This window comes from Streptomyces sp. NPDC002309 (assembly GCF_053593375.1).
Map to the genome: position 1 here is coordinate 51,003 of NZ_JBSFCI010000026.1, position 56,004 is coordinate 107,006.

Sequence of the window (56,004 nt, forward strand, 5' to 3'; positions counted from 1 at the left end):
GTCGGCTGACGGCTGACGGCTGACGGCTGACGGCTGACGGCTGACGGCTGACGGCTGACGGCTGACGGCTGACGGCTGACGGCTGACGGCTGACGGCTGACGGCGACAGGGTTCCAGGGCGCGGCCCCCCAGAACCGCGATCACCGCCGAGCCGGCCGCACCCCTACGAGTGTCCCAGCTCCGCCGCCGCCTCGTCCTCGACGTCCGGCACGGACCCCGAGTCCCGCGCCGGGCGCAGCGGGAAGGGGTCGACCCGCGTCTCGTCCACCACCGGCGGCGGCGGCTGCGGCGGCTTCGGCATCACCGCGGCCTCGGAGTGCCCGCCGCACCCGTACGCCAGCGACACCACCCGGCCGTCGGCCGGGGAGAACTCGTTCGCGCAGACCCCGAAGGCCTGTCCCAGCGACCCCCCGATCGGCGCCAGGAAGCCGCACGACACGCACGCCGCGGGCGCCGCCTGCGCCATCGGCGTCTTCGGCCCGAACGAGTCCTCCCAGCGATCGGCCGCCACATGCAGGCCGTAGCGGGACAGCACCCGGGCGCGCCGCATCCCCAGTTCCTCCGCGACCGCCGCGATGGAGCCCCGGGTCGGCGCCGCCGGCAGGCTCGCCGGCGGTCCCGCGGTGACCTCCGCGTCCTCGGCCTCTACCAGTTCCGCCATGTCCTCGGAGACCGCGGAACTCGGCAGCGGCACCTCCTCGCCGGTCCAGCCCGGCTCCAGCCGCAGGTCCTCGGCGTCCGTGGGCAGCAGATCGCCCGGCCCCATGTCGCCGGGCCTCAGCCGCTCGCTCCACGGCACCCACTCGGGCGCCAGCAGCGCGTCCTCGCCGGGCAGCAGCACGACCTCGTCCAGCGTCACGACCTTCGCCCGCGACGCCCGCGCCACGGTCACGGCCCAGCGCCAGCCGCGGTACCCGAACTCCTTGCACTCGAAGAAGTGCGTGACAACGCGGTCGCCCTCGGACGACAGACCGGAGTGTTCCCCCACCACCCCGGGCGCGGCGGCCTCCTCGGCGGCGGCACGGGCCAGGTCCACGGCCTCGGCGCACAAGCGGTCGGGGGTGCGGCTTCGCGTTGTCGCTGCGCTCACAGGTATCGCTTCTCTCCTACGCCGTCGCTCGGTGCGCCTGCCTGAAGGCGACGGGTCGGACGGAGCGGACCTGGGGACCGCGTCGACGTCCGCGCCCTGTCGCGCTCGGGCGCACCTGTGTCATCCATTCTGCGGGATGGCCGAGAGGCGCGCGGCCGAGAACGTTCGCCACGGCGCGCTACGCACGCTACCCCTTCACCGCCCCTGGGCCTACACCGACGGGACATGATCGTCACTAAGTGCGCGTCCATACGCGCCGGAACCGCACTACTGATGCCTGTCTCAGGGCACTATGAACGTCGTGGCAACCGCAAGGCCGCACCAAGGCACCGCCGTGACCGGCGGGGCCGAGGCGCACCACCGAAGCGGCGGAACGGGCCGTAGGAACGGCCGGCTCCGCTCGTTCACCCGTGCTCTGCACTTCCCGGTGACCGGCACCGCCCGCGGCATCCGCAAGGCCACGCACGCGCACGGCGCCGGCGAGTCCGGCCTCGGCAAGCTGATCGAACTGCACGCCGTGAACGGCGCGGGCGACGTGATGATCACGGTCGCCCTCGCCTCCACCGTCTTCTTCTCGGTCCCGACCGACGAGGCGCGCGGCCGGGTCGCGCTGTACCTGGCGATCACGATGGCGCCGTTCACCGTCCTCGCCCCCGTGATCGGTCCGCTGCTCGACCGGGTCCCGCACGGCCGGCGCGCGGCGATGGCGGGCGCGATGCTGGCGCGGGCGCTGCTCGCGCTGGTGCTGTCCGGCGCGGTGATCACCGGCGGGATCGAGCTGTACCCGGCGGCGCTCGGCGTGCTGGTGGCCTCGAAGGCGTACGGCGTGGTCAGAAGCGCGGTCGTGCCCCGGCTGCTGCCGCCCCGGTTCTCCCTCGTGAAGGCCAATTCCCGGGTCACCCTCGGCGGCCTGCTCGCCACCGGCGTGGCCGCGCCGGTCGCGGCGGGGCTCCAGGTTCTCGGTCCGCGCTGGCCGCTCTACGGCGCCTTCGTGATCTTCGTCGCCGGGACGGCCCTCTCCTTCACCCTGCCGCACAAGGTCGACTCGGCGAAGGGCGAGGACACGGCGCTGCTCGCGGCGGACGAGGCGCATCTGCACGGCCCCCACCGCGAACCGGTCAAGCGGCCCGGGCTGCGCACGGTCGGCATCGCGGTCACGCACGCCCTGGGCGTCAACGCGGCGATCCGCTGTCTGGCCGGGTTCCTGATCTTCTTCCTGGCGTTCCTGCTCCGTGAGCATCCGCTGGCCGGGCAGAGCGCCGCGGTCTCGCTGGGCATGGTGGCCGTCGCCGCGGGGGTGGGCAACGCGCTCGGCACGGCGGTCGGGGCGTGGCTGAAGTCCCGGGCGCCGGAGCTGATCATCGTGACCGTCGTCGCGGTCGAGCTCGCGGTCGCCGTCGTCGCGGCGCTGTTCTTCAGCGCGTTCCTGGTGGCGTGCCTGGCGGCGGTGGCCGGGTTCGCACAGGCGCTGGCCAAGCTGTCGCTGGACGCGCTGATCCAGCGGGACGTACCGGAACCGGTGCGGACCTCGGCGTTCGCCCGCTCGGAGACGCTGCTCCAGATGTCCTGGGTGCTGGGCGGCGCGATCGGCATCGCCCTGCCGCTGAACGGCACCCTCGGCATGTCGGTGGCCGCCGTCGTGCTCGCCGCCGGCTGGCTGACCACGGTCCGCGGACTGCTCAGCTCCGCACGCCAGGGCGGACGCACCCGCCCGCGAGTGGCCTAACCCTCGGCACGCCCCGCACCCCGCATGGGGAGGCGGCCGGGCCTGCCCGATAGCCTGCCCCCATGACCATGCAATCCGCTGTGCGACGCCGCCGCGCCGTCGCCGCCGCCGGCGCCGTTTCCGCCGGACTGCTCGTCCTTTCGGCATGTGAGAAGCCGTCGCCCATGGCCACTGTCACCGCCGGTACCGACTCGGTCAGCTCCGAGGCGTCCTGCTACTCCGCCGGCGCCCCGCTGAAGCCCGCCGAGCTGGCCCCGTGCCTGAAGGACACCGACATCAAGACGATCTCGGTCAATCCCGATGAGGACGTCCGCTTCGGGGTCGAGCCGGAGATCGCCGAGAAGGGCTGGACGATCCTGCTGAACGGCCAGCCGATCACCGAGTCGCGGAAGACGACCTACTACAGCATCCCGGGCAGCGTGTTCTTCAACGCCCAGTACGGCGCTCAGGGCAACTCCACGCTGGTCTCCATCGCGGAGGGCGATCAGGACATCAACGGCCTGTGGTCCTTCAAGCTGAAGAAGGACGCCTGACCACGTCGGCCGTCCGCATCCTCGTGGCCACCGCGGTCCCCGCCGAACGGGACGCGGTGGCACGGGCGTTCCCGGGCCCTGCCACTGAGGTCCCCCTCCCTGGCGCCGGGGACACCCCGGAGGGACTGCGCCGCCTCGCGGCCGGACCCGACCTGCTCGTCGCCGGCGTGGGTCCCGCCCTGGCCGCCGCCCGCACCGCGACGGCCCTCACCGCCGCCGCCCTGCACGGCGAGCCCTACGCCCTGGTCGTCTCGGCAGGCATCGCCGGCGGTTTCGCACCCGAGGCGCCGGTCGGCTCACTGGTCCTCGCCGACGAGATCACCGCCGCCGACCTGGGCGCCGAGACCGCGGAAGGCTTCCTCCCGGTCACCGACCTGGGCTTCGGCACCGTCACCCACCGTCCGCCGCCCGCGCTCGTGCGGGACGCCGCGAACGCGACCGGAGCCCGCGCGGGCGCGGTCCTCACCGTCTCCACCGTGACCGGCAGCGCCGCCCGCGCCGCCGACCTCCGCGAGCACCACCCCCGCGCCCTCGCCGAGGCCATGGAGGGCTTCGGGGTCGCCGAGGCCGCCGCCGCGCACGACACGCCCGTCCTGGAGCTGCGCGCGATCTCCAACCCGGTGGGCCCGCGCGACCGCGGCGCCTGGCGCATCGGCGAGGCGCTCGCCGCACTCACGGACGGCTTCGGGAAGCTCGCCCCCGTACTGGAGAGTTGGAAACCGGCATGAGCCGACTGCAGATCGCGTACTCCCCCTGCCCCAACGACACCTTCGTCTTCGACGCCCTCGCCCACGGCCGGGTCCCCGGCGCGCCCGCGCTCGACGTGACCTTCGCGGACATCGACGTCACCAACGGCATGGCCGAGCGCGGCGAATCGGACGTGCTGAAGGTGTCGTACGCCGTGCTGCCGTACGTCCTCGACACCTACACGCTGCTGCCGTGCGGCGGCGCGCTGGGCCGGGGCTGCGGGCCGCTGGTGCTGACCCGGGAGCCGGGTACCGACCTCACCGGCCGTACCGTCGCGGTGCCGAGCGAGCGGTCGACGGCTTACATGCTGTTCCGGCTGTGGGCCGCCGACACGCTGCCCGGCGGGGTAGGCGAGATCGTGGTCATGCCGTTCCACGAGATCATGCCGGCGGTGCGGGACGGGAAGGTCGACGCGGGCCTGGTGATCCACGAGGCGCGCTTCACGTACCAGAACTACGGCCTGCACAAGCTCGCCGACATGGGCGAGCACTGGGAGGACACCACCGGGCTGCCCATCCCGCTCGGTGCGATCATCGCCAAGCGGTCGCTGGGGGCCGACGCGCTGACACGGCTCGCCGACGCCGTCCGTACGTCCGTGCAGTTGGCCTGGGAGAACCCCGAGGCGTCCCGGCCCTACGTCATGGCGCACGCCCAGGAGATGGACCCGGCAGTGGCCGACCAGCACATCGGGCTCTACGTCAACGAATTCACCGCGGATCTCGGTGAGGACGGCTATGCGGCCGTACGCGGTCTGCTCACACGTGCGGCGGCCGAGGGGCTGGTTCCGCCCCTCGGGCCGGACGCGCTGGATTTCCCGTGACGGGCTTTCAGACGTCGAGTTGGTCGGCGACCGCGCGCAGGAGACCGGCGATCTGCTTGCCGGAGGTCTTCTCGGGGTAACGGCCCTTTTCGAGCGTCGGCGTGATGTTCTCCAGGAGCGTGGTCAGATCCTGGACGATGGAGGCGAGTTCGTCCGGCTTCTTGCGCTGGGCGGCCGCGACCGACGGGGTCGGGTCCAGGATCGTGACCGACAGGGCCTGGTCGCCGCGCTGCCCGGCGACGACCCCGAACTCCACGCGCTGGCCCGGCTTGAGCGTCTCGACTCCGGCGGGGAGGACCGAGGAATGGACGAAGACGTCACCGCCGTCGTCACGGGAGAGAAAGCCGAAGCCCTTCTCGCTGTTGAACCACTTGACCTTGCCGGTAGGCACGTCTGTCCTCGTCCTCGTACTCGTCGGAAAACTGCTTCTGAAACGGCTCTTGATAGCACTTGGGCGGGTCGTCCATGACCCGCCGGTACCAAGGCTAATGGTCTTCAGGCCGGTGACAAGACGTCGCCCGGTTGTTCCTTCGCGCTGGGAACTACCCTGGTCCGGTGCGTGACAAAACCCAACCGAATTCCGCCGGGCCCGGTGACGGACTGATCCGTGCCGGTGCCGTCGTCTTCCTCGTCGGAGCCGTGGCCACTCTGGTCACAGTGGCTCCACTGTTCCTCGGTACGACGCCTTTTCCTACGTACATGTTCGGATTGAGCATGCTCATGGGGGCCGGTTTCCTCATCGCCGGAGCGGGGCTGCTCCGGGCGATCGCGGCGGGCCGGCGTCAGGCGCGCGGCGCGTCGAGATAGGCCGAAAGCCAGTCCGGGAACTCTCCGAGGCCGGTGAGGACGGCGTCGGCGCCCGCCAGCCGCAGCTCCTCGGCGTCGCACGGGCCGGTCGCCACCGTCACCGACAGCGCGTCGGCGGCGCGGGCTCCGCGCACGTCACCGGTGTGGTCGCCGACGTAGACGTCCGCGCGATGCTCGCGCAGCGCCGCCGCCTTCGCCTCCGCCCACAGGTCGCCGACCACCGCGTCGGGCACGATGCCGAGGTGGGCGAGGTGCAGCTTGGCGTTGGGCTCGTACTTGGCGGTGACCACGACCGCGCGCCCACCGGCCGCTCGTACCGCCGCCACCGCCTCGTGCGCGCCGGGCATGGCCGGGGTCGCGGCGATGGCGATGTCCGGGTACATCGACCGGTAGACGTCGGCGATCGCGGCGACCTCGTCCTCCGGGAACCAGTACCGCAGCTCCTCCTCCAGCGGCGGCCCCAGCCGGGTGATCGCGGCATCGGCGTCGATGAACGTCCCCGTCCGCGCGGCCAGCGCCGTGTAGCAGGCGTGGATGCCGGGTCGGGAGTCGATGAGCGTCATGTCGAGATCGAAACCGACGGTGAGCGGGCGCGAGGTCATGTCCGTCATTGTGCCGAGCGAACCCACGGCGAGATGAACGGGGTGTGAGGGCGACTCCCCGAAGGCGGCGCGGTGAATCGCGCGATCAACCCCCACGACGGAACCCACCACCCACCCCCCAGGGGCGCGGGGAACTGCGCGACCAGCCCCCACCGAGCCGCACCCACCCCACAACAGAACCCACCCTTCAGGGGCGCGGGGAACTGCGCGACCAACCCCCACCACGGCCGCACCCACCCCACGACCTCCCCCACCTCACCCCTTCCGCTGCGACCGCCACACCAAAAACAGCGCCGACACCACGGCCGCACCCCGCACCACCCAGGGCCAGGTCTCGGAGAGCGCGGCGTTCATGTGGCCGTCGGCGATCGGGGCGCCCCAGCGGCCGTCGAGCCTGCCCCACAGCCAGACGAACCCGGCGACGACCGCGGTGCCGGGCAGGATCACCACCGCCCACTTGATCTCCCATCCGGCCAGCCGGCGGGAGGCGTACGCGATGAGCCAGCCGACGGCGAGCGGGAGCAGGTTGCCGAGCACGGCACCGACGACGAGGAGGGCGGCGGCAAGCAGCAGGAGGGGGTTGTTCCACCGGCCGGGCGACGGCAGGAACCGGCGCCGCGCGACGGCCCCGCCGCCGTCGGGCTCCACCCCGGCCGCCACCGCCTCGCCGGCCGCCGGCCCAGGCCCCGGCTCCGGCTCCGGCTCCGGCGCGGTGTCCTGGTCCTTCTCCGGCGGCCTGAACAGCTCCGGGATCTCCACGCCCCCGGTGAACCCGGGCACGCTGTCACCGACGCCGAAGGGGCCGCTGTCGACGCGCCACCAGTCGGGCTGGTCCGCACCGTCCCCGAGCTCGTCCTCGCCGGCGCGGTGCGGCGGGGCGGGAGCGTCTGCGGCCGGAGGCGGCGGGGTCCGCCGCTCGGCGGGCCGGGGCCGGGGCACGACCCGGCGCAGCCCCTTGCCCTTCGCCCCGGGCCCGTCCTCCCGCGGCACGGGCACGGCGGCGGCCGCCGCCGTGCCCACCGTGCCGCTCCCGCCGCTCCCGGCGGCGTCGACCACGTCGTCCGGGCTGCCGAGGCGGGACAGGATCCGCCGGACGGCGGCGGGGCTGTCGACGACGGCCCCGGCCCGGCGCCGGCCGATCTCGTCGCGCAACTGGGAGACCAGGCGCATCCGGGTGGCGGAGGGCAGCTGCCGCTGGTGGGCCACGTCGCCGACGCGGCTCAGATACTCGTAGACGACCTTGTCGCTCTCGATCCCCACGCTGTCCCCTCCGGGGCGGTGTGCCGGTTTCCCCGTGGCGCACGACGTTAGCGCAGGGCGGCACACCCGACGCCCCGTCAGGCCGGTCCGCCCGCAGCCGGGTTCGCGTCCACGGAAGCCGCGGCCGTACCGGCGACAGGCACGGTGGCGCACCGTCCGGGGCGCGGGCGGTCGGCCCCCGCGGACCACCGACCCGCTACCGTGGGCCGGATGAGCACCGAGGAGAAGCCGGCGGCCCCGCGTTCCCTCGCGGAGGCGCTGCGCGCGCGGGACGACGCCTCGCTGTCCGCGCTCCTGCGCGGCCGGCCCGATCTCATCACGCCCGTCCCCACCGACCTCACCCAGCTCGCCACCCGCGCCGGCACCCGCGCCTCGGTGGTCCGCGCCCTGGAGCGGCTGGACCGCTTCGCGCTCCAGACGGCCGAGGCGCTGGCCGTGGCGGCCGACCCCGCGACCCGCACGGAACTGCTCGGGCTCATGGCCGGCGACGACGGCGACCCGCTCGTGACCGCCGCCCTGCCGCGCGGCCTCGGCGCCCTGCGCGAGCAGGCCCTGGTGTGGGGCCCCGACGACCGGCTGCGCCTCGTGCGCACGGCGCGTGAGCTGCTCGCCCCGACACCGCAGCACCCGTCCCCGACCGGGCTGGGCCCGACCGTCCAGGAGGCGACGGCCGGTATGTCGCCGGGCCGGATCCAGGACCTCGTCACGGCCGCCGGGCTGCCCTCCACCCACGACGCCGTCTCCGCGTCGACCGCGCTCACCGCGCTGTTCACCGACCGCACCCGGATGTCCGCGCTCCTGGACGAGGCCCCCGCCGACTCGGTGGAGGTGCTGGCACGGCTCGTGTGGGGCCCGCCGTACGGGCAGGTCACCGCCGACCCCGCGCCGCGGCTGCGCTGGCTGCTGGACCGCGGGCTGCTCCTGCCGACGGCACCCGGCACGGTCGTGCTCCCCCGCGAGGTCGCCCTGCATCTGCGGGCCGGCCGGGCGCACCGCGCGCCGGAGCCGGTGGCGCCGCCCGTGGAGGCGGCGGCCGCACACCGTCCGCAGGTGGTGGACGCCACGGCGGCCGGGCAGGCGTACACCGCACTGGCGACGGTCGAGGAACTGCTGAAGGACTGGGACGAGGGCGGCCCTGCGGTGCTGCGGGCGGGCGGTCTCAGCGTCCGTGACCTGAAGCGGACCGCCGTCGCGCTCGACGTGTCCGAACCGGTCGCGGCGTTCTGGGTCGAGCTGGCCTACGCGACGGGCCTGATCGCCTCCGACGGCGAGGCCGACGAGCGGTACGCGGCGACCCCGGCCTACGACGAGTGGCTGGAACGGCCCGCGCCCGAGCGCTGGGCCCGGCTGGCGGAGACCTGGCTGACGGCGACGCGGACGGCCGGGGTGGTGGGCGGCCGGGACGCCAAGGACCGGGCGCTGGCCACCCTGGGCCCGGGCCTGGACCGGTCGGCCGCTCCGGAGGTGCGGCACCGGGTGCTGGGCCTGCTGGCCGAGCTGCCGGAGGGCGCGGCCCCGTCGGGTGAGTCGGTGCTGGCGCGGCTGCGCTGGGAGCGGCCGCTGCGGCGGGACCCGCGGCGCGACGCCCCGCGCGACCCGCAGGGTGCTCCGCGACGGGACTTCGGCCCCGACGCCGAACTGCGGGTGCGGCTCGCCCGGTGGGCGCTCGAGGAGGCCGAGTTGCTCGGCGTCACCGGGCGCGGGGCGCTCTCCGCGCACGGGCGCGCGTTGCTGGGGGCCCACGCGCCCGTGCACGCGCCCGACGACGAGCCCGTGGGCCCCGGCGACAAGCTCCCCGTGCACCACCGCCCCGCCCCGCCCCTCGAACCCCTCAACCCGGCCGAGCAGTCCGTCGCCTCCGCGACGGCCGCCCGGCTGCTCGCCCCGCTGCTCCCGGAGCCGCTGGACCATGTGCTGCTCCAGGCCGATCTGACGGCGGTGGCGCCGGGCCCGCTCCAGCGGCACCTCGCCGACACGCTGGACGTGCTCGCCGACGTGGAGTCCAAGGGCGGCGCGACCGTCTACCGCTTCACGCCCGCCTCCGTACGCCGCGCCCTGGACGCCGGCCGCGCCGCCTCCGACCTGCACGCCTTCCTCACCGAGCACTCCCGTACGCCGGTGCCGCAGCCGCTGGCCTACCTGATCGACGACGTGGCCCGCAGACACGGGCACCTGCGGGTGGGCGCCGCCTCCGCGTACGTGCGCTGCGACGACGCCGCGCTGCTGGGCGAGATCCTCGCCGACAAGCGGTCCGCGGGACTGCGGCTGCGCCGCCTCGCGCCGACCGTGCTGGCCGCGCAGGCCGACCCGGCGGCCCTGCTGGAGGGGTTGCGGGTGATGGGCTTCGCGCCCGCCGCGGAGTCCGCCGAGGGCGATGTGCTGATCACGCGCGCGCACTCCCGCCGCACCCCGCCGCGCACCCCGCCCGAGCCGGTGCCGGAGGGCCCGCCCACGCCGGACGGGACGCTCCTCGCCGCCGCGATCCGCGCGATCCGGGCGGGCGATCTGGCCTCGACGACCCCGCGGAAGTCCCCGGAGCCCGCGCAGGGCGGGGGCCTGCCGCGCACCGGCTCCGCCGAGACCCTCGCCACCATGCAGGCCGCCGTCCTGACCGGCCAGACCCTGTGGATCGGGTACGTCAACGCCGAGGGCGCCGCCAGTCAGCGGGTGATCGCGCCGGTGCGGGTGGAGGGCGGCTTCGTGACGGCGTACGACCACACCGCGGACGAGGTCCGCACCTATCCGCTGCACCGGATCACGGGCGTGGCGGAGCTGGCCGACGAGTAGCCGGCCGCCCGCTCACCCCTACGGGCGTACACCGCGATCCATGCACGCCACGCCGGACACTTCCCACCCATGAGGGAGCTTGGGGAGCGTCCCGCATCCCCGTGGCGTGGGCCGGGCAGCCACCGGGAGTCCTGATCAAGCCCGAGCCGACCCGCGCAAGGGACTCGGGCGAGCACATCCGAAAGGAATCCCCCCATGCGAGCTGCCCGTCGTGTCGCCGCCGTGCTGACCACCACCGCCGTGATCCTCGGCGCCCTCACCACCCAGGCCGCGGCCATCGCGATCGACGTCGCCGGACTGGTCCTGGAGACACCGCAGATCTGACGGCCCCGCGGTCCCTCGGGCCGGTCCCCGCGTCCCGGGTCCGGCCCGCCCCGAACACCCCCTGAAAGGCCCTCACGCCCCCATGCGCTCCAAGCTTCCCGACCGCGCCCACTCCGCCATCGCCGTCTCCGCCGCCGCGCTGATGACCGCGGCCGCCCTCGTCGTCGCGCTCGCGCCCGAGGCGTCGGCGGCGCCGCTCCCCCTGCCGATCGCTCAGCCGGGTGAGCCCCTGGTCAACATCGACGGGCACGTCTTCGCCCAGCCGCTGGTCAACAACCTCACCCTGCCCATTCCGAGGTAGCCCGGCGCATGCGGTAGCTGTCCCCCTCGAGACGGACGATCTCCGCGTGGTGGGCCAGCCGGTCCACCATCGCCGAGGCGGCGCTGCCGTCGAACACCTCGTCCCACCGCGTCGGCGGGCGGTCACCGGTCACGACCAGTGAACCGCGCTCGTAGCGGTGCGCGACCAGCCGGAAGAAGAGCTGCGAGGTGTCCGCGTCGAACGGCAGATAGCCGACCTCGTCGACGATCAGCAGGCCGTAGACGTCGAGGCGGCGCAGCTCCTCGGTGAGCCGGCCGTCGGCCTGCGCCCTCGTCAGCCGCGCCGCCCACTCGCCCGCGGTCGCGAACAGCACCCGGTGGCCCGCCTGGCAGGCACGCACCCCGAGGCCCACGGCCAGATGCGTCTTGCCGGTGCCGGGCGGCCCGGTGAAGACGACGTTGCGGCGGGCGGTGACGAAGTCCAGCTTGCCGAGCCGGGCCACGGCCTCGCGGTCGAAGGAGCGCGGATGCTCGGCGTCGAAGTCCTCCAGCAGCTTGCGGACGGGGAAACCGGCGGCCCGCAGCCGCTCCTCGGCGCTCGGCGCCTCCTCTCGCTGGGCCGGGATGACGACCTTCCCGGCCGGGCCCTCGTCGGCCTCCCGTCGCTGCGGGGGCTGGTGGGAGTGGTGAGCGCGCTCGGCCTGCGCCGCCATCGGTCCCGACATATAGGCCAGGATCGCGGCCGACAGAATGAACGCCATGTGGATCACGGTGCCCCACAGCAGGGAGTGGCGCGGCGTGTGGTGCACATCCACGAACATCTGGAGCAGATGCACCGAGGAGATGCCGACGATGGCGGTGGCCAGCTTCACCTTCAGCACGTTGGAGTTCACGTGCGAGAGCCATTCCGGCTGGTCGCGATGGCCCTGGAGCCCGATGCGCGAGACGAACGTCTCGTAGCCCCCGACGATCACCATGATCAGCAGATTGGCGATCATGACGACGTCGACGAGCTTGAGCACGGCGAGCATGACGTAGGTCTCTGTCGCCTGCCCGGTCACGCACCGGAGGATTAAGGCCCAGAGTTCGTTGAAGAATTTGTAGACGTACACCCCCTGGGCGGCCACGAGGCCGAAGTACAGCGGAGCCTGCAGCCAGCGCGTGGCGAACAGCGCGTAGCCGAGCGTGGTGGACGGCGGGGACGGGGCACTGCTGATGTCCTGCACGCCCTGCACAACGATCAGGCACACTGGACGTTTGGCCCGCGCGGAAGGAATGTGAGTACGTGAACGGTCCTCTCATCGTCCAGTCGGACAAGACGCTCCTGCTGGAGGTCGACCACGAGCGCGCCGACGACTGCCGTCGTGTGATCGCGCCGTTCGCGGAGCTGGAGCGCGCGCCGGAGCACATCCACACCTACCGCGTGACCCCGCTCGGACTGTGGAACGCGCGGGCCGCGGGCCACGACGCCGAGCAGGTGGTGGACGCGCTGGTGGAGTACAGCCGCTACCCGGTGCCGCACGCGCTGCTCGTGGACATCGCCGAGACGATGGACCGCTACGGGCGGCTGACGCTCAGCAAGCACCCGGCGCACGGGCTGGTGCTCTCCAGCACCGACCGGCCGGTGCTGGAGGAGGTGCTGCGCTCCAAGCGGATCGCGCCGCTGGTCGGCGCCCGTATCGACCCGGACACCGTGGCCGTGCACCCCTCCGAGCGCGGACAGATCAAGCAGGTGCTGCTGAAGCTGGGCTGGCCGGCCGAGGACCTCGCGGGGTACGTCGACGGCGAGGCGCACCCGATCGAGCTGGCCGAGGACGGCTGGGCGCTGCGGCCGTACCAGAAGCAGGCCGTGGAGAACTTCTGGCACGGCGGGTCCGGGGTCGTCGTGCTGCCCTGCGGCGCCGGCAAGACCCTGGTGGGCGCCGGGTCCATGGCGCAGGCGAAGTCCACGACGCTCATCCTCGTGACCAACACCGTCTCGGCCCGGCAGTGGAAGCACGAGCTGGTGAAGCGGACCTCGCTGACGGAGGAGGAGATCGGCGAGTACAGCGGGACGAAGAAGGAGATCCGGCCCGTCACCATCGCCACCTACCAGGTGCTGACGACCAGACGGAAGGGCGTCTACCCCCACCTGGAGCTGTTCGACTCCCGTGACTGGGGACTCATCGTCTACGACGAGGTGCACCTGCTGCCCGCGCCGGTCTTCAAGTTCACGGCGGACCTCCAGGCCCGGCGGCGGCTGGGGCTGACGGCGACGCTGGTGCGCGAGGACGGCCGGGAGTCGGACGTGTTCTCGCTGATCGGGCCGAAGCGGTTCGACGCGCCGTGGAAGGAGATCGAGGCGCAGGGCTACATCGCGCCCGCGGACTGCGTGGAGGTCCGGGTCAACCTCACGGACTCCGAGCGGCTCGCGTACGCGACGGCGGAGCCCGAGGAGAAGTACCGCTTCTGCTCGACGACCGCGACCAAGCGCAAGGTGACGGAGGCGATCGTGCGCCGGTTCGCCGGGCAGCAGATCCTCGTCATCGGGCAGTACATCGACCAGCTCGACGAGCTGGGCGAGCATCTCGACGCACCGGTGATCAAGGGCGAGACGTCCAACGCCCAGCGCGAGAAGCTCTTCGACGCCTTCCGGCAGGGCGAGATCAGCGTCCTGGTGGTCTCCAAGGTCGCCAACTTCTCGATCGACCTGCCGGAGGCGACCGTCGCCATCCAGGTGTCCGGGACCTTCGGCTCGCGGCAGGAGGAGGCCCAGCGGCTGGGTCGCGTGCTGCGCCCGAAGGCCGACGGCCACCAGGCGCACTTCTACTCGGTCGTCGCCCGCGACACGATCGACCAGGACTTCGCGGCCCACCGCCAGCGGTTCCTGGCCGAGCAGGGGTACGCGTACCGGATCATGGACGCCGACGAGCTGCTCGCCGGGAGCTGACGCCCCAGCAGCGTGCGCAGGGCCGCGGCGGTCAGCGCCGCCAGGCCCAGCAGCGGATAGGGCGAGGCCAGCGGCTGCTGCCACCAGGGGAGCTGGAGGTCCAGGTCACCCTGGTGCGGTACGAGCCACATGGTGCGCGCCGTGAAGAGGAAGGCCACGGCGAGCGCCAGACGGCCGCGGCCGTCCGCCAGCAGTACGGCGATGACGGGGACGCACCAGACCCAGTGGTGGGACCAGCTGATCGGTGAGACCAGCAGCGCGGTGACGGCCGTCAGCAGCAGGGCGTGGCGGTCGTCCGGCGTGCGGTGGACCAGCCACAGGGCGGCGCCCGCGACGAGCAGCGCGGGCGCCAGCCAGGCGGAGCCCGGCGCCGGGTCGCCCAGGGCGCGGGCGAACAGGCCCTGGAGCGACTGGTTGTCGACGATCCAGGACTTGCCCACCCGGTGGGTCTCGTAGAGGCGGCGCAGCCAGAAGTCCGCACTCGCGGCGGGCAGCACCAGCGCGCCGAGGGCCATGGTCGCCGCGAGGGCGGCCGTCGCGGCGGCGGCCTCCCGGGGGCGCCCGCGCAGCAGCAGATACACGATGAAGACGGCCGGTGTCAGCTTGATGCCGGCCGCGATGCCCACGGCCACGCCCCTGCCGCGGGCGCCGGGCGGGCGGGTGAGGTCCCACAGGACCAGACAGGCGAGGGCGAGGTTGATCTGGCCGTAGAGCAGGGTCTGGAAGACCGGCTCCAGCCAGAGGGCGAGCGCGGTGAGCGCGCAGAGGGCGGGAAGGCGCGGCGGGCGGCCGGCCAGCCGCGCGGAGAGGTGCACCAGGCAGGCGGTGAGCAGCAGGTTGGCCCCGAGGAAGGCGGCCTTCAGGGCCGCGACGGGGATCCAGGCGGCGGGGGTGAACAGGAGTGCGGCGAAGGGGGGATAGGTGGCGGGCAGGCGCCATCGGGTGACGGTGAAGCCGTAGAGGTCATGGCCGTGCAGGACGGCCGCGCCCTCGGCCCGGTACACCAGGGCGTCGGCCATGGCCGGGCGGTGCACGACGCACAGGACGGCGAAGGCCGCCACGGAGACGGCCAGGAGTGTCACGGGCGCTGCCGAGCGTGGTCGTCTCGTCACGTCGTGACACTAGACGCTCACTTGCGGCGGACGCCCGCCTCCTCGCCGTACTCGCCGAGGATGACCACATCGAACGCGGCGCCCGCGAACACCCGCACGGCGCGCAGGGCTTCGCCGAGGCGGTGACGGTGGCTGCCGGTGAGGGCGGTGGCGCCGGAGGGCCGGTGCGGGGCGGGGGCCGGGGTGAAAGTCGCTGCACTCATGTGTCCATGGTGGATTTCGCACCGTTGGGGCGGCATCGGTCTCGGGACCGAACCTTGACGGCCCCGGGGTAGCCCCTGAGAGGGAGTGGTGGACCCGAGGGGGGAGGACCCGGGGGAACGCGTCCCCTAAGGGCCGTCGGGGGTGCGCCGGCCCGCTGGCGGTGCGGGGCGGCGCGGACGACGGGCGGGGCGGCGCGGACGGCCGGCGGAAATTCGTTGGCCCGCCGTCGGCCGCTCACCTAGAATCTCCGCTCTTGCCCGCCTCCCTCGGGGAGTGCCGCCACCCGGCCGGAAACCGGGGGCATCCCGCATCGCACCCCTGGCTCCCCATAGCTCCCCCAGTTCCCCGGAGGCACCGCCGTGTCCACACCCGCCGTCGATCCGCTCGCCCGTGAGCGTGCCCATCTGTCCGCGTCCCGTGCCGCGCTGCGGGCCATGCGGGAGGACGTCGAGTCGCTCGACATCGGCGACGTCACCGCCAACTGGGTCAACGCCCAGATCCTGGAACGCCAGATCGGCGAACGCGTCAAGGCCCTCGCCGACCTCAGCCACACCCCGCTGTTCTTCGGCCGGCTGGACTATCTGCACGCGCCCGGCGCGGAGCGGGCCGAGGGCGCGGACGGGGAGTCCTTCTACATCGGACGCCGTCATGTGCACGACGGGGACGGCGACCCGATGGTGATCGACTGGCGCGCACCGGTCTCGCAGCCGTTCTACCGGGCGTCCGGGAAGGACCCGATGGACGTCGGGCTGCGCCGCCGGTTCGGATACGTCGGCGGGGAGCTGACGGCCTACGAGGACGAGCACCTGTCCGACCCTGCCGAGGCGGCGCGGACCAGCAAGCTGCTCCAGCGGGAGATCGAACGCCCGCGTGTCGGCCCGATGCGCGACATCGTCGCCACCATCCAGCCGGAGCAGGACGAGATCGTGCGCAGCGGGCTGGGCGGCACGGTGTGTGTGCAGGGCGGCCCCGGCACCGGGAAGACCGCGGTCGGCCTGCACCGCGTGGCCTACCTCCTCTACGCCCACCGCGACCGGCTGGCCCGCACCGGCACCCTGGTGATCGGCCCGAACCGCTCCTTCCTCCACTACATCGAGCAGGTGCTCCCGGCGCTGGGCGAGCTGTCGGTCCGGCAGGCGACGGTGGACGACCTGGTGGCGCACGTGGAGGTGCGCGGCACCGACGACGCGGCGGCGGCGCTGGTCAAGGGGGACGCGAGGATGGCGGAGGTCGTCCGCCGGGCGCTGTACGCGCATGTGACGATGCCCACGGAGCCGGTCGTCGTGGTGCGCGGGTCACGGCGGTGGCGGGTGCCGGCGTACGAGGTCGAGGAGATGGTGCGGGAGCTGCTGGACCGGGGCATCCGGTACGGCGCCGCCCGCGAGGCGCTGCCGCAGCGGATCGCGCACGCCGTGCTGGTGCAGATGGAACGGTCGGGTGAGGCGCCGGACGACCGGGTGCAGGACGCGGTGGCCCGCGACAGTGCCGTGAAGGCGGCGGTCAAGGCGATCTGGCCGGCGGTCGACCCGGCGAAGCTGGTGCTGCGGCTGCTGACCGACGCGGACTTCCTGGCCGCGCACGCGCGGGGCGTGCTGGACGAGGACGAGCGCAAGACGGTGCTGTGGGCGCGTGCGGTGCGGTCCGTGAAGGCGGCCAAGTGGTCGGCGGCGGACGCGGTGCTGATCGACGAGGCGAAGGACCTGATCGACCGCACGCCGTCCCTCGGCCATGTCGTCCTCGACGAGGCGCAGGACCTGTCCCCCATGCAGTACCGGGCGGTCGGCCGCCGCTGCACCACCGGCTCCGCGACCGTCCTCGGCGACCTGGCGCAGGGCACCACGCCGTGGGCGACGCGCAGTTGGGAGGAGGCGCTGGCCCACCTGGGCAAGGACGACGCGGTGGTCGAGGAGCTGACGGCCGGTTTTCGCGTCCCGACGGACGTGATCACCTACGCTTCCCGGCTGCTGCCGCACATCGCGCCCGGGCTCACGCCGGTGGCGTCGGTGCGGGAGAACCCGGGGGCGTTCGAGGTGCGGCATGTCGAGACCGACACGGACGTGGTCGCCGCCTGCGCCGAGTCGCTCCTGCGCGAGGGCTCGATCGGCCTGATCGCCGCGGACGCCCGGATCCCGGCGCTCGCCCGGGCTCTCGCGGCGGCGGGGATCGACCATCTCGCGCCGGGCGAGGAGACGTCGTACGAGACCCGGCTGACCCTGGTCCCGGCCTCCCTGGCCAAGGGCCTGGAGTACGACCACGTGGTCCTGGACGAACCCCGGGCCGTCGTCGACGGCGAACCGGACGAACGGACGGGGCTGCGCCGCCTGTACGTGGCGCTGACGCGTGCGGTGTCGGGGCTGACGGTGACGCACACGGCGCCGCTACCCGCCCAGCTCGGCTGAGCCGGGCCCGTCTCCGACCGCGCCGCGGCCCACACCGCGCGGCCGGCCGGTCCCGTGTGCACACCGCGCGGCCGGCCGGTCCCGGACCCCGCTTCGACTCGGTCGGCCTGTCCAGGTCCCGTCCGTGTCGGCCCGCCTGTCCCCGTCCCGTCCCCTTGGCTGCCGACCGGTCCAAGTCCCTCCCCTGTCGGCCCGCCCGTCCCCCCTGGCTACAGACCGGTCCAAGTCCCGCCCCTCCCCATGCGACCGGCCCGTCCAAGTCCCTCCCCGACGCGGGCCCGCTGCCTCCGTGCCGCGCGGGGCGGTCGGATCACCCGCCGTCCAGCACGTCCCGCCACTCGGCGACCGCGGCCACCGACACCGGGCCCTCCCAGCCCTCCGGCCGCGCCGCCCCGCCGATGTGGAACGCGTCGGCCCCGGCGGCCACCAGTCGCGGCACGTGTTCCAGGCGCAGGCCGCCGCCGACCAGGATCTGCTGCTCGTACCCCGGCTCGCCGCGGCGCGCCGCCTCGGCGAGCAGCACGGGCAGTCCCTCGTCCACGCCGGCGGCCGCACCCGCCGTCAGATAGGTGTCCAGGCCGGGCAGCCCGTCCAGCGTCTTGCGCAGCGCGTCGCGGTCCGCCGCCCGGTCGATGGCCCGGTGGAACGTCCACCGGCAGCCCTCCAGCGCGCCGACCACGTGCTCGACGGCGTCGAGGTCCACGCCGCCGTCGGTGTCCAGGAACCCGAGCACGAACTCCTCGGCCCCGGCCTCCCGCATCCGCCCGGCCACCTCGACGAGTCGCGGGACCTCCCCGGCCGCGAACCCGTCCGCCAATCGCAGCATCACGCGCAGCGGAATGTCGACGGCGGAGCGGATCGCGGTGAAGGTCCCGACGGACGGCGTGAGCCCGTCCGCCGCGATGTCGGTGACCAGTTCGAGGCGATCCGCGCCTCCGGCCTGGGCGGCGACCGCGTCCTCGGCGTCGAGGGCGATCACCTCCAGGACTGCACGCGTGCTCATGGCACCCCTTTCTTGGGCATTCCCCGAAGCGACTACAGGTCTAGTCCAATATCAGGGTACGCCCGCGGGGTTCGCGCCCGCGAGACGGCATCGGGCCGGTGCCGGGCCGTACGGGCGCCGGCGCGCCGCCGATGCGCCCCGCGCACGTCGGCGGAACTCACGCACCCGGGCCGGGCCCTGGCCCAGAATCGACGGCATGCCCGAACCCAGCACCCTTCGCCTCCGGTTCCTTCACGCGTTGGAGGCCGCCCGGGGCCCCGAGGGCGGCCCCGACCCGGTTCCGTACGCCGACAATCTGATCGCGCGCTGGCAGGAACCGCAGCGGCGCTACCACACGCTGACCCACCTCACCGCGGTCCTCGACCACGTCGACGTGCTGGAGGAGTACGCCGACGACGCCGACCTCGTCCGGCTCGCCGCCTGGTTCCACGACGCGGTCTACCTCCCGGACCGCTCCGAGAACGAGGAACGCTCGGCCCGGCTGGCCGAACGCGCCCTCCCCGAGGCCGGACTGTCCGAGGCGGGAACCACGGAGGTCGCCCGTCTGGTCCGCCTCACCGCCGGGCACGCGGCGGACGACGACGACCACAACGGCCGGGTCCTGTGCGACGCCGACCTCGCGATCCTCGGCTCGCCGCCGTCGGTGTACGCCGCCTACACGGCCGCCGTGCGCGAGGAGTACGGCTTCGTCCCGTCCGACGCGTTCCGCGCGGGCCGTGCGGCCGTCCTGCGTGACCTGCTCGCCCTGCCCCGCCTGTTCCGCACCCCTCACGGCGTCGAGCACTGGGAGGCGACGGCCCGCTACAACGTCACCGCCGAGCTGGAAATCCTGTCGTCCTGAGGGCGGGCCGTCGCCTAGTCTGCGCCGCATGGTGGACACGGGTGGGGAAAAGGTGCTCCAGGCCGTCGAGGGCGCCGTGGCGGTGCTGCGGACGGCGACGGACCGCGACTGGCGCGCGGTCGACGCGGGGCGCACGACGTGGAGTTGCCGCACGACGGCCGAGCACGTCGCGAGCTGTCTGCTGGCGTACGCGGGGCAACTCGCCGGACGCGCGCGGGACGCGTACGTGCCCTTCGAGATCACGCTCGACGGTTCCGAGGACGCCCTCGACCCGGCAGGCAACGAGGGCGTCCTCCAGGTCATCGCGACGACGGGCGCGTTGCTCTCGGCGGCGATCCGCACCACGCCCCGCGAGGTGCGCGCCTTCCACCCGTACCCGTTCCGCAGCGCGAACCGCGAGGGCTTCGCCGCGATGGGCGTCGCGGAGGTCCTGCTGCACACCCACGACATCGCCCAGGGCCTCGGCCTCGCCTACGAACCGCCGGCCGGGCTGTGCGCGTACGTCCTCGGCACGATCTTCCCGCACGTCCAGCCCGCCGCCGACCCCTGGCCAACCCTCCTGTGGGCCACCGGCCGGGGCGACCTCCCGGGCCGCGCCCCGGTCACCGACTGGCGCTGGGCCAACAACCTCGTCGTCCCGGCCGGCCGCCTCACGCTGGAGGGCGTCACCCCGCTCGCCGCCGCCGACCTCGCCGCCGGCGGCGACGGCGGGTTCGCGTGGGCCGAGGGCGGCCCCTTCGAGGGCACCCGCGAGGCCGCGGGGATGCTGACGAAGGCGTACGAGACGGGCGTGCTCCGCCCGGAGTTCGGTCTCTTCGTCCTGGTGCGCCACGAGGACGGCCGCGCGATCGGCGGCATGGGCTTCCACGGCGCCCCCGACGAGGACGCCCGCGCCGAGATCGGATACGACCTCACCGAAGCGGCCCGCGGCCGGGGCTACGCCACCGAGGCGCTGCGCGCCCTGGCGGACTGGGCCCTGGCCCGGGAGGACGTACGGTCCCTGTTCGCGACGGTGGACGTGGGCAACATCCCGTCGCAGCGGGTGGTGGAGCGGGCCGGGTTCGTCCGCGTGAGCGAGGGCGAGCAGTTCGCCTACGCGCTGCGGCGGGCCTGAGCACGGCCGCGGGACCCGTCGGCCACGCGGCCCGTCGCACCACCCGCCCCTCGGCGCACCGGTCGTCGGCTCACCTGCCCTCGGCCCTCGCCGCTCGGCTCACCCGCCCTCGGCCCCTCGCCTCTTGCGTCTGCGCAGTCCCGCCGCGCGCAGCAGGCGCACGATCTCACGGCTGCTGACCTCCACCGCGCCGGCGACGACCGCGTCGGCGTAGCGGTGGGACGGGAGGTCGTAGTGGTCCCGCTCGAAGGCACGGCGGGGGACGCCCAGCCCCTCGGCGAACAGGTGCAGTTCCTCGTACGAGAGATCGCTGACGAGGTGGGACCACATGCGTCCGTGGCCGGGCCAGGCCGGAGGGTCGATGTAGACCGTCACGAGGCGGCTGCACCGCCCGACCCCAGGGAGCCGACCGGCGCGACCTTCACACCCGCCTGGTGGCACACCCAGTGCGGATCGGGTCCGAGTTCGGGTTCGACGTCCAGGGCGTGCGGGTCGCCGGAGCCGCAGACCGGGCACAGGGGCCAGCGGCCGTGGCGGTCGAACAGGGCGTCCTGCACGTCCTGGGCGATCAGCCCGGCGACGTACTCCGCGCCGTCCGGCCACTGCTCCACCCACCAGCGCCGCTGCGCGACGGACTCCTCGACCAGCGAGACGACGTCCGCCTCGGCGACCCGGCCCGCGACGAGGTCGGCCAGGACGAGGGCGCGGGCGGCGTGCAGCGCCTGCTCCAGGGGGCTGATGGGGTCCATGCCCCTATTGTGCGCACTCTTGACCACGACACGGAATTGAAAATATCTTTCACCTGTGACCCGTGAAGTGAAGGAAACTTTCGACAGCGGCCGACGGCCCCGCCCCGGCGCGGCATCCGGGCCCGGGGCGGCGCCCCGCACGAACCCGCCCGCGCCCGCCGCCCTCGCCGCCAAGGTGCGCACCCTGGCCCCGTCCATGACCCGCTCCATGCAGCGCGTCGCCGAGGCCGTGGCGAACGACCCGGCCGGCTGCGCGGCCCTCACGGTCACCGGTCTCGCCGAGCTCACCGGCACCAGCGAGGCCACCGTAGTGCGTACCGCACGCCTCCTCGGCTACCCCGGCTACCGCGATCTGCGTCTCGCCCTCGCCGGACTGGCCGCCCAGCAGCAGTCCGGGCGCGCCCCCGCCATCACGACCGACATCGCGGTCGACGACCCGATCGCCGACGTCGTCGCCAAGCTCGCCTACGACGAGCAGCAGACCCTCGCCGACACGGCGGCCGGGCTCGACACCGCGCAGCTCGGCGCGGCGGTCGCCGCGCTCGCCACCGCCCGCCGCGCCGACGTGTACGGCATCGGCGCGTCCGGGCTGGTCGCCCAGGACCTCACCCAGAAGCTGCTGCGCATAGGGCTGATAGCCCACGCCCACAATGACCCCCACCTCGCCGTGACCAACGCCGTGCAGCTGCGCGCCGGGGACGTCGCCATCGCGATCACCCACTCCGGCTCCACGACGGACGTCATCGAGCCGCTGCGGGTGGCCTTCGAGGGCGGGGCCACGACCGTGGCGATCACCGGCCGCCCGGACGGGGCCGTCACGCAGTACGCCGACCACGTCCTGACGACGTCCACGGCCCGCGAGAGTGAGCTGCGGCCCGCGGCGATGTCGTCCCGGACCAGTCAGCTGCTGGTCGTGGACTGCCTGTTCGTGGGGGTGGCCCAACGCACCTACGAGACGGCGGCACCGGCGCTGGCGGCCTCGTACGAGGCGCTGGCGCACCGGCACCGGAGCGCGCGGCGGTAGCGCGGGCCGCCGCACACGCCGAGCCCGCTCCTTCCGGGCCGCGAGGGGACCGTACCGACAAGCCGCCGACCGGACATCGAGAAGAGCTGCGTCCCCATGACCTCCACCTCGGGCCCCGTGATGTGCAGCAGCAGTCGGAGACCCGGCCGGCATCCGTGAGCACGCTCGACTGGGCGCGTCGGCACGCCCCGGCCGCGGTCACCGCCGTGCTCGGCCGACTGCCCGCGGCACCACCCGGAGGCGGGCGCGGGCCGACTCGTGTGCGGACGCGCTCGCCTCGTACCATCGCAGGTCCGCGTCTTTCCGGAAGGGACCACAGGCGATCATGAATCACGCTCAGCTCACCGCCCTGGGGCGCGCTCTGCGATTGCTCGGGGAGCATGGCGAGGCGCTCGGCGCGGACACGCCGGACGCGCGGTTGCACGAGGTCAAGGCCGATCTGCGACGCGCTCTGGAACTGCTGGAGGAGAGCGTCACCGCCGCCGCGCCCAGCACCCGCTGCGCGGAGCATCCGACAGGGCCGGTCGACGAGAGTGCGCCCGACCGGTGTCTGCTGTGCGAGACCCGGCGCCGGGCCGCCCGGCGGGCCGAGTTCAACGGGCCCGCCGCGCCCGGCGCGCCCACCGCGTCCGCGCCGTCGCGGTACGGCGTGCGCGGCGACCGTCCGCAGCCCCAGCAGCGCTGGCTGCCGGAGCTGTGGAACGGGCAGGAGTGGCAGTTGTGCGGCACCCCGCGCCGGGACCGCCGGGAGGCCGAGCTCTATCTGGCGGCCCAGCGGCGCGGTTCGCGGCCGGCGACGGCGTACCGGCTCGTGCACGAGTTCACCGACTACGAGGTGCTCCGGGTCTGGGGTACTCCGGTGCGGGTCGACATCGAACCGATGGGGAACCTCTGAGCGACCGGGCTCACGCGTTCACTGACCGCGGCGGCGGCCTCGGCGCCACCGCCTCGGAGGGGCGGCATCCGATCACCCCGGGCACCGCCCCTCACACGGGGTCTCAGCTCAGCGAGCCGAGCGCCGCCGCGTCCCACGCCGTCAGCTCGTCGAACCGCCCCGCCAGCACCTTCTCGGCCCACCGCGGGTCCTGGAGCAGCGCGCGCCCCACGGCCACCAGGTCGAACTCGTCACGCTCCAGCCGGTCCAGCAGGTTGTCGATGTTCCCCACCCCGGCGCCCTCGCCCGCGAACGCCCTCAGGAACTCCCCGTCCAGGCCGACCGCCCCGACCGTGACGGCGGCCTTGCCGGTGAGCTTCTTGGTCCAGCCCGCGAGATTGAGGTCCGAGCCCTCGAACTCCGGCAGCCAGTGGCGGCGGGTCGAGGCGTGGAACCCGTCGACACCGGCCGCCACCAGCGGGGCGAGGATCGCCTCCAGCTCCTGGGGAGTCTCGGCGAGCCGCGCGTCGTAGGCCTCCTGCTTCCACTGCGAGTAGCGGAAGAGGATCGGGAAGTCCGGCGGGACGGCGGCACGCACGGCGGCCACGACCTCCGCCGCGAACCTCGCGCGGGCCACCGGGTCACCCCCGTAGGCGTCCGTGCGCCGATTGGTGCCGGCCCACAGGAACTGGTCGAGGAGGTAGCCGTGGGCCCCGTGCAGCTCGACACCGTCGAAGCCGATCCGCTCGGCCGCCGCGGCCGCCTCGGCGAACGCCTGGACGACGTCGTCCAGGTCCCGCTGGGTCATCACCCGGCCGGTGCCCTCGCCGCCGTCCGGGCGCACCCCGGACGGGCCGACCGCCGGCGCCTCTGGGTAGGGCGGCTTCCCCTGACGGCGCACCATGCCGATGTGCCACAGCTGCGGCACGATCTTCCCGCCCGCCGCGTGCACCTCCTCGGCGACCTTCGCCCAGCCCGCCAGCTGCTCCGCGCCGTGGAAGCGCGGCACGGAGTCGCTCTCGCCGGCCGATTCGTGGCCGACGTAGGTGCCCTCGGTGACGATCAGACCCACGCCCGCTCCGGCGCGCCGGGAGTAGTACGAGGCCACGTCCGCGCCGGGGATGCCGCCCGGCGAGAACTTGCGGGTCATCGGCGCCATCACGATCCGGTTGGGGACGGTCAGGCCGCCCACCGTGAAGGGCCGGGCGAGAACCTGGGCTGCTCGGGAGGTGTCGGCGGAGGCGGTGACGGTCACGTGGGGCTCCTCGGGATTGCCGGTCGGCGGTGGGGCGCACGCGGGCGCTTCACGGAAGATCGATGCGTATGCGACTTATGCGTATGTGACTTATGCGCACGCATGGAAGCGCACTCCGTCGACAACGACCCTCCCCCGCCCACCATTCCGACCCACCCCGCACGACTTCCTGTGATCCACGTCACTTACGGGCGGGTCTGCGCGCGGAAGGGCGCGGGCCGGGTTCGGCCCGCCGTCGCCTCGCACCGGGCCCCCGCGCCCCGAGAACGCCCGAGGGCGGCACCCCCTGTCTCCAGGGGGTGCCGCCCTCGGTCCTTGCGGACGGATCCGATCCTCGAAGGGATCAGAAGTCCATGTCACCGCCCGGCATGCCGCCGCCGGCCGGGGCCGCGGCCTTCTCCGGCTTGTCGGCGATGACGGCCTCGGTGGTGAGGAACAGCGCGGCGATGGAGGCGGCGTTCTGCAGGGCAGAGCGGGTCACCTTCGCCGGGTCGATGATGCCCTCGGCGATCATGTCGACGTACTCACCGGTCGCGGCGTTCAGGCCGTGGCCGACGGGCAGGTTGCGCACCTTCTCGACGATGACACCGCCCTCGAGGCCGCCGTTGACGGCGATCTGCTTGAGCGGGGCCTCCAGGGCGAGCTTCACGGCGTTGGCGCCGGTCGCCTCGTCACCTTCGAGGTCCAGCTTCTCGAAGACCGTGGAGGCCTGGAGCAGGGCCACGCCACCACCGGCGACGATGCCCTCCTCGACGGCCGCCTTCGCGTTGCGAACGGCGTCCTCGATGCGGTGCTTGCGCTCCTTGAGCTCGACCTCGGTGGCGGCACCGGCCTTGATGACGGCCACGCCGCCGGCCAGCTTCGCCAGACGCTCCTGGAGCTTCTCGCGGTCGTAGTCCGAGTCGCTGTTCTCGATCTCGGCGCGGATCTGGTTGACGCGGCCCGCGACCTGGTCGGCGGAGCCGGCGCCGTCGACGATGGTGGTCTCGTCCTTGGTGATGACGACCTTGCGGGCGCGGCCCAGGAGGTCCAGGGTCGCGTTCTCCAGCTTGAGGCCGACCTCCTCGGAGATGACCTCGCCGCCCGTGAGGATGGCGATGTCGCCGAGCATGGCCTTGCGGCGGTCACCGAAGCCCGGGGCCTTGACGGCGACGGACTTGAAGGTGCCACGGATCTTGTTGACGACCAGGGTCGACAGGGCCTCGCCCTCGACGTCCTCGGCGATGATCAGCAGCGGCTTGCCCGACTGCATGACCTTCTCCAGGAGCGGGAGCAGGTCCTTGACGTTGGAGATCTTGGAGTTCGCGATGAGGATGTACGGGTCCTCGAGCCCCGCCTCCATGCGCTCCATGTCGGTGGCGAAGTACGCCGAGATGTAGCCCTTGTCGAAGCGCATACCCTCGGTGAGCTCCAGCTCCAGACCGAAGGTCTGGGACTCCTCGACGGTGATGACGCCTTCCTTGCCGACCTTGTCCATCGCCTCGGCGATGAGCTCGCCGATCTGGGTGTCGGCGGCGGAGATGGAGGCCGTGGAGGCGATCTGCTCCTTGGTCTCGACCTCCTTGGCCTGGTCGAGCAGCGCGCCGGAGACGGCCTCGACGGCCTTCTCGATACCGCGCTTCAGGGCCATCGGGTTGGCGCCCGCGGCCACGTTGCGCAGGCCCTCGCGGACCAGCGCCTGGGCGAGAACGGTGGCGGTGGTCGTACCGTCGCCGGCGACGTCGTCCGTCTTCTTGGCGACTTCCTTGACCAGCTCGGCGCCGATCTTCTCGTACGGGTCCTCGAGCTCGATCTCCTTGGCGATGGAGACACCATCGTTGGTGATCGTGGGGGCGCCCCACTTCTTCTCGAGGACGACGTTGCGGCCCTTGGGGCCGAGCGTCACCTTCACGGCGTCCGCGAGCTGGTTCATGCCGCGCTCGAGGCCGCGCCGTGCCTCCTCGTCGAACGCGATGATCTTGGCCATGTGAAGTGGTCCTCCCGGACTGGGGTGGATTGCTCCGGACCGCGCTGGTGCCCGCGACGGACGGCTCGCCTGCCGTGTGGTTCCTTGCCCCACCCGGCTTGCGGCCTCACCGACCCGGTCCTTTTTTGTCACTCTCACCTTCAGAGTGCTAACGCCAATGATTAGCACTCGCCCCTGCCGAGTGCAAGCGCCTCCCCGGATCCGGGCGGGGTCCGCGCCGCCCGCGCACCCGCCCCGAGGCCACGACCGCCCTCGGTCACGACCGCCCTCGGCCGCGCACGCCGAAGGGCCCGCACCCCCAGGGGAGGCGCGGGCCCTTCGAACAGAAACGTCACATACGGTGGTCGCGCGCTAAGCGCTGAGGCGAACCATGTCGGCCTGCGGGCCCTTCTGGCCCTGCGAGATCTCGAACTCGACCCGCTGGCCCTCTTCGAGGGTCCGGTAGCCGTCCATCTGGATCGCACTGTAGTGGACGAAGACGTCCGCACCACCGTCGACCGCGATGAAGCCGTACCCCTTCTCCGCGTTGAACCATTTGACGGTGCCCTGAGCCATGCCTAACTCCCCTATTACTGGCCCTTGCACAGATCCACACTTCGCGGATCCGGGTCAGACCTCGCCCACCATTCGCTGTGAGGGGCGTGCGCCGGAACGCGTCGACCGCGGCTGAATGTATCTGTCCAACTGCCGTCTGCAACAGGTCAATCGGACGAGAAATCTGGGCGCCGACGGTCGGTTATTTATGGAGAATTCAGCCGGATTCAGGGCAAGTCGGGCTCCATAAAAGGAGTGAAAGACGCAAAAGAGCCACACACTTTGGCTACTTCTCATCGCATCGGAGCCGGAACTCATATGCGTCCGGCATGCGGTGCCGCGACGCGTTCCCCAACTCTACCGCGCTCAACCACATTGAATTGCCCCCTCCGCTTCTCTCACGGAGGGGGCAATTGCGTGAACACCGAGTAATTGGTGTTACTCAGGGTAAGGCGCGCTCGGTCCGGCGGGCGGTTCAGCCGCCGGCGACCGCCGGGATGATGGACACCCCGGCGCCCTCCGGAGTGGCCGTCTCCAGGCCCTTCTCGAAGCGGACGTCGTCGTCGTCGACGTAGACGTTGACGAACCGCCGCAGCTTGCCCTGGTCGTCCAGGACCCGGGCGGCGATTCCCGTGTGGTTCTTCTCCAGATCGGCGATGACCTCACCGAGGTTCGCCCCCTCGGCGGAGACCTCGGCCCGGCCGCCGGTGTAGGTGCGCAGGATGGTCGGGATGCGGACGGTGACGCTCACGTGGAAACCTCCGGTGGAATGACGGAGCCAGGGCCGCGGGGTCGGCCCCCGGCACGACGGTTCAGACGAGACCGGCCTCGTGGAACGACTCCAGGCTGGGCCGGATGGTGGCCGTCAGACCCGTACCCGCCACCGCGTCCAACGTCTTCAGACCGTCACCGGTGTTCAGCACGACGGTCGTCAGCGACGGGTCCAGCAGGCCGAGTTCGACCAGCTTGCGCGTGACGCCGACGGTCACGCCGCCCGCCGTCTCCGCGAAGATCCCCTCGGTCCGCGCGAGCAGCAGAATCGCGTCCACGATCTGCTCGTCCGTCACGTCCTCGACGACACCGCAGGTGCGCCGTGTGATGTCCAGCACGTACGGCCCGTCGGCCGGGTTGCCGATGGCCAGCGACTTGGCGATGGTGTCCGGCTTCTGCGGCCGGACGACGTCGTGCCCCGACTTGAACGCGGTCGACACCGGCGAGCAGCCCTCGGCCTGCGCCCCGAAGATCTTGTACGGCCGGTCCTCGACCAGCCCGAGCCCGATCAGCTCCCGCAGTCCCTTGTCGATCTTCGTGAGCTGGGAGCCCGAGGCGATCGGCACCACGATCTGGTCGGGCAGCCGCCAGCCGAGCTGCTCGCAGATCTCGTACGCCAGGGTCTTGGACCCCTCCGCGTAGTACGGCCGCAGGTTGACGTTGACGAAGCCCCAGCCCTCGCCGGCCGGGTCGCCGATCAGCTCGGAGCAGAAGCGGTTCACGTCGTCGTAGTTGCCCTCGATGCCGACGAGTTCGCCGCCGTAGACCGCGGCCATGACGACCTTGCCCTGCTCCAGGTCGTGCGGGATGAACACGCAGGAACGCAGGCCCGCACGAGCGGCGGCGGCGCCGACGGCGCCCGCGAGGTTGCCGGTGGAGGAGCACGAGAGGGTGGTGAAGCCGAAGGCCCGCGCGGCCTCCAGCGCCTGGGCGACCACCCGGTCCTTGAAGGAGTGGGTGGGGTTGCCGGAGTCGTCCTTGACGAACAGCCTGCCGGGCTCGACGCCGAGTTCGGCGGCGAGGCGGTCGGCCCGGACCAGCGGGGTCCAGCCGGGGTTCAGGTTCGGCTTGCCGGCCACGTCGGCGGGGACGGGCAGCAGCGGCGCGTAACGCCAGATGTTCGCCGGGCCCGCCTCGATGCGCTTGCGGAGTTCCTCGGCGTCGTACCCGGAGAAGTCGTATGCGATCTCCAGCGGGCCGAAACACTCCTCGCACGCGAAGAGGGGGCCGAGGGGGACACGGTGGCCGCATTCGCGGCAGGAGAGCGCCGTGGCGGGACCGAGATCGACGATGGGATTGCCGGTGCTGCTCTCGACAGTCTGCACAGCCATGTCAGGCGAGGCCCTTTCTCCTCATCTTCCTCACGACGCATCTCGCCGTGAGACGGATTTGGCACCTTCCCTAGCCGGGAGCCTCGCGGAGCGATCGAAAGCGATCTACGAGTGCCGACTGGAGGGTTGCCGGGGCTTCAACGGGCCGTTTCCCTCTGCCCCTCTGGATGAGCTGTATGTGGTTGTGGTGCGGGCCGGCGACCCCCGACATGCGATGGTCACCAGCGTTGTCCAAGACTGTAACCGAAGGCCAGGACAGTTGAGATAGTCGTCCGAACCGCGAGATGGATCACGGAACGCGTCCGCTCGCCGACAGAACGCGAAGGAGCACCGGACTGTGCTGGAGGAAGTCGAGCGCTGGCTGAGCACCCGCTCCTGGTCGCTGGCCGACCGTCCGCTCCACCAGATCCTGGCCGCGAAACGCGGCACGGGCCAGTCGGTCAGCGTCGTGCTGCCCGCGCTGAACGAGGAGGAGACCGTCGGCGACATCGTCGCCGCGATCCGGCACGACCTCATGGAGCGGGTCCCGCTGGTCGACGAGATCGTCGTGGTCGACTCCGGCTCGACCGACCGCACCTCCGAGGTGGCCGCCGCGGCGGGCGCCCGGGTGGCGCACCGCGACGCGATACTCGCGCGCGTCCCGCCCGTCCCCGGCAAGGGCGAGGTGCTGTGGCGCTCGCTGCTCGTCACCCGCGGGGACATCGTCTGCTTCATCGACGCGGACCTGAGGGAGTTCTCCTCGGACTTCGTCACGGGCATCGTCGGCCCGCTGCTCACCGACCCGGACATCGCCCTCGTGAAGGGGATGTACGACCGTCCCCTGGGCGGCGAGGCCGGGCAGGGCGGCCGGGTGACGGAGCTGATGGCCCGCCCGCTGCTGAACCTGCACTGGCCGCAGCTGGCCGGCTTCGTCCAGCCGCTCGGCGGCGAGTACGCGGCCCGGCGCTCGCTGCTGGAGCAGCTGCCGTTCCCGGTGGGGTACGGCGTGGAGCTGGGGATGCTGGTGGACTCCCTCCATCTGGTCGGGCTCGACGCCCTCGCCCAGGTGGACGTCGGGGTGCGCAAGCACCGGCACCAGGACGGGCAGGCGCTGGGCCGGATGGCGGCGGCGATCTACCGCACGGCCCAGCTGCGGCTGGCCCGCGGCCACCTGGTCCGGCCCTCCCTCACCCAGTTCGAAAGGGTCGAGGACGGGTTCGAGCCGCGGACGTACTCCGTGGACACGGAGGAGCGCCCGCCGATGGTGGAGATCGCGGAGTACGCCGCCCGGAAAGTGGCCTGACCGCGGGATACAGCTGTATACGGTCACGTTTCGGGCTCGAACCGTACGTTTGAGCGGATCAGGAGAGGGCTAGGTTGACGCGTATGGCTTCGACGTACGGTCCCGCGCAAGTACTGGTCGCCTCCAACCGGGGCCCGGTCTCGTACGAGGTGCGTGACGACGGCTCGCTGCACGCCAGACGCGGCGGCGGCGGCCTCGTCTCCGGCCTCTCGGCGATCGGCCCGGACGCTGGCGCGCTGTGGGTGTGCTCCGCCCTCGGCGACGGCGACCGCGAGGCGGTGCGGCGCGGCGTAGGGGAGTCCGGCGTGCGGATGCTGGACATCGCGGCCGCGGTGCACGCCGACGCCTACAACGGCATCGCCAACTCCGTGCTGTGGTTCGTGCACCACATGCTGTACCAGACGCCGCTGGAGCCGGTCTTCGACGCGGAGTTCCGGCGGCAGTGGGCCTCGTACGAGGCGTACAACAGGTCGTTCGCCGAGGCGCTCGCCGAGGAGGCCGCCGAAGGCGCCGCGGTGCTGGTGCAGGACTACCACCTGACGCTGGTGCCGGGGATGCTGCGCGAGCTGCGGCCGGACGTGCGGATCAGCCACTTCTCGCACACGCCGTGGGCACCGCCCGAGTACTTCCGGATGCTGCCCGACGACATCGCCGGGCAGGTCCTGCGCGGCATGCTGGGCGCGGACCGGCTCGGCTTCCTCACCCGGCGGTGGGCGGACGCCTTCACGGCGTGCTGCGAGGCGTCCGCCGGCGGGCTCGGGGGCACCCGGGTCGGCGTGCACGGGCTCGGGGCCGACGCCGACTTCCTGCGCGAGCGCGCGCACCGGGCCGACGTCGAGGAGCGGATGAGCGCGCTGCGCACGGAGATCGGCGAGGGCCGCAGGACGATCGTCCGTGTCGACCGGACCGAGCTGTCCAAGAACATCGTGCGCGGCCTGCTGGCCTACCGGCAGCTCCTGGACGACCGCCCCGAGTGGCGCGAACGGGTGGTCCATGTCGCCTTCGCCTACCCCTCGCGGCAGGACCTCGCCGTCTACCGCGACTACACGGCCGAGGTGCGGCGGGTGGCCGACGAGATCAACGAGCGGTACGGGACGCCGGGCTGGACGCCGGTCTTGCTGCACGTGAAGGACGACTTCGCCCGTTCGCTGGCCGCCTACCGGCTCGCGGACGTGGCGCTGGTGAACCCGATCCGCGACGGCATGAACCTGGTCGCCAAGGAGGTGCCGGTCGTCTCCGACGAGGGGTGCGCGCTGGTCCTGTCCCGGGAGGCGGGGGCCTTCGAGGAGCTGGGCGAGGACGCGATCGAGGTGAACCCGTACGACGTCACCGGCACGGCCCGCGCGCTCCACGAGGCGCTGACGATGGGCCCGGCCGAGCGCACCGAGCGGGCCAAACGGCTCGCGGCGACCGCCACGGCGCTCCCCCCGTCCCAGTGGTTCCTCGACCAGCTCCAGGCCCTGCGGGACGGGCCGGGAGCCTGAGCGGCCGGCACGGTCACGTCTCCAGATGGGCCGCGAGTCCCGCGAGGAGTTCCACCACGCCCTCCGGGCCCGCGACCACCAGGTCGGCGCGCTCCCGCAGCTCGGTCACCTCGTCGCTGCCGCTGCACACCAGCAGCCCCGGGGTGCCCTCGGAGCGCAGCGCGTCGACCGCCGCGTACGCGGGGAGGTCGCCGAGGTCGTCCCCGGCGTAGAGGACGGATCCGGCGCCCAGTGCACGGACGTGGTCGAGCAGGGCCGCGCCCTTGTCCATGCCGGGCGGGCGCAGTTCCAGGACCATGCGGCCGGGCTCGACGATCAGGCCGTGCCGGGCGGCGAGGTCCGTCAGCGGAGCGCGCAGTGCCTCGAACGCGGCCTGCGGGTCGTCGGCGCGGCGCGTGTGGACGGCGATCGCGCGGCCCTTGTCCTCGGTCCAGGTGCCCGGCCCGGCGGCGGAGCGGTCGAGCAGTGCGGGCAGTTCGTCACGGACGGCGGCGACACCGGGGTGCGGGGCGTGGGCGCGGACCTCGCCGCTCACCGCGTCCCAGCGCTCGGCGCCGTAGTGGCCGAGGACGACGAGGTGCTCGAGACCGGCGACGCCCGCGAAGCCGCCGTGGCGGACGGCGACGTCGGCCGGGCGGCCGGTGATCACCGCCACCGCCGCCACCTTCGGGGCGAGGGCGGCGAGCGCGGGCACGGCGCCCGGGTGGGCGCGGGCCTGCTCGGGGTCGGGCACGATCGGGGCGAGGGTCCCGTCGAAGTCGAGCGCGATCACCGCCTTGCCGGGCCGCGCGAGGATCGCGTCGAGCCCGGCCCGCCCCGCGGGGGTGACGGGCGTCGGGAGAGTCTTGCCGGTCTCGGTCTCGTGGCTGCCCATACGGCGACCCTACCGACCCGGACGAGAGGCCTCAGCGCTCCGCCCGGCGGCGGTCGCGTATCCGCCGCAGCCTGTTGACCGTCACCGGGTCGTGCGCCGGCGCGCGGGGGTCGTCGAGCAGGGCGTTGAGCAGCTGGTAGTAGCGGACGGGGGCCAGGCCGAGCTCCTCGCGGATCGCGCGCTCCTTGGCGCCGGGGCCCGGGAAGCCCCGGCGCTCCAGGGCGAGGATGTCCTGTTCCCGACGCGCGAGCTGCTCCTGGTCCATGACCCGCACGGTAGCCGCCCCCACCGACAGCGGCGCTACCCCGCCGCCGCCGCCGAGCTCTCCGCCGTCGTCGCCGACGACTGCAGTCGGCCCAGGAACGCCGCCGGGCTGCCGCCCGGGGTCACGGCGGAGCCGATCCCCTTCTTGACCTCGGCGCTGATCGAGGCCCAGGACGTCTTGCCCACGGGGTAGCTCTCGGCGCGGGCCAGTTCGTCGAGGAAGGGCTTCAGGTCCCGGTCCTGCGCCGCCCCGCCCATCGCGTCGGAGGCCGGGTTGGTCACCGGCAGCAGGTCGTACCGGCGGGAGAAGTCGACGACGTTCCGCTCGCTGTAGACGAAGTCGAGGAAGTCACCGACCTGCTCCTTGTGGCCGTTCCGCTTGAAGGCGAGCATCCAGTCGGCGACGCCCATGGTCGCCTTGGACGCGCCCTCCACGCCGGGCAGCGGCACCATGCCGTACTTCACACCCCGCTTGTCGGCCATCTTCATCAGGGACGGATGGCCGTTCAGCATGCCGACCTCGCCCTCGGCGAAGGCCGCGAAGGCGGCGGCGCGGTCCAGCTCGCCGGGGGCGACCGGGCCGGTGAGCTTCTCGCCGACCAGTTCGTCGCGCAGCCAGGTGAAGGTCGCGACGTTCTCCGCGGAGTCGATGGTGTAACCGCCGACCGGGTCGGTGTAGCCGCCGCCCCCGCTGAGCATCCACAGCATGGTCTCGGCCTGCGCCTCCTCCGAGCCGAGCGGCAGCGCGTACGGGTACTTCACGCCGTCCGCCTTCAGCGCCTCGGCGGCCTCGGCCAGCTCCTCCCAGGTGGTCGGCGGGGTGAGGCCGGCCTCCTCGAAGAGCTCCTCGTTGTAGAAGAGCAGCCGCGTGGAGGCGGCGAACGGCATGCCGTACTGCACCCCGTTGACCTGTCCGGCCCCCGCGAAGGCGGAGGAGAAGCCGGCCTGGACGGGTATGGAGAGCAGATCGTCCGCGGTGTAGAGCAGATCGTCGGCCGCGTAGTCGGCGTACGCCCCGATCTGCGCCATGTCGGGCGCCTTCCCGGCGTCGACCATCTCCTTGACCTCGCGGTCGACGTCGCTCCAGGAGTACACGCTGACCTCGACCTGTACGCCGGGATGGCCGGCCTCGTAGGCGTCGGCCAGTTTCGCCCAGTACTTCTCGGAGCTGTTCGCCGCGCTGTCGCCGTAGTCCGCGGCGACGAGTCTCAGCGTGACGTCGTCGGAACCCCCGGTGAGGCCGCAGCCACCCAGAACCGCCGTCATGCCCAGTGCGGACATCACCGCGATCATTCCTTTTCTGCCCCGCCGATGCACGCTGTAGCCGCCCTGTCCATACGTCGTTCATGTCGTCCGAATTACGGATCAAGGTCTACACCACGCGAGTGGACTAGACCTCTTCCGGGTGCACGGGCCACACTGTCCCCCGTGAGACACGTCATCGCCCTCGATGTGGGCGGCACCGGGATGAAGGCCGCACTGGTCGGGGCGGACGGCACCCTCCTGCACCGGGCACGCCGCGCCACCGGCCGCGACCGCGGGCCGGAGGCGGTCGTCGACGGCATCCTCGACTTCGCCGCGGAGCTCCACGCGTACGGCGAGGGGAACCTCGGCGGCGCCGCCGAGGCCGCCGGGGTCGCCGTGCCCGGCATCGTCGACGAACAGCGCGGCATCGCCGCCTACGCGGCCAACCTCGGCTGGCGGGACGTACCCCTGCGCGGCCTGCTCACCGAGCGGCTCGGCGGCCTCCCGGTCGCCCTCGGCCACGACGTGCGCACCGGCGGCCTCGCCGAGGGCCGGATCGGCGCGGGCCGGGGCGCCGACCGCTTCCTGTTCGTGGCGCTCGGCACCGGCATAGCGGGCGCCATCGGCATCGACGGCCGGGTGGAGTCGGGCGCGCACGGCTTCGCGGGCGAGATCGGCCATGTCGTCGTACGCCCCGGCGGCACCCCCTGTCCCTGCGGCCAGCACGGCTGCCTGGAGCGCTACGCGTCGGCGTCGGCGGTCGGTGAGGCGTGGGCCGCCGCGAGCGGCGACCGCGAGGCCGACGCCGCGGACTGCGCGAAGGCGGTCCAGTCCGGCGACATCCGCGCCGCGCACATCTGGCAGGGGGCCGTCGACGCCCTCGCCGACGGCCTGGTCACCGCCCTCACCCTGCTGGACCCGCGCACGCTCGTCATCGGTGGCGGGCTCGCGGAGGCGGGGGAAGCCTTGTTCACACCACTGCGCGACGCGGTCCAGCGGCGCGTCACCTTCCAGAAGCTGCCGACGATCATCCCCGCGGCTCTCGGGGACACGGCGGGATGCCTCGGTGCCGGACTCCTGGCCTGGGATCTCCTCAACCACACCGACCGCAAGGAGGCAACGACCTGATGGCCGCCGACCCAGGGGCGCGGGGAACCGCGCGAACGACCCCCACCGGCCCGCGGACGCCACCCGGCGTCACAGCCCTCACAGGTGCCCGCGTCGTTCTCCCCACGGGAGTCGCCGACGACGGGGAGGTGGTCGTCGAGGGTGGTCGCATTGCCGCCCATGCCCCGGCCGGCGCGGAGGTGATCGACCTCACCGGCCACTGGATCGTCCCCGGCTTCGTCGACATCCACAACCACGGCGGCGGCGGAGCCTCCTTCACCTCCGGCACCGTCGACGAGGTCCTGCACGGCATCCGCACCCACCGCCTGCACGGCACGACCACGCTGGTCGCCTCCACCGTCACCGGCGACATGGACTTCCTGAGCCACCGCGCCGGCCTGCTCTCCGAACTGGCCGAGCAGGGCGACATCGCCGGCATCCACTTCGAGGGCCCGTTCATCTCACCGTGCCGCAAGGGCGCGCACTCGGAGGAACTGCTGCGCGACCCGCAGCCGGCGGACGTGCGCAAGCTGATCGACGCGGCCCGCGGCCAGGCCAGGATGCTGACCCTCGCCACCGAACTGCCGGGCGGCATCGACTCCGTACGGCTGCTGGTCGAGCAGGGTGTGATCGCGGCGGTCGGACACACGGACGCGACGTACGAGCAGACGGTCGAGGCCGTCGACGCGGGCGCCACCGTCGCCACGCACCTCTTCAACGCCATGCCCGCGCTCGGCCACCGCTCCCCCGGCCCGATCGCCGCCCTGCTGGAGGACGAGCGCGTCACCGTCGAGCTGATCAACGACGGCACGCATCTGCACCCGGCCGCGCTGGAGCTGGCGTTCCGTCACGCGGGCGCGGAGCGGGTCGCGTTCATCACGGACGCGATGGACGCGGCCGGCTTCGGCGACGGCCGCTACATGCTGGGCCCGCTGGAGGTCGAGGTCAGCCAGGGCGTGGCCCGGCTGGTCGAGGGCGGCTCGATCGCCGGCTCCACGCTGACCCAGGACCGCGCCTTCAAACGGGCGGTGACGATCGACCGGATCCCGGTCGAGGACGCCGTACGGGCCCTGTCCGCCAACCCGGCGCGGCTGCTCGGGATGGACGACCGGATCGGCTCCCTGGAGCCCGGCAAGGACGCCGACCTGGTGATCCTGGACGCCGACTTCGACCTCAAGGGCGTGATGCGCCGGGGAGAATGGGTGGTCGCTCCCCAACCGGCCTGAATTCTCCGCCGGTAGAGAGCCCGCAGAGAGACGGTGACCGCCCCGGGGGCTGGGCGGTCCGCCGTCTCTTTGGCATGATCGACCCTCCGGAAAACGAGAGACACATCCTCGGGGGAGGTCGGCACGGGTGATCCTCACGGTCACACTGAACACCGCTCTCGACATCACCTACCGCGTACGGTCCCTGCGGCCCCACACCACCCACCGCGTCTCCGAGGTGACCGAACGCCCCGGCGGCAAGGGCCTCAACGTGGCCCGGGTGCTGGCCGCGCTCGGCCACGAGGTGACGGTCACCGGGTTCGCAGGCGGCGGCACCGGACGAATCGTCCAGGAGCGGCTCGCGGCCACGCCCGGCGTCACCGACGCGCTGGTGCCGGTCGGCGGCGCGACCCGGCGCACGATAGCGGTGGTCGACGAGCGCACCGGCGACACCACGCAGCTCAACGAACCCGGCCCGGCGATCACGCCGCCCGAGTGGTCGGCCTTCCAGGAGGCGTACGAGGACCTGCTCGCGCCGGCCTCGGCGGTCGCGCTGTGCGGCAGCCTGCCGCCGGGGGTGCCGGTGGGCGCGTACGGGGGCCTGATACGTTCCGCGCGCGCGGCCGGCGTACCCGTGCTGCTGGACACCAGTGGTGAGCCGCTGCGCCGCGGGGTCGCCGCACGACCGGACGTCGTCAAGCCCAACGGTGACGAACTGGCCGAACTCACCGGCTCACACGAGCCGTTGCGCGGCGCGCAGGCCGCCCGCCGGCGCGGGGCCCACGCGGTCGTCGCCTCCCTGGGCGCGGAGGGCCTGCTGGCGGCCACCCCGGAGGGGACCTGGCGGGCCGCCCCGCCCGGCCGTGTGCACGGCAACCCGACCGGAGCCGGTGACTCCGTCACCGCGGGCCTGCTGGCCGGGCTGGTGGAGTCGCGGCCGTGGCCGGAGCGCCTGGCCCGGGCCGTCGCCCTCGCGACGGCCACGGTGCGTGCCCCGGTCGCGGGCGAGTTCGACCGGGGGACCTACGAGGAGCTGCTGGCGCGGGTCGAGGTGACGGCGCACGAGGCAGCGGCGTGAGGCGCCGTCACAGGGCGGCACGGTCGTGCCGGCCGTGGACGGCCCTCGTCACTTCCAGCCCGCGATGAGGCGCAACTGGTCGAGGTTGGCGTCGCACGAGTTGCCGGTCTCGCACGAGAGCTTGATCGTGTTGGTGCCCTTGTTCAACTGGACGTTCGCCCACGTCTCCGTCCAGCCCTTGGCGTAGTCCCCCTCGGCGGCCTTCGCGAAGTTGGACATGTTCAGGGGCCGGGTCTGGGCGGTGCCGTTGATCGTGAGGGTGGCGTTGGCGTCCTTGCCGGGCACGCCGTAGCCGACGAACAGGGTGTACTTGCCGGAGTCGGGGATGCCGTTGACGGTCCAGGTCACCGCGGCGCCGGCGACGTTGAAGCCCGTCACATAGACGCCGCCGTCGGCCTCGGCGCCCTCGATGTCGGAGGCGGTGGTCACGCCGGGGCTCAGCTGCAGGGCCTTGGCGTCGATGGCGGGCAGCTCCTTCTCGCTGCCCGCGCCGTCCTCGCTCGAGGGGCTCGACTCCGCGCTCTGGGAGACCGACGGGGCGGTGGAGGGCTGGTCGCCGTCCGCCGTCTTGTCGTCGTCGCCGCCGACCATCGCGATGCTGATGCCGATCACCACGGCGGCGACCACCGCGATCGCGCCGATCAGCAGACCCCTGGTGTTCGGTCCGCGGCCGCGGCCGCCGCCGCCGGAACCGTGTCCGGAAGTCGGCTGCTGGGTGGTCGCCGAGCTGCCCGGGAACGTCTCGGGTGCGGCGTAGTGCGCGTTCGTCCTGCCGTAGGCGCCCTGCGGCTGCTGCGGCTGCGCGTTCGGCTGACCGTAGGCCTGCTGACCGTACGGCCGGTCGCCGACCGCACGCACCCTGCTGACCGAGTTCGGGTAGCCGTAGCCGCCGGACGGGGGCTGGGCGCCGTTGGCCTGACCGTCGGCGTAGAGGTAGCCGAACGGGTCGTCGTCCTCGGGCGTGCTCGCGCCGTTGTTGCCGGGCGTCATCCCTTGGTACTCCTCAACAGGTGCGGAACGGATGCGTACGTGTGGTGAGAATGGCGAGCCTACCCGCTCCCGGTGGCCCAAACGGGTGACCCGGGTCGCATCACCCCGTCGACCTGCGGATCATCCCGCACGTCGATGTTGTTTGGGACGGGACCGTTTCTCGACGTACATCCGTTCATCGGCGGATTTCAGCACCTCGTCCGCCGTCATGCCGCAGTGCGCCCAGCCGATGCCGAAACTCGCCCCGACGCGTACGGCGCGGTCCTCGGCCCGGATCGGCTGGATGATCTCGTTGCGCAGCCGTACGGCCAGGTCCTGGGCGTCGGCCCGGCCGAGCCCGTCGGCGAGGATCACGAACTCGTCGCCGCCGAGCCGGGCGACCGTGTCGCCGTCCCTGACGCCGCGTCCGAGCCGCCGGGCGACCTCGATGAGCACGGCGTCGCCCGCGTTGTGCCCGAACCGGTCGTTGATCGACTTGAAGCCGTCGAGGTCGCAGAAGAGCACCGCGAGCCCCTTGGTGCCGTCGTCCTGTTCACCCTCGGGGGCGACGGTGTGCACATGGTGGTCGTAGACCTCGAAGGCGTCGGTGCCGCCCGGCACGAAGTCGAAGCCGTGCCCCCCGGCGTCGTAGACGGGGTGCCCGAAGGCGGCGTCCTGCGACTCGAAGTCGCCGGGGTAGCCGGTCCGGGGGCGCTGGCAGAGCCGGGAGGCGAGCCGGGAGCGCAGCTCGGCGGAGTTCGGCAGGCCCGTGAGGGAGTCGTGGGAGGCGCGGTGGGCGAGCTGGAGCTCGCGGCGCTTGCGCTCCTCTATGTCCTCGACGTGCGTGAGCAGGAACCGGGGGCCGTCCGCGGCGTCGGCGACGACGGAGTTGCGCAGGCTCACCCAGACGTAGGTGCCGTCCCGCCGGCCCAGGCGCAGCTCGGCCCGGCCGCCCTCGGCGGAGGTGCGCAGGAGCGTGCCTATGTCCTCGGGGTGGACGAGGTCGGAGAAGGAGTAGCGGCGCATCGCGGACGCGGGGCGGCCCAGGAGGCGGCACAGGGCGTCGTTGGTGCGGAGTATGCGGCCGTGCTGGTCGCCGCCCATCTCGGCGATGGCCATGCCGGAGGGGGCGTACTCGAACGCCTGCCGGAAGCTCTCCTCGCTCGCCCGCAGGGCCTGCTGCTCACGCTCCAGGCGGACCAGGGCGCGCTGCATATTCGCGCGTAGACGGGCGTTGCTGATCGCGATGGCGGCCTGGAAGGCGTACATCTGGAGCGCTTCGCGGCCCCAGGCGCCGGGCCGGCGCCCGTTGCGCGGGCGGTCCACGGACAGCACGCCGATCAGCTCGCCGGAGGCGGGGCCGCCCTGGGCGCCGGGCGCGTACATCGGGGCGAAGAGGCGGTCGGAGGGGTGCCACTCGTCCTCGAAGCGGGGCGCGGGCCCCTCGGTGTACCACTGCGGGACGTCGTCGTCGTCGAGGACCCAGCCCTCGGTGTGCGGGATGAAGACGAGGTCGCCCCACTGCTCGCCCATGCCCAGCCGGCGCTCCCAGGACTCGCGGGAGCCGGCGCGGCCGGTGATGAGCGCCTCGGCGGCGGGGTTGCCGGAGAATGCGGCGACGACCAGGTCGCCGTCCGGGCGGACGAGGTTGACGCACGCCAGCTCGTAGCCGAGGGCGCTGACGACCCCGTTCGCGACCGTCTGCAGGGTGTCCGCCAGGCTGCGGGCCGTGTTCATGTCGGCCATGGCCTGGTGCAGTTGTCGCAGGGACGCAAGGCGGACATACGGCTCCGACTCGGTCTCCATGCTCGCCCTCCCCCCGAGTTCTCGCAGCGAATCAAGGGTTGTCTTCGGCGCCCTTATCTGAGTGGTGCCCTTACAGCTTTCGGTACAGCTTCCCGCCACTGAATCACAGCGCGCTGCCCACTCGGTACACAGGGTCAACAATTAATGCCCCTTGTGACTCAAGTCACAGTAGAAGATGAACAATTGAGTGGAGTTTCTGCGTTTTTCCCGTGCGTTTAACGAACGCAAAATTTGTGCGGCTGTCCATCAACTGTCCGTCGCAGGTCCTAGGACCGCCTTCGGGCCGAGGTCCGATGCGGCGCGCACGCACCGGAGATTAGCGTTTCGGGTGTGCCGAACACACCCGCAGCCGTGCCACCCGTCACCGTTCCCGCCCAGCCCTCCCCGGCATCGCCCGTTGGGCATGCTGTGGGGGTGACCGACGACGAGTTCCGTGCCGCGATGACCCGGCTGGCCGCAGGGGTGGTCCTGGTGACCGCGTGCGAGCCGCCGCTCGACCCCGACGACCCGCAGGCGCCGGGCGGCGAGGACGTCGGCATGACGGCGACGGCCTTCCTCTCCGTCTCCCTCGACCCGCCCCTGGTCATGGTCAGCCTGCGGGACGGCTCCCGGATGGACGACCTGCTCGCCGAGCAGCCCGGGTGGGCGGTCTCCGTCCTCTCCGAGAGCCAGCGGCACATCGCCGGCCGGTTCGCCATGAAGGGCCGTATCAGCGACCGCCTGCTGTTCGAGGACATCCCGTACGTCCGCGGCGAGGTGACCGGCGCGCCGCTGGTGGGCGGCGCGCTGGCGACCCTGGAGTGCCGGACCGAGCAGCGGGTGCCGGCCGGGGACCACACGCTCGTGATCGGACGGGTCCTGGCGGCGCGGGTCCCCAGCGCGGACGGCGGTCCGCTGATGTACTTCAAGGGGCGCTACCGGCAGCTGGGCTGAACCGCCGCACCCGGCCGGAAACGCGGGGAACCCTCACGGGACGGCGCGCGGCAGAGGTCACGGAACACCTCTCGGGCGAGGCGGCGGAATCTCACGCCGGAGGGGTCGCACGCCACTGCGTCTTCGTTCAATACATGCCGACCGATTGTCCGGTGGTCGCGTATCGCGTATTGAACGTCGGTCAATGCCAGTCGCGTCCGGTCCGCCCGCGCTTGGTGTCGGACCGCTGCTTCTTCTCGCGGAGCCGGCGTTCGTTGATGCCGCGCGGGATCCGGGTCGGCCTGCGGGGCTTGGGCGGCGGCGCGGTGGCCTCGGCGAGGAGCGCGGCGAGGCGTACGGCGGCGGCCTCGCGGTTGCGCCACTGGGAGCGGTGCTCCGAGGCGCGGACGGTGACGACCCCGTCGATCAGCCGGCCGGCCAGCTTCTCCAGGGCGCGCCGCTTCCACACCTCGGGCAGGGACTCGGTGGCGGCGAGGTCGAAGCGCAGCTCCACGCTGGTGTCGCTGGTGTTGACGTGCTGGCCACCGGGCCCGGACGAGCGCGAGAAACGCCACTGGAGCTCGGCCTCGGGCAGCGAGACCGAGCCGCGGATGACATGAGGGCGACCGGACATGACTGACATGTTCCCGCCCGAACGGGGCGGGAGTCACCCGAATATCCGCGTCGGACGTGGCAGCCGGGTAAAGAAAGTAAAGCGCGGGGAACCCATGGCACCACCCCCGGCGTTCATAGGGGTAGCTGTAGCTTCAGCAACGGCACCGCATAGCGCACGCTTCGAGGGAAGGAACTCCCGACCATGGCTGTAAGCCTGTCCAAGGGTGGCAACGTCTCGCTCACCAAGGAGGCTCCGGGCCTGACCGCCGTCACCGTGGGCCTCGGCTGGGACGTCCGGAGCACCACCGGTACCGACTTCGACCTCGACGCGTCCGCGATCGGGGTCAACGCGCAGGGCAAGGTCTTCTCGGACCAGCACTTCGTCTTCTTCAACAACAAGCAGACGCCGGACCAGACGATCGTCCACACGGGTGACAACCGCACGGGCGAGGGCGCGGGCGACGACGAGCAGATCAACGTCAACCTGGCCGGCCTCCCCGCCGACATCGACAAGATCGTCTTCCCGGTCTCGATCTACGACGCGGAGAACCGCTCGCAGAACTTCGGCCAGGTCCGCAACGCCTACATCCGCATCATCAACCAGGCCGGCGGCACCGAGATCGCCCGCTACGACCTCTCGGAGGACGCGGCCACCGAGACGGCCATGGTCTTCGGCGAGCTCTACCGCAACGGCGCCGAGTGGAAGTTCCGCGCCGTGGGCCAGGGCTACGCCTCGGGCCTGGTCGGCATCGCCCAGGACTTCGGCGTGAACGTCTGAGCGACGGCCACACCGACAGCCTGATCACCGGGCCCCCCAGCGACCGAGCTGGGGGGCCCGGGGCGTGTGGAGCGGCTCCCCGCCTCGCGTACGGCGCACGGGGTGCCGTCGAGGGCCACCGAGCCGCTCTCGGGCTCACGGGCTCTCGGGCTCACGGGCGTCCGGGCTTCCCCTCCCCGTACAGCCACTCCTCCCAGACGGCGTCGAAGTCCTTACCCGGCACCCGTTCCTCCACGTACCGGGTGAAGTCCTCCGTGCTCGCGTTTCCGTGCCGGTGTGCCGCCGCCCACCCCCGGAGCAGGGCGTGGAACGCGGTGTCGTCGGCGAGGGTCCGGCGGATCATATGGAGGACCATCGCGCCGCGGTCGTAGACCGGGCGCCCGGAGATGTGCTCGGCGCCGGGGGGATTCGCGGGCGGGAAGAGCCAGACGGCCGCGTTCTCCTCGGGCGTGCCGTAGCGCGTGCCCGCGTGGAGCTCGTCGAAGGTGTGCTGGGCGGTGTCACCGCCGTGGTCCTCCGCCCACAGCCACTCCGCGTAGGTCGCGAAGGCCTCGTTGAGCCACATGTCCTGCCAGGACTTCGGGCTGACGGAGTTACCGAACCACTGGTGGGCGATCTCGTGGACGAGGAGCGGGACGTCGGGGGCGCCGGGGAAGACGGGGCGGGTCTGGGTCTCCAGCGCGTAGGCGGCGTCCCCGGGGCGGGCGACGATCGCGCCCGTCGAAGCGAAGGGGTAGGGGCCGAAGCGGTCCTCGGCCCAGGCGAGCACCTCGGGGACACGCGCCAGGACCTCACGGCTCGCGGCGGCCTCCGCGGGGGCGACCGCGGTGAGCACGGGCAGGCCGTCCGGGGTGGCCGTGCGGCTGACGTCGTAGCGGCCGACGGCGAGGGTGGCGAGGTAGCTCGCCATGGGCCGGTCCGAGCGCCAGCCGGTCGTGGTGCGGCCACCCGTGGTGCTCTCGCTCCTCAGCTCGCCGTTCGAGATCGCCCGCAGCCCTTTCGGGACGGTGACCTCGATGTCGTACGTCGCCTTGTCCGAGGGGTGGTGGTTGCCGGGGAACCACGCCATGGAACCGACCGGCTCGCCCAGCGCCAGCGCGCCGTCCGCCGTGGGCAGCCAGCCCTCCTCGGAGCCGTCCGGATCGGTGATCGTGACCGGGGTGCCGGAGTAGCGGACCGCCACCCGGAAGGTGCGGCCCTCGGCGAGGTCGTCGCGGGGACGGACGGTCAGTTCCTGGCCCGCGCGGTTCCAGCGGGCGGCGGCGCCGTCGACCGTGACCTTCTCCACGCGCAGTCCCCGCAGGTCGAGGTTGAGGGCGGAGAGGTCCTGGGTGGCGCGGGCGGTGACCGTCGCCCGGGCGGTCAGGTGGCGGGTGCCGGGCGTGTAGGACAGGGACAGGTCGTAGTGGGTGACGTCGTAGCCGCCGTTGCCCGCCCCGGGGAAGTACGGGTCGCGCAGGCCCGAGCCGCCGGGGGTGCCGCCGTCGACGCCGGTGCTCGCACACGCGGTCACGGCGAGGGCGAGGACGGCGGCGGGGACAACCGGTGCGAAACGGGACACGTCATCGATCCTACGAGTGGCGTGACACCATCACCTACGTGCTCGACATCGGCTACGCCCTCTCCAACCGCTTCCCGGACCCGCCCCAGATGGACTACCGCCGCGCTGACGTGCACGCCCTGCGGCACGACCTGTTCTGCGGTGACGTCTATCTCGCCGAGACCGAGTCGGACCGGGAGCTGTCCACAGCCTGGGGATGGGTGCCGGTGCTCGACTTCGCGTGGGCCCTGTGCGACATCGTCGAGCAGCTCGACCGCGACCCGGCGGGCTCGCGCGCCTCCCGCCCCCAGCACGCGGAGCTGGACTTCACCGAGTCCACCGACCGGCTGCTCTTCGAGCGCCGTTTCGGCTGGGTCGACGTCGAGGCCGACTGGCAGCCGACCGAGGAGCCCCCGCTCACCTTCTCCCACAGCGAACTCCGCCGCGAGGCACGCGACTTCCTGCACGATCTGGTCGCCGACCTGTGCGATCTGCACGAGGACCTGGCGGAGAACCCGGCGATCTGGTCGTTGCAGGCGAAGTTCCCGCGGATGCCGTGACGCCGGGGGCCGCCGCCACCCTCAGCCCGCCCCACCGCGGCCCCCTCCACCCTCAGCCCCCTCCACCCTCAGCCCGCCCCCACCGCGGCCCGCCTCCACCTTCAGCCCGCGCCGTCCTCAGCCCGCCCCCACCGCGGCCCCCCTCCACCCTCAGCCCGCGCCGCCCTCAGCCCGCCTCCACCCTGATCCCCAACGCCCCCGCCAGCACCGGTGCCAGCTCCACCAGCTGCCCCGGGCTGATCACCGCGCCCGACAGCCGCTCCACCCCCCGCGTGATCTCCAGCGGCGCCGCCCCGCGCAGGTCCACGTCCGCCAGGGTCGCCGTGCTGAAGTCCGCCGCCTTCAGCGCGCAGTCCGTGAACTCGACCCGCTCCAGCGACGCGCCCCCGAAGTCCGGCTCGACCAGCACGCATCCCTCGAAGACCACGTCCTTCAGCCGCGCCCCCCGAAGGTTCAGGAAGTCGAGCTTGCCTCCCCGGACCAGGACGCGCTCCAGCACGGCACCGTGCAGTTGCGTGCCGCCCAGGCGGGCGTCGCGCAGCTCGACGTCACGCAGGGTGGCCTCCGCCAGGTTCGTCCCCACACCGCGCGGTGTGTCGAGCACGGAGTCCAGGAAGCGCGCCCGGTGCAGTCGCGTCTCGTCCAGCGCGCAGCCCGTCAGCGCGCAGTCCATGAAGCGGGCGCCCCCGCCGTCCTGCCCGCCGAGTTCCGCGTCCCGGAACTCCAGCCCGTCGTAGTCCCCGTCCGGCTCCAGGCCACCCCCCTCGTACGCCTCCAGCCCCGGCGGCCGCAGCTCCGGCCGCCGTGCCGCCCTCACGCCGCCCGCCACTCGCCTCACCATGCCGACCATCCTGCACTCCCCCACTGACAATCGCCCCGACCTGCGAGGACACATCCTCGCGGCACGGACCGCGATCACTTGACCTCAAGCGCACTTGAGGGTGGAAGGTGGCGGAAACAGCCGATCAACCGCCCCAGGGGGACCCCATGCGCGCCATCCGCCTCCACGCCTTCGGCCCCGCCGAGAACCTCACCTCCGAGGAGGTGGAGGACCCCGTGCCGGGCCCCGGCCAGGTCCGTGTCGCCGTCGCCGCCGCAGGAGTGCACCTGCTCGACGCGGCACTGCGCGCGGGCCACGCCGGGCCGGGCCCGGCTCCGGCCCTGCCCACGGTCCCGGGACGCGAGGTCGCCGGAGTGGTCGAGTCGCTCGGCGACGGCACCGACCCGGCATGGCTCGGCAAGCGGGTGGTCGCGCACCTGGGGTTCGTCCCCGGCGGCTACGCCGAACTCGCCGTCACCGACGCCGACCGCCTGCACGAGGTCCCGGACGGCCTCGGCCTCGCGGAGGCCGTCGCCATGATCGGCACCGGGCGCACCGCGATGGGCATCGTGCAGTTCGCCGAGCCCGGCCCCGGCGACGTGGTCGTGATCCCGGCCGCCGCCGGCGGTCTCGGCACCCTGCTCGTGCAGTACGCCAAGAACGCGGGCGCGACCGTCGTGGGCCTGGCCGGCGGCCCGGAGAAGACCGGGCGGGTCGCCGCCAACGGCGCGGATCTCGCCGTCGACTACCGGGACCCCGCCTGGCCGGAGAAGGTCCGGGCCTACGACGGCAAGGTCACGATCGTCTTCGACGGCGTCGGCGGCGACACCGCCCGCAGGGCCGTCGGCCTGCTCGCCCCCGGTGGCAGACATGTCGTCTTCGGCTGGTCCGCCGAGGGCATCGCGGCCGGCGGGCCGCTGGTCGTGGAGGGCGTCACCGTGCAGGTCCTGGGCCCGCCGATGCTGGAGACGGCCGGCGGCCCGAACCCGCTCCGCACCCTGGAAATCCGTTCGCTCGCGGAGGCCGCCGCCGGCCGGCTGACCCCGGCCGTGCACCGGTTCCCGCTCGCCGAGGCCGCCGCCGCGCACCACGCGCTGGAGCACCGCGGCACCATCGGAAAGGTGGTCCTGGAGCCCTGACCAGGACGGCCGTACCGGAACGGCCCGACGGCAAAGACCTGACCAGGAGGGGCGTGGCATCCGGTGCGGTAGGTCACGATTCATGGTCTTCTGTCCGCGTGACCGAGCCTCGGACGAGTAACCCCACAGTTCCCGCGGACACCGACCCCCACCGCTGGTGGGGACTGGTGGTGATCGCCCTCGCCCAGCTGATGGTCATCCTCGACTCGACGATCGTGAACATCGCGCTGCCCTCCGCCCAGGACGCGCTGGGGATGTCCGACGGCAACCGTCAATGGGTGATCACCGCGTACACCCTCGCGTTCGGCGGTCTGCTGCTGCTCGGCGGCCGGATCGCCGACCTCGTCGGCCGCAGGCGCACCTTCGCCCTGGGGCTGGTCGGCTTCGCCGCCGCCTCCGCGCTGGGCGGTGCCGCGGTCAGCCCGGCGATGCTGTTCGGCGCGCGGGCACTGCAGGGCGCCTTCGCGGCCCTGCTCGCCCCGTCCGCGCTGAGCCTGCTCGCCACGACGTTCACCGACCCCAAGGAGCGCGGCAAGGCCTTCGGCATCTTCGGTGCCCTCGCCGGCAGCGGCTCCGCCCTGGGCTTCATCGTCGGCGGGCTGTTCACCGAGTACCTCAACTGGCGCTGGTGCCTCTTCGTCAACACCCCCGTCGCGATCCTCGCGTTGATCGGCGCCTTCGTCGTCCTGCGCGACCGCCCCGGGCGCCCGGGAGCCCGACTCGACGTCCGCGGGGTGCTGCTCGGCTGCTCGGGCCTGGCGGCGATCGTCTACGGCTTCAGCGAGGCCGAGTCGCGGGGCTGGGCCGACCCGTCCGTCCTCACCCTGCTCGGCCTGGGGCTCGTGCTGCTGGTGGCCTTCGTGTGGTGGCAGGCCAGGGCGCCCATGCCCCTGCTCCCGCTGCACATCGTCAAGGACCGCAACCGCGCGGGCTGCTTCCTGACGATGATGCTGGCCATCATGGGCATGTTCGGCCTGTTCCTTTTCCTGACCTACTACTTGCAGGGCGTCCTGGGCTACTCGCCGGCACAGGCCGGCCTGGCGTTCGTCCCCCTCACGGCCGCTACGGTCATCGGCTCCACGCAGATCGCCGGCCGACTGCTCCAGCACGTGCAGCCGCGCGCCCTGATGGGCCCCGGCATGGTCCTGTCCGCGACGGGAATGGCGTTCCTCACCCGGCTCACCGTCGACTCGTCGTACGTCGTCGAGATCCTGCCCGGCCTGCTCCTGGTCGGCCTCGGCATGGGGCTGACCTACATGCCGGTGTTCGCCACGGTGACCGCCGGTGTGGCCCCGCAGGACTCGGGCGTCACCTCGGCGACCCTCAACACCTCGCAACAGGTGGGCGGTTCGATCGGTACGGCGCTGCTGAACACCATCGCCAACACCAGCACCGCGGGCTATCTCACCGCCCACGCCACCGCGTCCGCCCCGCCCGCGGAGGTGGCCAACGAGGCGGTCGTCCACGGCTACACGGTCGCCCTGTGGTGCGCCTCCGGCCTCATGCTGCTGGCCTCCGTCGTCACATCCGTGATGGTCACGGTGAAGCCTCCCCGGCGGGCGGTGCCGGCGAAGGCGCCGGTCCCGGAGGCGGCGGGCTGAGGGCTGAGCCTGGCTGAGGGCTGAGCCCTCGGGCTGAGCCTGGCTGAGGGCTGAGGGCTGAGCCCTCGGGCTGAGCCTGGCTGAGCCTGGCTGAGGGCTGAGCCTCCGGGGCGGCTCCAGGTTCCGGCTGGAACGGACCCCGACGCCCCTCGGGCAGACGCACCCGGGGCGTCGGGGCAGGGGGAAGCCGTGGTGTCGCGCCAGGCACCGCGGGGAGAGACCGGCGGTGCCGACACGCCGTCAGAACCGGGCCCGCAGCCGCCGCGCGATCTCCAACTGCTCGGCCTGCACCGGCCGGCCGTCCTCGATCTCCCACAGGGTGTTCTGCAGCACGCGCGCGAGGGTCCACGCGCGGGCACGCGCGCGTTCCAGGCCGAGGACGTCCGTCATGGCGTCGAACCGCCAGTGGACCTCCTCGGCGTCGAAGCGGTTGTCGATGGCGGGCAGCAGGTCGAAGCCGGGGTCGCCGGCGAGGGGCTTGGGGTCGATGGCGAGCCAGGGGGCGCGGTCGGAGGCGAGGACGTTGTCGAAGTGCAGGTCCCAGTGCAGGAGGCGGTCCCCGGGCTCGTCCACCACCTCCCGGACGGCGGCGGCGCAGTCGGCGAGCAGACGGCGGGCCTCCGGGTCCGGGACCCGCTCCACCGCCCACGGCGTCCGCTCCAGCATCGCCCGCGCGACGTCACCGAGCCGGCGCATGCCCTCGGGGGCCGGCCCGGAGGTCAGCCGGGCCAGCAGCCGGGCGACGACCAGCACGGCCGCGCGGGAGTCGGGCAGATGGGACAGCGTCCGGGCGGGGTCCAGGCGTTCGAGGAGCATCGTGCCGGTCGCCGGGTCGTGGTCCAGCAGCCGTACCGCCCCCTCGCCGCCCCACACCCGCAGCGCGACCGGCTCACCCACGCTCTCCTCGTCGAGCAGCTGCAGCTTCAGCACCGCGCGCGTGCCGTCCGTACGGACGACCGGCAGGACCAGCGCGCACACGCCGTACATCGACGGCCCGTCGACGCGCAGCCCCCAGCGGTCCAGGAAGCCCGCCGCCAGCCGTGGCAGTCCGGCGACGAAGGCGCTGCCCTCCTCGCCGTTGTACATCGCCTGGGACGCGGCCAGTTCCTCGGGAACGTCGATCACCGAATTGACCCTACGGACGCGCCGGTGCCGCCTCGACCGCTTTTCCCACGGGACCGCGCACCCGCTGCCCGCCCGCCACGCATCCCACGCCGATCCACCCCCGAAGTCGACGAAATCCGAAGGAGACAGCCCCCAGGACCACGGGTAACGTCCGGGCCATGAGCAGCTCGGCAGACAGGGCCTTGAACGGCGGCGTCTCCTTCTGGTACGCCCAGGAGGGCTTCCCCGCCCCTCGGGAGCCCCTCTCCGGTGACGCCTGCGCGGACGTCGTGATCGTCGGCGGCGGCTACACGGGGCTGTGGACCGCGTACTACCTGAAGAAGGCCGCGCCCTTCCTCCGCGTCACCGTGCTGGAGCAGAGGTTCTGCGGCTACGGCGCCTCCGGCCGCAACGGCGGCTGGCTCTACAACGGCATCGCGGGTCGCGACCGGTACGCCCGCCTGCACGGCCATGAGGCAGCCGTACGCCTCCAGCGGGCCATGAACGACACGGTCGACGAGGTCATCAGGGCCACCGGCGAGGAGGGCGTCGAGGCGGGCATCCACAAGGGCGGCGTCCTCGAAGTCGCCCGCACACCCGCCCAGTCGGCCCGCCTGAAGGCATTCCACGCGCGGGAGCTCGCGTACGGCGAGAGGGACCGCGAGCTGTACGGCGCGCGAGAGACCGCCGCGCGGGTCAGGGTCGCGGGCGCGGTGGGCTCGTCCTGGACACCGCACGGGGCCCGGATCCACCCGGTGAAACTGGTGACCGGCCTCGCGCGCGCGGTGGAGGCCCTCGGCGTCACCGTCCACGAGTCGACGCCGGTCACGGAGATCCGCCCGCGGCACGCGGTCACCCCGTACGGCACGGTCCGCGCGCCCTATGTGCTGCGCTGCACGGAGGGTTTCACGGCGTCCCTGAAGGGCCAGAGGCGCACCTGGCTGCCCATGAACTCCTCCATGATCGCGACCGCGCCGCTCACCGCGGCACAGTGGGAGGCGGTGGGCTGGGAAGGCCGCGAGACGCTCGGTGACATGGCCCACGCCTACATGTACGCCCAGCGCACCGCCGACGGCCGGATCGCGCTGGGCGGCCGCGGGATGCCGTACCGCTTCGGCTCCCGCACGGACGACGACGGCCGCACCGAGGACGCGACCGTCGTGGCGCTGCGGGAGATCCTGGAGCGCTTCTTCCCGGCCCTGACCGGCGTCCGCGTCGAGCACGCCTGGTCGGGCGTCCTCGGCGTGCCCCGCGACTGGTGCGCCACGGTCACCCTGGACCCCGCCACGGGCCTCGGCTGGGCGGGCGGTTACGTCGGCTCCGGTGTGGCCACCGCCAACCTCGCCGCCCGCACCCTGCGCGATCTGGTCCGGCTCGACTCCGGGCAGGGCGGCCGGACGGAGCTGACGGAACTGCCCTGGGTCGACCACAAGGTCCGCAAGTGGGAACCGGAACCTCTGCGTTGGCTGGGCGTCCACGGCATGTACGCCGCCTACCGCACCGCCGACCACCGCGAACTCACCGCCCGCGGCGCCGAGTCGTCCCGCCTGGCCCGCCTGGCCGACCGACTGGCGGGCCGCGGCTGAACGGGGACACCGGCCGGCCGAGCCTGTGGGTGCCCCGGGGTCGACTGCCCAGTGACGGCACCCATGCCTGGCTCAGTGCGCTCAGCCGCTCAGCAGTAGGAGAAGCGGGAAGAGAAGCGCGAACAGGAGAGTCATGGCGGCACTGAGGGTGAGCGCCGCAAGGATGCCGATCAAGAGGATCACCCGGAGCGGTCCCAGAACTCCTGACGCCGACCGCGCACCGATTCCCCCTCGGTCACGGGCCAACGGCAACAACCGCCGACGCCCTCGCGATCCATGATCACGAGGGCGTCAGCGCAGCTCACACGGAGAGCCCCCTGTCGGATTCGAACCGACGACCTTCGCTTTACAAGAGCGGCGCTCTGACCAGCTGAGCTAAGGAGGCCTGCACGCGTGCGCGACGAGTGCTCGTGCAGTGTACCCAGCTCCCACCCCGGGCCCGTCGAAAATTACCGCGAAGTTCACAGGGGCTGGACTGCTGACAGAACAGGTGAACGCGGGGTACCGTCCTCAGGCAGTCCGCTCTTGTGGACTAGACCACCACCTTCCTACAACGGATCGTCCGGCACGTTCCTGCCGGTAGAAGGGGGCCCATCACCATGGCCACTGTTTCGTTCGACAAGGCGACCCGTGTCTACCCGGGTTCCACCAAGCCCGCCGTCGACGCCCTCGACATCGAGATCGAGGACGGGGAGTTCCTCGTCCTGGTCGGTCCGTCCGGTTGCGGCAAGTCCACCTCCCTGCGGATGCTGGCCGGCCTGGAGGACGTGAACTCCGGCACCATCCGCATCGGCGACCGCGACGTCACGCACCTGCCGCCGAAGGACCGGGACATCGCCATGGTGTTCCAGAACTACGCGCTCTACCCGCACATGACCGTCGCCGACAACATGGGCTTCGCGCTCAAGATCGCCGGCGTCAACAAGGCGGAGATCCGGCAGAAGGTCGAAGAGGCCGCGAAGATCCTCGACCTCACCGAGTACCTGGACCGCAAGCCGAAGGCCCTCTCCGGTGGTCAGCGCCAGCGCGTCGCCATGGGCCGCGCGATCGTGCGTGAGCCGCAGGTCTTCCTCATGGACGAGCCGCTGTCCAACCTGGACGCCAAGCTCCGCGTCTCCACCCGTACGCAGATCGCCTCGCTGCAGCGCCGCCTCGGCATCACCACGGTCTACGTCACCCACGACCAGGTCGAGGCCATGACCATGGGCGACCGCGTGGCCGTGCTCAAGGACGGTCTGCTCCAGCAGGTCGACTCCCCGCGCAACATGTACGACCGCCCGGCGAACCTCTTCGTCGCCGGCTTCATCGGCTCCCCCGCGATGAACCTCGTCGAGGTGCCGATCGCCGACGGCGGCGTGAAGTTCGGCAAGAGCGTGGTGCCGGTCGACCGGGACGCGCTCTCCGCCACCACCGACAAGTCGGTCACCGTCGGTGTCCGCCCCGAGCACTTCGACGTGGCCGGCCCGGAGGCCGAGCAGGGTCTCGCGGTCACCGTGAACGTCGTCGAGGAGCTCGGCGCCGACGCGTACGTCTACGGCACCGCCCAGGTCGGCGACAACTCCAAGGACCTGGTGGTCCGTGTCAACGGCCGCGAGGTCCCGGAGAAGGGCAGCACGCTGCACGTCGTGCCGCGCTCCGGCGAGACGCACGTCTTCTCCACCTCGACGGGCGAGCGCCTCTCCGACTGATCGGTCGAACGACCCGAACGACGAAACACCCAACCCGGGTAATTCACCCAGGTTGCCGAATGGGGCCCCGCGGCCAGACTGCGGGGCCCTTTTCCGTGTCGACAAATACCCCGGCACTCTGGTCCATTTCGAGCACCGTGCGTCAACCTCGCACCCAGGAGACACCGCCACTTCGTCACCCGTACCGGTGACCAAATGTCGCCAAATCATCACCGGGCGCTACCCTCACTCGCGTGAAGCACTCCACCACCTCACAGACGCGACGCGGCCAGGGCGGCCCCGCCCGCCGGATCGGCCGTTCCCTCGCCCTCGTTCTGCCCGTCGTCCTGGTGCTCTCCGGGACTCTCGCGGTCACGCGGGTCAACTGGTCGGGAGATCCCGAGAGCTCGGTGCTCACCGCGGCGGACGTCTCGGCCTCCGGACCCCACACCCGCACAGCGCCCCGCGCCCCGCACGAGGTGCTGCGCGACCGGCTGCTCACCGAGCTCCAGGAGACCGACCCGGGCACCGCCCTCACCCACCTCCAGCAGGCGGTGGACGAGCGACCCTCGCTGGCCCGTCACTGCGCCTCGATCGCCCGCGCCCTGGGGCGCGCCGCGGTGCGCGTCTACGGCCCCACGCGCGCCCAGTCCTTCTCCCGCCCCGTCTGCGACACCTCGTTCGCCTCGGGCGTCCTGGCGGCGCACAGCTGAGCCCCGGGCACCGGACCACAGCGAGACCCCGCCCCCGGCCCCCACAGGCCGCGGGCGGGGCTCCCACGACCCACACGACCACGACCACACGACCCACACGACCCACACGAGCCACCGTCGACGGACACCACCCGTCCGACGCCACGATCGACCCGGCCCACCCCGAGACACCACCAACGAGCCGCTACGAGAATCCACCAACGGCCCGCTCCAAGACACCACCAGCCGCCCGCCCCAGGACGCCAAGGACGCCAACCCCCCACCCCGTGGCCGTCCATCAGGCTCCCGGGATCACCGCCGCCCCCGCCGCGTACAGTGCCGGGCATGACCGATCCGAACGCCGCCTCCCGCCCCGTCCAGGCCGTCATCCTGGCCGGCGGTCAGGGCTCCCGGTTGCGCCCCTACACCGACGACCGTCCCAAGCCGATGGTCGAGATCCCCGGCACGGGCACGCCGATCATCGGCCACCAGCTCGCCTGGCTCGCCGAGGAGGGCGTCACCGATGTCGTCATCAGTTGCGGGCACCTCGCCGAGGTGCTGCAGGAGTGGCTGGACTCCGCCGACCTGCCGGTCCGCGTCACCACCGTCGTCGAGACGGAACCCCTCGGCCGGGGCGGGGGCCTCAAGTACGCCGCCGCCCGCCTCCCCCACCCCGAGCGCGCCTGGTACGCCACCAACGGCGACATCTGGACCCGCTTCTCCCTGCGCCACATGGCCGACTTCCACACCGAGCGCGACGCCATAGCGACCCTCGCACTGGCCCGGCCCCGCATCCCCTGGGGCGCGGTGCAGACGGACGGCTTCGGCCACATCACGGACTTCATCGAGTCCCCGCCGACGACGTACGAGGTCAATGCGGGCGTCTACGTCTTCTCGCCGGAGTTCGCGGGGCTGCTCCCCGACCGCGGCGACCATGAGCGCACCACGTTCCCGCATCTGGCGCGCGAACGCCGTCTGGCCGGCTTCCCGCTCCCCCAAGGCTCGTACTGGCGCGCCATCGACACCGCGAAGGACCTCACGGAGGCCGCGAAGGAGCTGGCCGCGCTGCGCCGTTGAGGAAAGCACGCCGGTACGACGACGGGGTCCCGCGCGTGAGGCGCGGGACCCCGTCGTCGTACCGGAAGGACCGACCGGGGAGAACGGACTAGCCCAGCAGCCCTCCGACCAGCCCCGGCTGCCCGGACGTCGACTCGCCGCCCCCGGACCCCGTGCCGCCGGTGGAGCCCGAACCACCCGTGGAGCCGCTGCCGCCGCCCCCGGAGGTGGGTCCGGTGCTGGTGCTGGGAGCCTCTTCCACGGGTGCCGACTGCTGTGGTGGCGCCTGACCCTCGGTCCCCTGCGTCTGGCTCGGCGCGCCGCCGGTCGACGTGCCGGTGTCGCGGGTCGCGCCGGGCGTGGTCGCGGCGCCCGCGGTGGGTGCGGCCGAGGTCGCGCCCTGCGTCGGTGAACCGGCCGAGGCCGAGGGCGCGGTGCTCTGCCGGCGCTCACCGGGCTTGGACGGCAGGGGGGAACCGGGCAGTTCGTTGCGCGGCGCCTCGCCGGGCCCGGGGACGACCACACGGTCGGAGTCCCGCACCGCGCCGCCGAGCAGCGAACCGACCAGCAGCGTGATCCCGGTGACGATCGCGGTGACCAGGGCGCCCCGGCGCAGCACGTAGCGCCGCAGTTCCCAGATGTCGGAACGGGGGCCGAGCCGGCGCCAGGCCAGCCCCGCCAGCCGCCCGTCCACGGAGTAGACGGGCGCCCCGGCGATGATCAGCGGTGACCACGCGGCCAGGTAGATGATGTCGGGAGCGTCGTACACGGGGACGCTCTTCCAGCTGACGGTCACGAGCAGCGCGGCGGAGAGCAGCGCACCGCCCACCGCGGCGATCCGCTGCCAGCAGCCCAGGACCGTGAGCACGCCCACGATGACCTGTGCGAACGCGATCACGAGACCCGAGCCGACGGGGTGCTGGAGCGCGAACTGGCGCAGCGGCTCGGCGACTTCCCAGGGGTGCAGGGTGTTGAGCCACTTGACCATGGAGCCGCGGTCGCCGCCGTCGAAGTAGACGGGGTCGCAGAGCTTGCCCATGCCGGCGTAGATGGAGATGGCGCCGAGGAAGATGCGCAGCGGCAGCAGGACGACGCCGAGGTTCATCCGGCGGCCGGGGTAGTAGGCGTGCCGCGCGGGGTCGTCGGCGTGGCGCCGGGAGCGGGGCTCGGTGCCCTCGTCGTCCGGGTCGGCGTTCTCGAGTTCGTCGGCGTACTCGTCGTAGTCGTCGTAGCCGTCGTCGAAGCGCTCCCCGGCGTGGCCCGGACGGTCGTACGCGCCCTCGACGGTCCGCATGGCCGGCAGCAGGCGGGTGCCGGTGCCGTCCTGGGTGCGCCGGGCCCCGTCGTGGGTGCGCTGGGCGCCGACGACGGGGGTCTCGACGGTCTGGTCGAACTCGTCGTAGCCGTCGTAGCCCTCGTAGCGGCCGTACCCGGGGTCCGTGTCGACGCGCGGGATGACCTGGGTGGCTCCGGTGTCGGCGGTCGCTTCCTCCGGGTGACGGACGCCCGCGCCCCGCACGGCCTGGAGCAGGCGGTGGGCGCCGGTGTCGTCGGGAG

At 72.8% G+C, this 56,004-nt stretch carries 52 protein-coding genes, 1 tRNA gene, 1 pseudogene and 1 riboswitch (1 of these 55 cut by a window edge); of the genes and pseudogenes, 28 read left to right on the forward strand and 26 right to left on the reverse strand.

Annotation, left to right across the window (positions count from 1 at the left end):
* Positions 1-163 precede the first annotated feature (163 nt).
* Entirely contained in the window at positions 164-1,090 is a 927-nt protein-coding gene (locus tag ACWCPM_RS22185; protein ID WP_450977961.1) for a DUF3027 domain-containing protein, read from the reverse strand.
* A gap of 301 nt (positions 1,091-1,391) precedes the next feature.
* On the opposite strand from ACWCPM_RS22185, the gene ACWCPM_RS22190 reads away from it, so the two are divergent.
* The 4 genes from ACWCPM_RS22190 (at position 1,392) to ACWCPM_RS22205 (ending at position 4,916) form a co-directional block, all read left to right on the forward strand.
* Positions 1,392-2,816, forward strand: a complete 1,425-nt coding sequence (locus ACWCPM_RS22190; protein ID WP_450977962.1) for an MFS transporter — start codon at positions 1,392-1,394, stop codon at positions 2,814-2,816.
* A 62-nt stretch (positions 2,817-2,878) separates the two neighbouring features.
* Entirely contained in the window at positions 2,879-3,349 is a 471-nt protein-coding gene (locus ACWCPM_RS22195; protein ID WP_450977963.1) for a DUF2771 domain-containing protein, read from the forward strand.
* On the forward strand, positions 3,319-4,077 hold the full coding sequence (locus ACWCPM_RS22200; RefSeq protein ID WP_450977964.1) for a futalosine hydrolase: 759 nt from the start codon (positions 3,319-3,321) through the stop codon (positions 4,075-4,077). Before ACWCPM_RS22195 ends, ACWCPM_RS22200 begins: the two co-directional genes overlap by 31 nt.
* Entirely contained in the window at positions 4,074-4,916 is an 843-nt protein-coding gene (locus ACWCPM_RS22205) for a 1,4-dihydroxy-6-naphthoate synthase (RefSeq protein ID WP_450977965.1), read from the forward strand. Before ACWCPM_RS22200 ends, ACWCPM_RS22205 begins: the two co-directional genes overlap by 4 nt.
* 7 nt (positions 4,917-4,923) lie before the next feature.
* On the opposite strand, the gene ACWCPM_RS22210 is transcribed toward ACWCPM_RS22205, so the two are convergent.
* On the reverse strand, positions 4,924-5,307 hold the full coding sequence (locus tag ACWCPM_RS22210) for a cold-shock protein (RefSeq protein ID WP_450977966.1): 384 nt from the start codon (positions 5,305-5,307) through the stop codon (positions 4,924-4,926).
* Between the two features lie 164 nt (positions 5,308-5,471).
* Here ACWCPM_RS22210 and ACWCPM_RS22215 point away from each other — a divergent pair, with 164 nt between their 5' ends.
* Entirely contained in the window at positions 5,472-5,723 is a 252-nt protein-coding gene (locus tag ACWCPM_RS22215) for a hypothetical protein (RefSeq protein WP_450977967.1), read from the forward strand.
* Here ACWCPM_RS22215 and ACWCPM_RS22220 read toward each other — a convergent pair.
* Positions 5,699-6,334, reverse strand: coding sequence for an HAD family hydrolase (locus tag ACWCPM_RS22220; RefSeq protein ID WP_450977968.1), 636 nt, complete (start codon positions 6,332-6,334; stop codon positions 5,699-5,701). The genes ACWCPM_RS22215 and ACWCPM_RS22220 overlap by 25 nt on opposite strands.
* 246 nt (positions 6,335-6,580) lie before the next feature.
* Complete coding sequence (locus ACWCPM_RS22225) at positions 6,581-7,585, reverse strand: hypothetical protein (RefSeq protein WP_450977969.1); 1,005 nt, start codon at positions 7,583-7,585, stop codon at positions 6,581-6,583.
* 210 nt (positions 7,586-7,795) lie between these two features.
* Between ACWCPM_RS22225 and ACWCPM_RS22230 the strand changes: the two genes are divergently transcribed.
* The 3 genes from ACWCPM_RS22230 (at position 7,796) to ACWCPM_RS22240 (ending at position 10,997) form a co-directional block, all read left to right on the forward strand.
* Positions 7,796-10,372: a helicase-associated domain-containing protein gene (locus tag ACWCPM_RS22230; protein WP_450977970.1), complete on the forward strand. Its 2,577-nt coding sequence runs from the start codon at positions 7,796-7,798 to the stop codon at positions 10,370-10,372.
* Between the two features lie 195 nt (positions 10,373-10,567).
* Complete coding sequence (locus ACWCPM_RS22235; RefSeq protein WP_450977971.1) at positions 10,568-10,696, forward strand: hypothetical protein; 129 nt, start codon at positions 10,568-10,570, stop codon at positions 10,694-10,696.
* 82 nt (positions 10,697-10,778) lie between these two features.
* Complete coding sequence (locus ACWCPM_RS22240; RefSeq protein ID WP_450977972.1) at positions 10,779-10,997, forward strand: hypothetical protein; 219 nt, start codon at positions 10,779-10,781, stop codon at positions 10,995-10,997.
* Here ACWCPM_RS22240 and istB read toward each other — a convergent pair.
* Complete coding sequence (gene istB / locus ACWCPM_RS22245; protein ID WP_450978031.1) at positions 10,975-12,192, reverse strand: IS21-like element helper ATPase IstB; 1,218 nt, start codon at positions 12,190-12,192, stop codon at positions 10,975-10,977. The two genes, ACWCPM_RS22240 and istB, sit on opposite strands and share 23 nt — an antisense overlap.
* Before the next feature lie 50 nt (positions 12,193-12,242).
* Here istB and ACWCPM_RS22250 point away from each other — a divergent pair, with 50 nt between their 5' ends.
* A complete protein-coding gene (locus ACWCPM_RS22250) occupies positions 12,243-13,886 on the forward strand; it encodes a DNA repair helicase XPB (RefSeq protein WP_450977973.1) in 1,644 nt (547 codons plus the stop codon).
* A 20-nt stretch (positions 13,887-13,906) separates the two neighbouring features.
* Here ACWCPM_RS22250 and ACWCPM_RS22255 read toward each other — a convergent pair.
* A pseudogene (locus ACWCPM_RS22255) lies at positions 13,907-14,998 on the reverse strand (glycosyltransferase 87 family protein); the annotation flags it as partial.
* Positions 14,999-15,015: 17 nt separating this feature from the next.
* Positions 15,016-15,201 carry a hypothetical protein gene (locus ACWCPM_RS22260; protein ID WP_365451729.1) on the reverse strand — a complete coding sequence of 62 codons (186 nt, stop codon included), beginning with the start codon at positions 15,199-15,201 and terminating at the stop codon, positions 15,016-15,018.
* A 435-nt stretch (positions 15,202-15,636) separates the two neighbouring features.
* Between ACWCPM_RS22260 and ACWCPM_RS22265 the strand changes: the two genes are divergently transcribed.
* Entirely contained in the window at positions 15,637-17,601 is a 1,965-nt protein-coding gene (locus ACWCPM_RS22265; RefSeq protein WP_450978032.1) for a HelD family protein, read from the forward strand.
* A gap of 310 nt (positions 17,602-17,911) precedes the next feature.
* Here ACWCPM_RS22265 and ACWCPM_RS22270 read toward each other — a convergent pair whose 3' ends face one another.
* Positions 17,912-18,604 carry a copper homeostasis protein CutC gene (locus ACWCPM_RS22270; RefSeq protein ID WP_450977974.1) on the reverse strand — a complete coding sequence of 231 codons (693 nt, stop codon included), beginning with the start codon at positions 18,602-18,604 and terminating at the stop codon, positions 17,912-17,914.
* A gap of 196 nt (positions 18,605-18,800) precedes the next feature.
* Between ACWCPM_RS22270 and ACWCPM_RS22275 the strand changes: the two genes are divergently transcribed.
* A complete protein-coding gene (locus ACWCPM_RS22275) occupies positions 18,801-19,445 on the forward strand; it encodes an HD domain-containing protein (RefSeq protein WP_450977975.1) in 645 nt (214 codons plus the stop codon).
* A 28-nt stretch (positions 19,446-19,473) separates the two neighbouring features.
* Positions 19,474-20,559, forward strand: coding sequence for a GNAT family N-acetyltransferase (locus ACWCPM_RS22280; protein WP_450977976.1), 1,086 nt, complete (start codon positions 19,474-19,476; stop codon positions 20,557-20,559).
* A 99-nt stretch (positions 20,560-20,658) separates the two neighbouring features.
* On the opposite strand, the gene ACWCPM_RS22285 is transcribed toward ACWCPM_RS22280, so the two are convergent.
* Complete coding sequence (locus ACWCPM_RS22285) at positions 20,659-20,934, reverse strand: DUF4031 domain-containing protein (protein WP_450977977.1); 276 nt, start codon at positions 20,932-20,934, stop codon at positions 20,659-20,661.
* Complete coding sequence (locus tag ACWCPM_RS22290) at positions 20,931-21,308, reverse strand: hypothetical protein (RefSeq protein WP_450977978.1); 378 nt, start codon at positions 21,306-21,308, stop codon at positions 20,931-20,933. Before ACWCPM_RS22290 ends, ACWCPM_RS22285 begins: the two co-directional genes overlap by 4 nt.
* Before the next feature lie 55 nt (positions 21,309-21,363).
* Between ACWCPM_RS22290 and ACWCPM_RS22295 the strand changes: the two genes are divergently transcribed.
* A complete protein-coding gene (locus ACWCPM_RS22295; protein WP_450977979.1) occupies positions 21,364-22,332 on the forward strand; it encodes a MurR/RpiR family transcriptional regulator in 969 nt (322 codons plus the stop codon).
* Between the two features lie 325 nt (positions 22,333-22,657).
* Positions 22,658-23,227, forward strand: a complete 570-nt coding sequence (locus ACWCPM_RS22300; protein ID WP_450977980.1) for a hypothetical protein — start codon at positions 22,658-22,660, stop codon at positions 23,225-23,227.
* Between the two features lie 103 nt (positions 23,228-23,330).
* Here the strand turns inward: ACWCPM_RS22300 and ACWCPM_RS22305 are convergent, their stop codons facing one another.
* The 5 genes from ACWCPM_RS22305 to thrC form a co-directional block, all read right to left on the reverse strand.
* Complete coding sequence (locus ACWCPM_RS22305) at positions 23,331-24,461, reverse strand: NADH:flavin oxidoreductase (RefSeq protein ID WP_450977981.1); 1,131 nt, start codon at positions 24,459-24,461, stop codon at positions 23,331-23,333.
* 343 nt (positions 24,462-24,804) lie between these two features.
* Positions 24,805-26,427 carry a chaperonin GroEL gene (gene groL, locus ACWCPM_RS22310; RefSeq protein ID WP_450977982.1) on the reverse strand — a complete coding sequence of 541 codons (1,623 nt, stop codon included), beginning with the start codon at positions 26,425-26,427 and terminating at the stop codon, positions 24,805-24,807.
* Positions 26,428-26,778: 351 nt separating this feature from the next.
* Entirely contained in the window at positions 26,779-26,982 is a 204-nt protein-coding gene (locus ACWCPM_RS22315) for a cold-shock protein (RefSeq protein ID WP_004929928.1), read from the reverse strand.
* A 454-nt stretch (positions 26,983-27,436) separates the two neighbouring features.
* Positions 27,437-27,712, reverse strand: coding sequence for a MoaD/ThiS family protein (locus ACWCPM_RS22320; RefSeq protein ID WP_450977983.1), 276 nt, complete (start codon positions 27,710-27,712; stop codon positions 27,437-27,439).
* A gap of 61 nt (positions 27,713-27,773) precedes the next feature.
* Positions 27,774-29,063: a threonine synthase gene (gene thrC / locus ACWCPM_RS22325; protein WP_450977984.1), complete on the reverse strand. Its 1,290-nt coding sequence runs from the start codon at positions 29,061-29,063 to the stop codon at positions 27,774-27,776.
* Between the two features lie 18 nt (positions 29,064-29,081).
* Positions 29,082-29,237: riboswitch (SAM riboswitch) on the reverse strand.
* 163 nt (positions 29,238-29,400) lie between these two features.
* Between thrC and ACWCPM_RS22330 the strand changes: the two genes are divergently transcribed.
* Both ACWCPM_RS22330 and ACWCPM_RS22335 read left to right on the forward strand, forming a co-directional pair.
* Entirely contained in the window at positions 29,401-30,345 is a 945-nt protein-coding gene (locus ACWCPM_RS22330) for a glucosyl-3-phosphoglycerate synthase (protein ID WP_450977985.1), read from the forward strand.
* An 83-nt stretch (positions 30,346-30,428) separates the two neighbouring features.
* Positions 30,429-31,829: an alpha,alpha-trehalose-phosphate synthase (UDP-forming) gene (locus ACWCPM_RS22335; protein ID WP_450977986.1), complete on the forward strand. Its 1,401-nt coding sequence runs from the start codon at positions 30,429-30,431 to the stop codon at positions 31,827-31,829.
* Positions 31,830-31,842: 13 nt separating this feature from the next.
* Here the strand turns inward: ACWCPM_RS22335 and otsB are convergent, their stop codons facing one another.
* From otsB to ACWCPM_RS22350, 3 genes are read right to left on the reverse strand one after another with little or no spacing between them, the layout of a single operon-like run.
* On the reverse strand, positions 31,843-32,703 hold the full coding sequence (otsB, locus tag ACWCPM_RS22340) for a trehalose-phosphatase (RefSeq protein WP_450977987.1): 861 nt from the start codon (positions 32,701-32,703) through the stop codon (positions 31,843-31,845).
* Between the two features lie 31 nt (positions 32,704-32,734).
* Complete coding sequence (locus ACWCPM_RS22345) at positions 32,735-32,968, reverse strand: DUF3263 domain-containing protein (protein ID WP_450977988.1); 234 nt, start codon at positions 32,966-32,968, stop codon at positions 32,735-32,737.
* Between the two features lie 35 nt (positions 32,969-33,003).
* Positions 33,004-34,248: an extracellular solute-binding protein gene (locus ACWCPM_RS22350; RefSeq protein ID WP_450977989.1), complete on the reverse strand. Its 1,245-nt coding sequence runs from the start codon at positions 34,246-34,248 to the stop codon at positions 33,004-33,006.
* A gap of 147 nt (positions 34,249-34,395) precedes the next feature.
* Here ACWCPM_RS22350 and ACWCPM_RS22355 point away from each other — a divergent pair, with 147 nt between their 5' ends.
* From ACWCPM_RS22355 to ACWCPM_RS22365, 3 genes are all read left to right on the forward strand, one after another.
* On the forward strand, positions 34,396-35,340 hold the full coding sequence (locus ACWCPM_RS22355; protein WP_450977990.1) for an ROK family protein: 945 nt from the start codon (positions 34,396-34,398) through the stop codon (positions 35,338-35,340).
* Positions 35,340-36,545: an N-acetylglucosamine-6-phosphate deacetylase gene (gene nagA, locus ACWCPM_RS22360; RefSeq protein ID WP_450977991.1), complete on the forward strand. Its 1,206-nt coding sequence runs from the start codon at positions 35,340-35,342 to the stop codon at positions 36,543-36,545. Before ACWCPM_RS22355 ends, nagA begins: the two co-directional genes overlap by 1 nt.
* Before the next feature lie 127 nt (positions 36,546-36,672).
* The gene (locus tag ACWCPM_RS22365) at positions 36,673-37,602 is read left to right on the forward strand and encodes a 1-phosphofructokinase family hexose kinase (protein ID WP_450977992.1); all 930 of its coding nucleotides are present in this window, start codon (positions 36,673-36,675) and stop codon (positions 37,600-37,602) included.
* Positions 37,603-37,650: 48 nt separating this feature from the next.
* On the opposite strand, the gene ACWCPM_RS22370 is transcribed toward ACWCPM_RS22365, so the two are convergent.
* Positions 37,651-38,592 carry a CBM35 domain-containing protein gene (locus tag ACWCPM_RS22370; protein WP_450977993.1) on the reverse strand — a complete coding sequence of 314 codons (942 nt, stop codon included), beginning with the start codon at positions 38,590-38,592 and terminating at the stop codon, positions 37,651-37,653.
* Positions 38,593-38,712: 120 nt separating this feature from the next.
* Positions 38,713-40,377 carry a diguanylate cyclase CdgB gene (cdgB, locus tag ACWCPM_RS22375; protein ID WP_450977994.1) on the reverse strand — a complete coding sequence of 555 codons (1,665 nt, stop codon included), beginning with the start codon at positions 40,375-40,377 and terminating at the stop codon, positions 38,713-38,715.
* A 330-nt stretch (positions 40,378-40,707) separates the two neighbouring features.
* Here cdgB and ACWCPM_RS22380 point away from each other — a divergent pair, with 330 nt between their 5' ends.
* Positions 40,708-41,310 carry a flavin reductase family protein gene (locus tag ACWCPM_RS22380; RefSeq protein ID WP_450977995.1) on the forward strand — a complete coding sequence of 201 codons (603 nt, stop codon included), beginning with the start codon at positions 40,708-40,710 and terminating at the stop codon, positions 41,308-41,310.
* A gap of 181 nt (positions 41,311-41,491) precedes the next feature.
* On the opposite strand, the gene arfB is transcribed toward ACWCPM_RS22380, so the two are convergent.
* Positions 41,492-41,932, reverse strand: a complete 441-nt coding sequence (arfB, locus tag ACWCPM_RS22385; protein WP_450977996.1) for an alternative ribosome rescue aminoacyl-tRNA hydrolase ArfB — start codon at positions 41,930-41,932, stop codon at positions 41,492-41,494.
* Between the two features lie 174 nt (positions 41,933-42,106).
* On the opposite strand from arfB, the gene ACWCPM_RS22390 reads away from it, so the two are divergent.
* A complete protein-coding gene (locus tag ACWCPM_RS22390; protein ID WP_450977997.1) occupies positions 42,107-42,682 on the forward strand; it encodes a TerD family protein in 576 nt (191 codons plus the stop codon).
* A 151-nt stretch (positions 42,683-42,833) separates the two neighbouring features.
* Here ACWCPM_RS22390 and ACWCPM_RS22395 read toward each other — a convergent pair whose 3' ends face one another.
* The gene (locus ACWCPM_RS22395; protein WP_450977998.1) at positions 42,834-44,243 is read right to left on the reverse strand and encodes a M1 family metallopeptidase; all 1,410 of its coding nucleotides are present in this window, start codon (positions 44,241-44,243) and stop codon (positions 42,834-42,836) included.
* A gap of 38 nt (positions 44,244-44,281) precedes the next feature.
* On the opposite strand from ACWCPM_RS22395, the gene ACWCPM_RS22400 reads away from it, so the two are divergent.
* Entirely contained in the window at positions 44,282-44,782 is a 501-nt protein-coding gene (locus ACWCPM_RS22400; RefSeq protein ID WP_450977999.1) for a hypothetical protein, read from the forward strand.
* 166 nt (positions 44,783-44,948) lie between these two features.
* On the opposite strand, the gene ACWCPM_RS22405 is transcribed toward ACWCPM_RS22400, so the two are convergent.
* Entirely contained in the window at positions 44,949-45,623 is a 675-nt protein-coding gene (locus tag ACWCPM_RS22405; RefSeq protein ID WP_450978000.1) for a pentapeptide repeat-containing protein, read from the reverse strand.
* 146 nt (positions 45,624-45,769) lie between these two features.
* Here ACWCPM_RS22405 and ACWCPM_RS22410 point away from each other — a divergent pair, with 146 nt between their 5' ends.
* Together ACWCPM_RS22410 and ACWCPM_RS22415 are read left to right on the forward strand one after the other, a co-directional pair.
* Positions 45,770-46,741 carry a zinc-binding dehydrogenase gene (locus ACWCPM_RS22410; protein WP_450978001.1) on the forward strand — a complete coding sequence of 324 codons (972 nt, stop codon included), beginning with the start codon at positions 45,770-45,772 and terminating at the stop codon, positions 46,739-46,741.
* A 167-nt stretch (positions 46,742-46,908) separates the two neighbouring features.
* Positions 46,909-48,342, forward strand: a complete 1,434-nt coding sequence (locus tag ACWCPM_RS22415; RefSeq protein ID WP_450978033.1) for an MFS transporter — start codon at positions 46,909-46,911, stop codon at positions 48,340-48,342.
* Between the two features lie 240 nt (positions 48,343-48,582).
* Here ACWCPM_RS22415 and ACWCPM_RS22420 read toward each other — a convergent pair whose 3' ends face one another.
* The gene (locus ACWCPM_RS22420) at positions 48,583-49,428 is read right to left on the reverse strand and encodes an aminoglycoside phosphotransferase family protein (protein WP_450978034.1); all 846 of its coding nucleotides are present in this window, start codon (positions 49,426-49,428) and stop codon (positions 48,583-48,585) included.
* 197 nt (positions 49,429-49,625) lie between these two features.
* Between ACWCPM_RS22420 and ACWCPM_RS22425 the strand changes: the two genes are divergently transcribed.
* Complete coding sequence (locus tag ACWCPM_RS22425; protein ID WP_450978002.1) at positions 49,626-51,032, forward strand: NAD(P)/FAD-dependent oxidoreductase; 1,407 nt, start codon at positions 49,626-49,628, stop codon at positions 51,030-51,032.
* A 311-nt stretch (positions 51,033-51,343) separates the two neighbouring features.
* Here the strand turns inward: ACWCPM_RS22425 and ACWCPM_RS22430 are convergent.
* Positions 51,344-51,417: transfer RNA gene (locus ACWCPM_RS22430), tRNA-Thr, on the reverse strand.
* Positions 51,418-51,631: 214 nt separating this feature from the next.
* Between ACWCPM_RS22430 and ACWCPM_RS22435 the strand changes: the two genes are divergently transcribed.
* The 3 genes from ACWCPM_RS22435 (at position 51,632) to ACWCPM_RS22445 (ending at position 54,468) form a co-directional block, all read left to right on the forward strand.
* Positions 51,632-52,720: an ABC transporter ATP-binding protein gene (locus ACWCPM_RS22435; RefSeq protein ID WP_450978003.1), complete on the forward strand. Its 1,089-nt coding sequence runs from the start codon at positions 51,632-51,634 to the stop codon at positions 52,718-52,720.
* A gap of 233 nt (positions 52,721-52,953) precedes the next feature.
* Positions 52,954-53,412 (forward strand): hypothetical protein, encoded by a 459-nt coding sequence (locus ACWCPM_RS22440; RefSeq protein ID WP_450978004.1) that lies wholly within the window; start codon positions 52,954-52,956, stop codon positions 53,410-53,412.
* Between the two features lie 324 nt (positions 53,413-53,736).
* On the forward strand, positions 53,737-54,468 hold the full coding sequence (locus tag ACWCPM_RS22445) for a nucleotidyltransferase family protein (RefSeq protein WP_450978005.1): 732 nt from the start codon (positions 53,737-53,739) through the stop codon (positions 54,466-54,468).
* An 88-nt stretch (positions 54,469-54,556) separates the two neighbouring features.
* On the opposite strand, the gene ACWCPM_RS22450 is transcribed toward ACWCPM_RS22445, so the two are convergent.
* Positions 54,557-56,004 carry the 3' portion of a DoxX family protein gene (locus ACWCPM_RS22450; RefSeq protein WP_450978006.1) on the reverse strand. Its footprint extends 298 nt past the window's final position, so the window shows 1,448 of its 1,746 coding nt (coding positions 299-1,746); the start codon falls outside the window, past its right edge — the gene reads right to left on this strand; the stop codon is at positions 54,557-54,559.

What these genes read in the sequence shown, in the direction of transcription:
- ACWCPM_RS22345 (WP_450977988.1), bottom strand. Translation starts at nt 32,968, where the DNA reads ATGGACCAGGAGCAGCTCGCGCGTCGGGAACAGGACATCCTCGCCCTG.
- ACWCPM_RS22195 (WP_450977963.1), top strand. Translation starts at nt 2,879, where the DNA reads ATGACCATGCAATCCGCTGTGCGACGCCGCCGCGCCGTCGCCGCCGCC.
- ACWCPM_RS22315 (WP_004929928.1), bottom strand. Translation starts at nt 26,982, where the DNA reads ATGGCTCAGGGCACCGTCAAATGGTTCAACGCGGAGAAGGGGTACGGC.
- ACWCPM_RS22300 (WP_450977980.1), top strand. Translation starts at nt 22,658, where the DNA reads ATGAATCACGCTCAGCTCACCGCCCTGGGGCGCGCTCTGCGATTGCTC.
- cdgB (WP_450977994.1), bottom strand. Translation starts at nt 40,377, where the DNA reads ATGGAGACCGAGTCGGAGCCGTATGTCCGCCTTGCGTCCCTGCGACAA.
- ACWCPM_RS22420 (WP_450978034.1), bottom strand. Translation starts at nt 49,428, where the DNA reads ATGTACAACGGCGAGGAGGGCAGCGCCTTCGTCGCCGGACTGCCACGG.
- ACWCPM_RS22390 (WP_450977997.1), top strand. Translation starts at nt 42,107, where the DNA reads ATGGCTGTAAGCCTGTCCAAGGGTGGCAACGTCTCGCTCACCAAGGAG.
- ACWCPM_RS22370 (WP_450977993.1), bottom strand. Translation starts at nt 38,592, where the DNA reads ATGACGCCCGGCAACAACGGCGCGAGCACGCCCGAGGACGACGACCCG.
- thrC (WP_450977984.1), bottom strand. Translation starts at nt 29,063, where the DNA reads ATGGCTGTGCAGACTGTCGAGAGCAGCACCGGCAATCCCATCGTCGAT.
- ACWCPM_RS22350 (WP_450977989.1), bottom strand. Translation starts at nt 34,248, where the DNA reads ATGTCCGCACTGGGCATGACGGCGGTTCTGGGTGGCTGCGGCCTCACC.
- ACWCPM_RS22290 (WP_450977978.1), bottom strand. Translation starts at nt 21,308, where the DNA reads ATGGACCCCATCAGCCCCCTGGAGCAGGCGCTGCACGCCGCCCGCGCC.
- ACWCPM_RS22235 (WP_450977971.1), top strand. Translation starts at nt 10,568, where the DNA reads ATGCGAGCTGCCCGTCGTGTCGCCGCCGTGCTGACCACCACCGCCGTG.
- ACWCPM_RS22410 (WP_450978001.1), top strand. Translation starts at nt 45,770, where the DNA reads ATGCGCGCCATCCGCCTCCACGCCTTCGGCCCCGCCGAGAACCTCACC.
- ACWCPM_RS22280 (WP_450977976.1), top strand. Translation starts at nt 19,474, where the DNA reads ATGGTGGACACGGGTGGGGAAAAGGTGCTCCAGGCCGTCGAGGGCGCC.
- ACWCPM_RS22220 (WP_450977968.1), bottom strand. Translation starts at nt 6,334, where the DNA reads ATGACGGACATGACCTCGCGCCCGCTCACCGTCGGTTTCGATCTCGAC.
- ACWCPM_RS22405 (WP_450978000.1), bottom strand. Translation starts at nt 45,623, where the DNA reads ATGGTGAGGCGAGTGGCGGGCGGCGTGAGGGCGGCACGGCGGCCGGAG.
- ACWCPM_RS22435 (WP_450978003.1), top strand. Translation starts at nt 51,632, where the DNA reads ATGGCCACTGTTTCGTTCGACAAGGCGACCCGTGTCTACCCGGGTTCC.
- ACWCPM_RS22205 (WP_450977965.1), top strand. Translation starts at nt 4,074, where the DNA reads ATGAGCCGACTGCAGATCGCGTACTCCCCCTGCCCCAACGACACCTTC.
- groL (WP_450977982.1), bottom strand. Translation starts at nt 26,427, where the DNA reads ATGGCCAAGATCATCGCGTTCGACGAGGAGGCACGGCGCGGCCTCGAG.
- ACWCPM_RS22270 (WP_450977974.1), bottom strand. Translation starts at nt 18,604, where the DNA reads ATGAGCACGCGTGCAGTCCTGGAGGTGATCGCCCTCGACGCCGAGGAC.
- ACWCPM_RS22230 (WP_450977970.1), top strand. Translation starts at nt 7,796, where the DNA reads ATGAGCACCGAGGAGAAGCCGGCGGCCCCGCGTTCCCTCGCGGAGGCG.
- ACWCPM_RS22260 (WP_365451729.1), bottom strand. Translation starts at nt 15,201, where the DNA reads ATGAGTGCAGCGACTTTCACCCCGGCCCCCGCCCCGCACCGGCCCTCC.
- ACWCPM_RS22265 (WP_450978032.1), top strand. Translation starts at nt 15,637, where the DNA reads ATGCGGGAGGACGTCGAGTCGCTCGACATCGGCGACGTCACCGCCAAC.
- ACWCPM_RS22335 (WP_450977986.1), top strand. Translation starts at nt 30,429, where the DNA reads ATGGCTTCGACGTACGGTCCCGCGCAAGTACTGGTCGCCTCCAACCGG.
- ACWCPM_RS22425 (WP_450978002.1), top strand. Translation starts at nt 49,626, where the DNA reads ATGAGCAGCTCGGCAGACAGGGCCTTGAACGGCGGCGTCTCCTTCTGG.
- otsB (WP_450977987.1), bottom strand. Translation starts at nt 32,703, where the DNA reads ATGGGCAGCCACGAGACCGAGACCGGCAAGACTCTCCCGACGCCCGTC.
- ACWCPM_RS22445 (WP_450978005.1), top strand. Translation starts at nt 53,737, where the DNA reads ATGACCGATCCGAACGCCGCCTCCCGCCCCGTCCAGGCCGTCATCCTG.
- ACWCPM_RS22240 (WP_450977972.1), top strand. Translation starts at nt 10,779, where the DNA reads ATGCGCTCCAAGCTTCCCGACCGCGCCCACTCCGCCATCGCCGTCTCC.
- arfB (WP_450977996.1), bottom strand. Translation starts at nt 41,932, where the DNA reads ATGTCAGTCATGTCCGGTCGCCCTCATGTCATCCGCGGCTCGGTCTCG.
- nagA (WP_450977991.1), top strand. Translation starts at nt 35,340, where the DNA reads ATGGCCGCCGACCCAGGGGCGCGGGGAACCGCGCGAACGACCCCCACC.
- ACWCPM_RS22275 (WP_450977975.1), top strand. Translation starts at nt 18,801, where the DNA reads ATGCCCGAACCCAGCACCCTTCGCCTCCGGTTCCTTCACGCGTTGGAG.